Here is a 56,219-nt window from a genome sequence, read left to right as displayed (position 1 = left end):
GCCTATGCCGGCCACCAGTTCGGCGGCTACTCACCCCTGCTCGGCGACGGGCGGGCCCTCCTGCTGGGTGAGGTCACGGACATCCACGGGCAGCTTCGGGACATCCACCTCAAGGGCTCCGGCCGGACACCGTTCGCCCGCGCAGGTGACGGTCTCGCCGTCGTCGGTCCCATGCTGCGCGAGTACATCGTCAGCGAAGCCATGCATGCCATGGGCATCCCCACCACGAGGTCCCTCGCCGTGGTGGCCACGGGCCGGCCCGTCCGCCGCGAAACAATGCTGCCCGGGGCCGTACTTACCCGGGTGGCCAGCAGCCACCTGCGCGTCGGCAGCTTCCAGTTCGCCCGCGTCAACGGCGACACGGACCTTCTGCGCCGCCTGGCCGATCACGCCATCAGCCGCCATCACCCGGACGTGGCGCTCGCCGACAAGCCCTACCTCGCGTTCTTCGAGGCGGTCATAGCCGCGCAGGCGTCCCTGGTGGCGCAATGGATGCTGGTGGGCTTCGTCCATGGCGTGATGAACACCGACAACATGGCCATCTCCGGCGAGACCATCGACTACGGTCCTTGCGCGTTTATGGACGCCTTCAACCCCGGCGCGGTCTACAGCTCCATCGACGCGGACGGACGCTACGCTTACGCCAACCAGCCGGTCATTGCCGAGTGGAACCTCACCCGGCTCGCCGAAGCACTCCTGCCCCTGCTCCATGAAGACCAGGACCAGGCCGTGGCGCTCGCCGTGGAATCCCTCGGCGCCTTCCGCACCCTGTACAGCGCTGCCTGGTCAGCCGGCATGAAGTCCAAGCTTGGGCTGCGCCCGGACACGCACGACGACGTCGCGTCGCCCCTAGTGGATGGTCTGCTGGCGCTGCTCCAGGAAGGCCAGGTGGATTACACCTCCTTCTTCCGGAGCCTCGGCTCGGCGGCCCGCGGCGCCCCGGAAACTGCGCGGTCCATGTTTGCGGACCCGGGCGCCTTCGACGCCTGGGCCGCACGGTGGCTGGCCCTGGCGCCGGACGCGGACCTGATGGACAGGGTCAACCCCATCTACATCCCCAGGAACCATCTGGTTGAAGAGGCCCTGGATGCTGCTATCGCAGGCGACCTGGACCCATTCAACCGGTTGGTGGACGTCCTGGCCGATCCGTACACGCAGCGCCCCGGGCTGGAACGCTACGCCGGCCCCGCCCCTGAAGACTTCGGGCGCTACCGGACCTTCTGCGGGACCTGAGCGAACACCAGGGATGGACGACGGCGGCGCGCGGCTGGGTGCCGCCCGCCGCCGTCGAGCATGGTCGGATCACGCTACGCGGACGAAGGACGCTCCGGCGAGCCAGCTGATGGAATGGATTTCGGTTTTGTAACCGTCCACCCCGCCACTGACAACCTGGCCGTTGCCGGCGTAAACGCCCACATGGCCGGCCGTGATGACCAGATCCCCTGCGGCCGGGGTGCCCACCACGGAGCCGTACTGGTAGAACTGGCCGGGCGCGAGGTCACCCACGCTCTTACCTACCGAGCGAAGCGCCTTCTCCACCATGGCCGTGCAGTCCTGCTGCACGCCGAGCTGTGCGTTGGCGGAGGCCAGGATGGGCGCGCCGAGCGAGCCGGCCGGAGCCTGGGCCGCCGGTGCGGCGGTGGAGGCCAGGCGGATTCCGGTGTTCGCCGGAGCCGCTGGTGCTGCCGCGGCGGGTGCCGCCGGTGCCGGTGCGGTGTAGCCAGCACCGGGGATCTGGATCTGATCGCCGGGGTAGATGATGGTGGTCAGCGAGAGTCCATTGACAGCCAGTACGTCGTTGAGTGCGACGCCGTACTGGGTGGAGATTGCGCCCAGTGTGTCGCCTGAAACGACAGTGTGGACGTTGGCTGCGGCGGGAGCCGGGGCAACTGCGGCCGGGGCGGGTGCGCTGGCCTGGCCCTGAACGTTGACACTCCCGGAATTGTCCGGGCCGTGGACTCCGGCCTGTGCCGGGGCGCCGACGCTGAACAGCAGGCCGGATGCAGCAACGGCCACAAGGGCCGGACGGCCAAACGTCAGGGCGTGTGCTTTGGCCGTTGACGACAGGCCGACAGGGACGGTAGAGCTGGCAGAAACCACACGATGGCGTGCGGAAGCGGAATTCTTGGACACGGTTGATCGCCTCTCCCATGCCTGCGGGGTGAGCTGTCGGGTTCGGGTCGGAGATACCCGGCCGGTAGCGGCGCCGCACGGAACGGAGCGATACCGACTTAACCCCAAGGCTTCGCAAGAAGCCGTGGAAACGTGGTTCCCCCGTCCCTGCCAGCTGGAAAGCGACTGGATCCCGGTCAGCGGCAGGGCTCGGCATACTGGCGGGAATGGTCCGGCTTGAGCCGGGCCACCGTTCGACCATAACTTCCACTTATCGGCAATGTCACATTCCGGTAACGGAATGTAGGTGTCAAATCCACCCGTGTTTCAGCTTGGATTCCCTCCTCATCGGTAACGATGTTGCAGGTCAGGCCCCGTAATCCGTATATGCCCGGTAAGCTCACCAACTATGTCCCGGATTGTTCAAAAAATGCGGCTGCCCGCCCTCGCCGGCCTGCTAGCGGTCGCACTGGCGGGGTCGGCTGCGCTGCTTCCCTCACATGCCGCCGATGACGCGCCGCCGGGCGGCTATCCCTCGTGGCAGGACGTGGAGAACGCCAAGCAAAGCGAGGCCGGCAAAGCGGCAGAGGTCACCAGGATCAACGGGCTGCTGGGCGGACTCCAGACCGAAGCGGAGGTGCTGGGCAATGCGGCCGTAACGTCCGCCGCGGAATACGCCGTGGCCGAAGCGGCGCTTCAGTCCGCCACTTCCACTGTGGACGCACTGACCGCGCAGACCGCACGCGCCGCGGCCGAATTGGGACAGTACAAGAAGGAAATTGGGGCTCTTGCCGCCCAGTCGTACAAGACCGGTGGCACCAACATGGGCTTCTTCGTTGCCCTCGACGCCGTGCAGAACAACAGCATCCAAGGCCTGAATATCGTCCAGATCGTCAGCGATAAGACTGCCGCCCTGGTGAACAAATCCGCAGCCGCCGAACGCATTTCCCGCGCCCTGGCCGATCAGGAGCAGACAGCAAGGGCCGAGCGCGAGCGCCTGTCCGGCGAAGCCAGAACCAAGCTCGATGCCGCCCAGTCCGCCCGGCAGGCCATGTCCCGGCAGATCGCGGAGCAGGAGGAGCACGGCCAGGAACTGACCGCGCAGCTGGCCTCCCTCAAGGGCACCACCGCTGCGGTGGAGGGGGAGTTCCGGCAGGGCCAGGTGGCCTTGGCCGCATACGAAACGGCGCAGGCCGCCAAGCGGGCCGCGGCGCAGGAACAGGCACGCCAACAGGCGGAGGCGGCAGCCAAGGCGGCGGCCCTCGCCGCTGCACAGAAACCGGCTCCGGCCCCACCTGCTGTACCGGGAGTGCCCGCCCCGCCTCCAGTCCCGAGCCCGACGCCGGTCCCGCCGCCCGTCGTCGTGCCTTCCGTTCCGGGCGGCGCTGTGAACGACCCCGCGGGCGCCAAGAACTATGCGGCCGGGCAGCTGGGCGCCTACGGCTGGGGCCAGGACCAGTTTCCGTGCCTGGCGTCGCTGTGGACCAAGGAGTCGAATTGGCTGACCACTGCCACCAATCCTTACTCGGGCGCATACGGCATCGCCCAGTCGCTGCCGGCCAGCAAGTATGCCAGCGCGGGCAGCGACTGGCTCACGAGCTACCGGACCCAGGTCAACTGGGGCCTGTCCTATATCGCTGACCGCTACGGGTCACCATGCGGCGCGTGGAACCATTCCGTGGCCAACAACTGGTACTGACCTGCCGGTGACGGCAGCCGGGTCATGTTCCCGGGGCTTGGCGAATTCCGCGGCGCTGAAGAATTCAATGCCGACGAAGCCAAACCACTAGGCTTTTCCCATGCCCGATTTTGAACGGTTCCGGGTCCTGCTGGAAGAAGAGCGCACCCGGAAACTCGCACTCCTCCCCGCCCTCCGTGCGGACATTTCGTCGGCCAACGCCGCCCGCCAGGATTCCAACGTGGATGACGAGCACGACCCCGAGGGTTCCACCATTGCGTTCGAGCTGTCGCAGGCCTCGGCGCTCCTGAAGCAGAGCAGTGCGGGACTTGACCAGGTGGACGCGGCCCTGGCACGGATTGCGGCGGGCACCTACGGTACGTGCGCCGTGTGCGGGGACCCCATCGCGGAGGGACGGCTCGAAGCCCGCCCGTCAACGCCGTTCTGCATCCTCCACGCCGCGGCCGGCCGGCAGGTACGGTAGCGGCGCCATGAACCCAGATGTCGTGAACTCCAGTGCCGTGACTTCAAGTGCCGTGAGAGGGAGGGTGCTGTGAACGGGCGCGTGCAGGACGCTGCCGGCTTCATCGATGCCACCCTGCAGAATGAAGGCGCCTGCTACCGGGCGGAGGACGTGGAGGCCCGGGTTGGCGGTGTCCTAGGCTCCTACGGATCGTCCGTAGGAGCCGTACGCGGCACCGTCCGCGACGCCGGCAGGAAGTTCAAGGATCTTGGCCACGATGAAGTGACCGCTTTGGCATCTCTCCTCTGGGGCGGGCCCGGTGCCGGCAGGCGGCCGGTCTATGAGAGGCGGCTCGCCGCCGTGGTGCTGCTGCAGTCCAAGGTTGCCCTCCTTCGCCACTCTGACCTCACCCGGCTGGAGGGCTTCATCAGAACCGCGCAGACCGGTGAGCTGGTGGACCCCCTGATTGCCGACGTTGTGGTTCCGTTGCTGCAGGGACTGGGCGAAAGCGGCCGCCAGCGCGCCGACGTCGTCATCACCCGCTGGCACCAGGACCCCGACGATGCGCTGCGCCACGCTGCCCGGCTCATCGCGTCTCAGGGACCTGACCTGCAGCGCATTTCCGGGAACCGCGACGCGGAACGCGACTGACCCCTGTTCCCCGGTCCCCGTCAGTCGTACTCTGGGGCTTGGAGGTGATTGCCATGGAGGCAGCGCAGGGCGACAGGATTATCGTCCGGGGGAGGACCGTCGGATCTTCGGATCGGCACGGCGTGATCGTGGAAGTCCGTGGTCAGGAAGGTCATCCGCCCTACCTGGTCAGGTTCGACGACGGACACGAAACCGTTATGTACCCGGGCGGTGATTTCGCCGTCGAACGCGGACACGCGGGACAGGCCGGCTGACCCGCCGCGGGCGGCCGCGCGTCCGGGCCACCGGGCACCTGTCAGACTGGTGGAATGGATCACTCCTTGGCTGCCACGTCCCCTGACGCGAACCTCACAATTCCGCCGGTCCGGACCGGTCCGCGGGACCCCGGTGACGCCTGGGTGGAGGGCGGCCGCGGCAAGTTCTGGGGCAGGTTCGGTGCCGCCGGCGTGCTGGCTTATGACCCCGGCAAGGGCGTTCTCCTGCAGCACCGCGCGCTGTGGAGCCATAACGGTGGTACCTGGGGACTGCCCGGCGGAGCATTGCACCAGGGCGAGGACGCAGTCACCGGGGCCCTCCGCGAGGCGCACGAGGAAGCCGCGGTACCGGCCGCGGATGTGAGAGTCCTCTTCACGTCTGTGCTGGACGTCGGCTACTGGTCCTACACCACCGTTGTGGTGCTGGTGACCGCGCCTTTTGAGCCCGTGATCAGCGATCCGGAAAGCCTCGAACTCCAGTGGGTTCGGTTGGACGAGGTGGACGCAAAGGAGCTCCATCCCGGTTTCGCAACATCGTGGCCGGACCTGCGGACGCGCATGCTGGAAGGGTGAGATTAGGGTTGCCTAAGTGCGGTGCGCCATAATGGTGTTCCGACCCCCTGCTGCGCGTGAGGAAGAACATGACCGCCCCGCTCTCCGTGTTGCTCAAACAGTCCACCAGTGCGGCCCACGAAGAAGCTGAGTCGTCCCCGTTTATGGGCGACCTGCTCGAGGGCAGGCTGGACGCGGCCGCCGTCGCTGCCCTCACTGCCCAGCTTTACACGGTGTACGGCGCCATGGAATCGGTGGCGCGGTCCGAGTACGGTTCTGATCCGCTGCTGGCAGGGTGCCTGGACCCCGCCCTGGAACGCATGCCTGCCCTCGAGGCGGACATGGCGTTCCATTACGGTGCCGGTTGGCAGGACCGGCTGGCGGACGGCCGGATTGTCACCGTCCCGGCCACCACGGCCTACGCCACCCTGATCCGCGAACACCACAGTGCCGGGTTTATGCTCGCCAACCACTACGTCCGGCTGCTCGGGGACCTGTCGGGCGGGCAGATCATCCACCGCCTGGTCCAGCGGCACTACGGAATCCCGGACGACGGCCTGAACTTTTACCTCTTTCCCGGTATCGGGAAAATGAAGCAGTACAAGGACGGCTACCGGCTCCGGCTGGACGCCCTGGCGCTGGACAAGGACGGGACCGAGGAGGTGCTCGCGCACGCCGCCCATGCCTTCCGGCTCAACGGCGACATCTTCGCGGACCTGCAGCTCGCCGTCGGGGCCCGACCGCAGCCCGCGGCCTGACCCATGGACCAGTTCCTGGATCTGCCCTTCGGCGTGGCGGCGGCCAGCCTGTTCGCCATTGTTATGCTGCGCGTGAATGCGACGTACTGGATCGGCCGGGGAGCGGCAGCCGGGATGGAACACACGCGGTTCGCGTCGTCCTGGAACGGCCAGCGGGCCGGCCAGGCGAAGGCGCTCGTCCGCCGGTGGGGACCGTTCGCCGTGACCCTTTCGTTCCTGACCATCGGCCTGCAGACGGCCGTCAACCTCGCCGCCGGTGCTGCGAAGATGCCGCTGCGGCGCTACCTTCCCGCCGCCGTCGCCGGTTCCATCCTCTGGGCCCTGATCTACGCCACGATCGGGCTCGCCGCGGTTGAGGCGTGGCTGGCGCTGGTTGCCGGGTCCCCGTGGGGAATTGCCGTGCTGGCCACCGCGGCCGCGGGACTTATCGCGTGGCTGCTGGTACGACGGCGGCGCCAGCCGCGGGGGAGCGCTGCCGAGCAGGCGGAGGCGGGCACAGCAGATAAGGTGGGCTGAGCCGCACACGAACAAGCGAAAGGGTCAATGTTGACTGCTGCACTCCCGGAACTGGCCGACGGCGACTACTACTACCAGTCGCTCGGCGGCGGGCACTTCCGCTCCACCATCCACGCCCAGGGGGCCTGGAACGAGCACGAACAGCATATGGCGCCGGCTTCCGGCCTGATGGCGGACAGCCTGGAGCGCCACGAGCCACGCGACGACATGCGGATGGCCCGGCTGAGCTACGAGATCCTGGGCCTGATCCCGGGTGGCGGGTTCCAGATCGAAACCACCACCCTCCGCCCGGGCCGTACCATCGAGCTCCTGCAGGCAGAACTGGTTGCCAACGGCCGGGTGGCCATCCGCGCCACCGCATGGCGGATGATCACCAGCGACACGGCCGCGGTTGCTGCGGTCGAGGACACCGCCATCCCGGCACCGGATGAATGCAAACCGCTCGACGGCCCTGCCATCTGGCCAGGCGGCTACATCCGGTCCCTGGAGATGCGTGTGGCCGAGGGCCACCGGCCCGGCGCCGGCATCGTCTGGCTCCGCACCCAGCACCCCCTGACGGATAAAGCCGACAGCGGCGACCTGGCCCGCCTGATGGGCCTCGTTGACACGGCCAACGGCATCGCAGCCAGGGTCCCCCCGGGCAAGGACAGCTATGCCTTCCCCAACCTGGACCTGCAGATCCACATGTACCGCAGGCCCGAGGGCGAATGGCTGGGCTTGGACAACGCCGTCTCCTTCGGAACCGACGGGATTGGCCTCACGTCCACCGTCCTGCACGATCTTCAGGGCCCGTTCGGCCGTGCCGAACAGATCCTGACGCTTCGCCGGACCTGACGGCCTTGCCCTAACTACCGGACCGCTGTGACTACCTGACCTGTGTGACTAGTCGGCGCCGGTGACGCTTTTGTAGCTGTGCACCGCGTTGTCCAGGGTGGGGAAGAAATGGTCGGCAGTGAACCGTGCGCTGGCACCGAACCGGATCAGGCGGTCCTTGATCGGTCCCTTCATTTCCGCGAAGACCATGCTGATGCCGTCCTTCGCCAGTTCATCGTCGAGCCGGATGAGCTCATCCAGCGCCGTGGTATCCAGGCCGGTGATCGGCTCCGCCGCCACGATGACCCATTTCACCGGCCAGGGTGCGGCGTCCACCAGGCCGTGGATGTGCTCGGCGAAAACGTCCCCGTTGGCAAAGAACAGCGGTGCATCGAAGCGGGCAATCACCAGCCCCTCCACCCGCCGGCCTTCGGGATGCCGGTCCAGGTCATGGAAGCCCGGAACGTCCGCCAGGCTCGCCAGCTCGGTGCGGTACGGATCCCAGGCGCGCTGGACAAAGGCCAGCAGGGACAGCCCAATGGCCACGGCAATTCCCGGCAGGACCCCTACAAAGGCGACGCCGAGGAACGTCACCACCAGGAGGAGGGCCTCGATCCGGCTTATCCTGACGAGGCGCACCAGCGTTCTCACATCAACCAGCGACGACGCCGCCACGATCACCACGGCGGCGAGCGTGGCGGTGGGAAGGAAAGCCGTCAGCCCCGGTGCGACGACCATAAAAACGACCACGAGCAAGGCTGCCACCACACCGCTGAGCTGCGTCTTCGCCCCGGCGTCGAGCACAATCGGGGTGCGGGAGGAACTGCCGCACACCGGAAAGCCGCCCAGCACCCCCGTTGCCACGTTGGCAATGCCCAGTGCCCCCATTTCCTCGTTGCCGTTGACCCTCACTCCGCGGCGCGCGGCGAGGCTCTTGGACAAGGTGGAGGTGTCCGCAAAAGCGATCAGCGCGATGCCTGCTGCAGGGCCCACCAATGCCAGGACGTCGTCCATGCCAATTCCGCCCAGCGCAGGGGCCGGGAGTCCCTGCGGCAGGGCGCCCACCATGGGCAGCTGTCCGGCCAGGCCCAGTACGGCCACTGCGGCGATGGAGCCGGCCACCGCGAACAGGACGCTGGGCACCTTCCACGGAAGAAGGCGGCCGGCGACAATGACGGCCACGCTGCCCGCACCCACAGCCAGGGCGACGGGATTGATACCGCCGCTGAAGACCGCCCCGGCCAGGGACGTGAGGCGTTCAAAGAGGCCATCGGCGGAGACGTCGATCCCCAGCAGCCGCGGAAGCTGGCTGACGGTGACGGCCAGTGCGATGCCGTTCAGGTATCCAACGCGGATAGGCCCGGACAGCAATCCCGTCACAAACCCCAGCTTGAAGATCCGGCCTGCTATCAGCAAGACGCCGATCAGGATGGCCAACACTCCGGCCATGGCCACCGCCTGCTCCGGATCCCGCCCGGCCAGCGGAAGGATGGCGGCCGCGATCATGGGTGCCAGCGCTGAATCGGGCCCCACAATGACAACCCGGGATGGCCCGAACACGGCATAGAAGATCATGGGCACCACGGAGGCGTAAAGCCCGTTCACCGCAGGAAGCCCGCTGGCCTCGGCGTACGCCATTCCTGCCGGCACCAGGGCTGCGCTCAAGGCTGCCCCGGCCACCAGGTCCGACTTCAGCCACGACCGTTTGTAGCCACGCGCAACACCAACGCCGGGTAGCGCCTTGTTGATCCAGTCGTGCCGCACTCGGGCCTCCAAATTGGTGAAATCAGGACGCGGGGGGCTCCTGGAACGGCGTCGAATCCTGGCCATATTCGGCGGTCACCAGGATCGGCAGGTGGTCGGAGGCGCCGCGGGGCAGGGTTTCCACATTCTCGATGTTTAGTCCCAGGGACGTGGCAAAGTCGAAGTGGCCCTTAAATACTTTGTAGCGTGTGTAGGTCCGGCGGTCACTGAGGGAGAGTTCGTAGCCGGTGTTCTTCATGTGTTCGTTGAGGTTTTTCGTGAAGAAGGGGTAGTTGAAGTCACCCACCATCAGAGTCATAAGGCCGGTGCCCATGCCCAGGAGTTCGGCGTGGGCCGCGTGGATCTGGTTGCGCCGCAGCGAGTTGGTGGCGGTCAGCGGAGCTGCGTGGAACGAGGCGATAACCAGTTCGTGGTCGGTCTCGTTGTCCCGCACGCGCGTGCCGATGAGGCGCTCATGGGCGGGCGCCAGGACCATGTCGTGCAGGGACTTCTTGAGTGCGAAGGTCTTGGTGCCGTGGGCCGTGAACCGGTCGGGCCGGTAGTAGATGGCCAGCCCCAGGCGGTTGCCCTTGGTGGAGTCGGCGAGCTGCAGCGGACCCAGCGAGTCAGGCAGGTCCGAGGTGTCACACTCCTGGAGGCACAGAGCATCGACGCCGAAATTCTGGGCAAGATCAACCAGTTCCCCACTGGCCTGGTGCTTGCGGAGGTTGTAGCTAATGACGCGTATCAGTGGATTACCTCTTCTGAGGAGTAGCGGGTGGACCCAGTTCCTGAGTTTAGCCACCCGATGGGGGACGGTGCAGCAATACACCGCTGGATGTCAGGTGGCGCGGAACACCAGCCAGCCGGCGAGGGTGGACAGTCCCGTCAGGGCGGCACCCCACAGGATGTCAACAACAATGAGCTGCAGCGGCCACGTCTTGAGCGTGGCGGCATTCGTCAGGTCATACGTCGCGTAGGCAAAGGCGCCCAGGGCGGCCCCATAGCCGACGGCGGTCAGCCAGCTGCCGCCGTCGAGCGCCGGCCGCAGCGCAAAGAAGACAATCCCCGCTATGTACATGACATAGAAAGCCACGGCGTAACCTAAGTGTGGCTTGTCTGCGAGCAGGTCACCGATGTGGCTGCGGTAGAACGGGTTCATGAGCTTGAGCCAGACGGCGTCGATGACCGCGAACGCAGCCGCGACGACAAGGAATTGCACTATGACCATAAGGGAGCTTAGCAATATGCAGGACGCCGAAGCGGGACTCCGGACGCTCACTGTGGTGCGGCAGGATCATTCCCTCGGCGCCGCACGTGACCTGGAATTCGGCCTCGAACTGCTGACCCAGGCGAAGACCGGCAGGATCGGCCCCACGCTGCGGCTGTACCGGCCCGCGCCCACTGTTGCCTTCGGCCAGCGGGATACCCGCCTGCCCGGCTTCGACGCGGCCGCCCGGGCCTGCCGCGAGCACGGATTTGAACCCCTGGTGCGGAAGGCCGGCGGACGCGCCGCCGCCTACCACGAGGGCACGCTGGTGGTGGACCACGTGATGCCCCATGCGGACGCCATCGCCGGTTCCAAGGGCCGGTTCAGCTTCTTTGGTGAGCTGCTGGCGCAGTCCCTGCGGGACGTCGGTGTGCAGGCAGCGGTTGGCGAAATTCCGGGGGAGTACTGCCCCGGGGAGTTCAGCGTTCACGGCACCCACCCGGCCCACCCGGCGCACCGGATCAAACTCGTGGGCACAGCGCAGCGCGTGGTGAGTGGCGGGTGGCTGTTCAGTTCCGTGATCGTGGTGGAAAATTCCGCCCCCATCCGCAGCGTCCTGACGGACAGCTATGCAGCCCTGGGCCTGGATTGGGACCCGGCCACCGCCGGCGCGGCCAACGATCTGGTGCCTGGCCTCACGGTCCAGGATGTTGAGGACGCCGTTATTGCCGCGTACGCGGGCCACGCCTCCCTCCAGCATGCCGACTTCAGCAGCTATGCAGGTTTGGATACTCGGGAGGCGTAGCCCGCGCTTGCCGGGCCGGCCGGGGCTCTTAGTGGCCCCGGGCGATCCACTCGTCCAGGTGCGGGGCTTCGGCCCCGATGGTGGTGCTGTCGCCGTGGCCGGTCCGGACCACCGTTTCGGCCGGCAGGGGCAGCAGCCACGTCCGGATCGATTCGATGATGGTGGGGAAGTCGCTGTAGGACCTGCCCGTGGCGCCGGGGCCACCCTGGAACAGGGTGTCCCCGCTGAAGAGCGAGCCCTCGCCGTCGGGCCCGTCAGTGAGATGGAAGGATACCGAGCCCGGCGAGTGCCCGGGTGTGTGCAGGGCCGTCAGGCTGGCCCCCGCCACCTCAATGACGTCGCCGTGCTTGATGGCGACGTCGGGTTCCACGTCAGGGTAGACGCTGTGCCACAGCATCCAGTCGTCCTGGTGAAGGTGGATCGGTGCCTGGACGAGGTCCCAGAAGTCAGCTACTGAACGGATGTGGTCGTCGTGGCCGTGGGTCAGCAGGATCGCCTTGAGCTTCCGGCCACCGACGGCGGCGGCTACGGCCTTGGCATCGTGCGCGGGATCGATGACCACGCATTCCTCATCGTTGCCCACGATCCAGACGTTGTTGTCCACATCCCAAGTGCCGCCGTCGAGCGAGAATGTCCCGGACGTGACGAGCCGCTCGATCCGGAGGCTCACAGTTCCACCACCGAACGCAGCACCGAACCGGAGTGCATCTTCTCAAACGCTTCCTCCACCTGGTCGATGGTGATCCGCTCAGTCACGAACGCATCCAGGTCCAGCTTGCCCTGCTTGTAGAGGCTGATCAGCATGGGGAAGTCCCGGGAGGGCAGGCAGTCCCCGTACCAGGAGGACTTCAGCGAGCCGCCGCGGCCGAAGACGTCCAGCAGGGGAAGCTCAAGCTTCATGTCCGGCGTCGGGACGCCCACCAGCACCACGGTGCCGGCGAGGTCGCGGGCGTAGAACGCCTGCTTGTACGTTTCGGGGCGCCCGACGGCGTCAATCACCACGTCAGCGCCGAAGCCGCCGGTGAGTTCCCGGATTTTCTCCACGGGGTCGGTTGCGGAGGAGTCCACGGTGTGGGTGGCGCCGAGGCCCTTGGCACGGTCCAGCTTTTTCGCGTCGATGTCGACGGCGATGATGGTGGTTGCGCCGGCGAGCGCGGCGCCGGCGATGGCGGCCACGCCCACACCGCCGCAGCCGATGACGGCGACCGTATCACCGCGCTTGACGCCCCCGGTGTTGATGGCGGCGCCCAGTCCGGCCATGACGCCGCAGCCGAGCAGGCCGATGGCGGCAGCATCGGCGTCGGGATCCACCTTGGTGCACTGCCCGGCGGCCACGAGGGTCTTTTCGATGAACGCGCCGATGCCCAGGGCGGCGGACAGTTCGGTGCCGTCCTCAAGCGTCATCTTCTGGGTGGCGTTGTGGGTGTTGAAGCAGTACTGTGCCTGGCCGCGGTTGCACGCGCGGCAGTTGCCGCAGACGGCCCGCCAGTTGAGCACCACGCGGTCGCCCGGGGCGACGTCCGTGACGTCGGGGCCCACGGCGCTGACCACTCCGGTGGCCTCGTGGCCCAGGAGGAACGGGAAGTCATCGCTGATGCCGCCCAGTTTGTAGTGCAGGTCGGTGTGGCAGACGCCGCTGGTGATGATGTCCACCAGGGCCTCGCCCGGGCCCGGTTCCGGGACCAGGATGGTCTCCAGAGTGACCGGGGCCCCTTTGGAGCGGGCTACGACACCTTTGACTTTATGGACCACGAAAGGCTCCCTCAATGCAGATAGACAGAACGGAACCAACACGGATGTTGGTCCCGTTCTGTCTACCACACCAGCTGCCGTGGTCAGGCTGCGAGGCGGCTCTTTACCTCGGCAGCGGAGGGGTTGGTGGCGGCGGTGCCGTCCGGGAAGAGCACGGTGGGGACGGTGCGGTTGCCGCCGTTGAGCTTCTCCACGAGGTCGGCTGTGCCCTCCACCTCTTCGATGTTGATTTCCGTGTAGCCGATGCCCTGCGCGTCCAGCTGCTTCTTCAGCCGGTTGCAGTAGCCGCACCAGGTGGTGGAAAACATGGTGATGGTGCCGTTCTCGGGGGTAAAATCCACGGAGCTCTCCTGAAATCGTTGAGGGGGTTCGTTCCCGTCAACGGTAACCCGCGGCGGGCTATTCCCTGAGCCGGCCCGGCAGATGCGGTGCCGGATGACAGTACATAGCGCTAATGGCATGCTGGAGCCATGTGTGGACGCTATGTGATGGCACGGGCCGTGGGTGACTTGCTGGCCGACTTTGATGCCCAGCTGGAGGAGGAAGTGCATCTTCCCCCGTCATGGAACGTGGCGCCCACCGACGACGTGCCGATCGTCCTGGAACGGCTGATCGACGACGGCCCCGTGCGGCAGCTGCATGTTGCCCGCTGGGGCCTGGTGCCGTCCTGGGCGAAGGATCCTGGTATCGGCCCCAAGATGATCAACGCGCGGAGCGAGACTGTGCTGGAGAAGCCGGCCTTCCGCAAGGCCGTGAAGTCACGTCGCTGCGCTGTCCCGGCGGACGGGTACTACGAATGGAAGCAGGGCACCGGCAAAGCCAAGCAGCCCTACTACGTCCATCCAGGCAAAGGCAGCGGGCTGGTGTTCGCGGGCCTGTATGAGTGGTGGAAGGATCCGTCCAAGGCCGAGGGCGATCCCGGACGGTGGATGCTCTCCACATCCATCCTGACGGCAGATACGCCGCCGCCCGGTGCCGAGTCCACAATTTTCGGCAAGCTCACCGCCCTGCACGACCGCGTGCCGCTGCCCATGGACCGGGCCACGATGGCGTCGTGGCTTGATCCGCAGATCGATGACGCCGCCTTCCTCGTGGACCTGGTCCGGGCCCACGTGAAGGAAGTCGCGGCCGACTGGCATGTGGATTCGGTCGGCACCGAGGTGGGCAACGTACGCAACAACTCCCCGGAACTGATCCGGCCGGTGGAAGCCTTGTTCTAAACCGGCACTCGGGGCGGCATGCCCCTAAACGGTGACCTTGCCGGCGTCGTCCACTGTCCACGTGGGGTTGTAGGCAACTTCCCAGCGGAAGCCGTCCGGATCGGCGAAATAGCCGCTGTACCCGCCCCAGGGCTGGGTGACCGGCGCGGCGACGATAGTGGCCCCGGCCGATGCCGCTTCCGCCATGACCCGGTCCACCGCCTCGGTGCTGGGCAGGTTGTGGCTGAGCGTGATGCAGGGGACCGGGCCGGGGACACCTACCCCCGCCTCGGCGTGCATCTGCGCTGCGTCCCACAGGGAAAGGATGAGGCCGTGGTTGACCTGGATGAACACCACATCACCGGGAAACTCGCGGTGGACAGGCCAGCCGAGGCCCTCCGCGTAGAACCGGCGGGAGGCGTCAACACTGCGAACGCCTAGTGAGATGAAGTCGACTCTGGGCTGCATGCTTCGATACTGTCAGAAGATGGCAACAATTCAAGGAAACGATAGGGACGCTTTGGCCGACAAAGAACAGCTCGCTGCCGTTCGGATTGCGGTAGACGAAGTTGACGAGCAGATTGTCACCCTCATTGCGCGGCGTGAACGCCTGATCCGGATCGCCGGAACCCTGAAGGGGGACGACGCTGAAGTCCGCGCCCCCGGCCGGGTGGAACGGGTGATCGAGCATGTCCGGGCCGCCGCGAAAAAGAAGGACATTGATCCGGACATTGTGGAATCAACTTACCGGGCCATGATCTCGGGGTTCATCAAACTCGAAATGAAGGTCCACAGAGAAAGCAGCTGACGCTGCCGCAGGTGCTGTCCGGACACGGTTCCGGCAGCACCTGCTCGGTGTTCCCTAGAGCGTTTCGTCGACTTAGAGCGTTTCGTCGACTTAGAGCGTTTCGTCGACTTAGAGCGCTTCGTCGACGGCGACGCCCGACTGGAACTCCCTGCCGTCAGCCTCGCTGAAGGCCGACATGATGTGTCCCTTGCCCAGGCCATGGACGGCCGCGACGGGGAAGTTGCCGGTGATGGTGCTGCCCGAGTGCGTCACGCCGCCAAGATCATAGTTTTCCTCGGCGCTCTGGTCATGGCTGAACGAGTAGAAGGCAATGGCCTCCCCGTTCATGAACTCAATGCCCAAGCGTCTTTGCGATGAGTAATCAGGGCTCGCCGCCACCAGGCCCACTACGTACGCACCTGCCCCCGGTATGTTGCCGTCGATATCAAAGGTTGCCACGAGCTTTTCGTCCTGGGCCTTGATGCTTACGTGCTTGAGGAGTGCGTCATTGGTGCTCATGCCACAATCCTGCCTCCCTGCTGCCCGTCCGTCCACCCCTGTCTAGGTTTTGTCGGAGCGTCGTCGTAGACTCAAGGTATTCGAACATGTATTCGAATACCTTGCTTTTGCATCAGCATTTTGCATCAGCTCCGTTCAGTTCCGGGAGGCGCCCATGGGTATGTTCAGCGAGTCCGTGGACGTCGTCTGCACCCCCGCCGGCCAGCCGCTGAACCTCCAGTGGGCCGGACGGCACTACACGGTGTGCGCCGAGCCCGTCCGGTGGTATGAACGCCGGCAGTGGTGGGCCGAGGAACGCCGTGCGCCGCTCGGCAGCGGGCCGGGGCTGGTGGACCACGAAATCTGGCGCGTCCAAGTGCAGGCGGACCCGCGGAGTGCCGGCCCCCGGGATGCAGGGGAGCCGCTCACCCTGGACCTGAGCAGGCATACCGGCAGCGGCCGCTGGAGGCTCCTGCGGATCCACGACGCCCTCCGGCCACAAACAGCATGAGCTTCTCCCACCTTCACGTTTCCACGGCCTTCAGCGCACACTATGGCGTTGCCTGGCCCGACGAACTGGCCCAGGTTGCCGCCGCGGACGGCGCAACCGCGCTCGCCTGCACGGACCGGGACGGCCTCTACGGCACCATCAAACACCTCAAAGCCTGCATGGAAGCCGGCATCGACCCCATCGTGGGGGTGGACCTTGCGGTTTTCGACGACGACGGCGACCACCGCACCCAGCTCGCCGGCAGGGTAGTGGTGCTCGCCCGCGGCCACAACAACGGGGCGGGCTACCGCGCACTGTGCCGGCTGGTGTCCGATGCCCATGCCCGCACCTCCGGCAAAGCCGGGGGAGCGGTGCACGTGGCGGTCACCCGCGCCGAACTCGCCTCCCGCACGCTCGACCCCAAAACCCTGAAACCGGTCCTGACGGTCCTGATCGGCCCGGATTCCGACGTCGGACGGGCCATGAGCGGCCGGCGCTACCTCCGTCCGCGCACCCTTTTCAAAAGCTGGCTGGACGCCATGCCCCCAAGAACCCTGGTAGCGGAAGTCGTTTCCCAGCTCACTGCCCCCGGAGCGCCCCTGAGCACCGCCCACGCAGTACGAATGCTCAAACTCGCGGAAGAACACCACGTACCGGCCGTGCTCACCAACGCGGTCCGCTACTGCGCAGAGGACGGCGCCGCCACAGCTGACGTACTCGACTCCGCCCGGACGCTGAAGTCCCTCCCCGAACTCGCGGCCGAACCGCTGCTCCAGCCCAACGGGCAGGCCTGGCTCAAATCATCAGCGCAGATGCTTCAGCTCGGCAAGGAAATCATCCGCGCCGCAGGGTATGGCGCAGCGGACCTCAAACAGCTGATGGCACAGACCGAGGCGCTCGCCGACTTCTGCCGGATTGACCCGGTGACTGACATGGGCTGGAAGCAGCCGGTGGTCCCCGAGGCATCGGTCATTGGCATCAGCCAGGACCCGCACGATGAACTGGTGCAGCGCTGTGAGGCCGGGATCAGCAGGCGGTTCCCCGGAATATCAGGCTCAGCCCACAAGGACATGCGCTCGCGGCTGGAGCACGAGCTGGGAATCATCAGGAACCTCGGGTTTTCCTCCTATTTCCTCACAGTCGCGGAGGTCTCCCGGATGATCATGGACATGGGGGTCAGGGCAGCCGCCCGCGGTTCCGGGGCCTCCAGCCTGGTCAACTACCTGATTGATGTCAGCCAGGTGGACCCCCTGCAACACGACCTGATCTTCGAACGCTTCCTGTCCCGGGACCGGGCCACGTTGCCGGATATCGACATCGACGTCGAAAGCGCCGAACGGCACAACGTGTACCGGCGGATCTTTGACCGCTTCGGTTCCGAGCGCGTCACGCTGATGAGCATGCAGAACGGGTACCGCGCCCGCGGTGCCGTCCGCGACGCCGGGATGGCCCTGGGGATGGACGATGACGACGTCGGTGAGATCGCCAAGCAGCTGTGGCGTTTTTCGGCCCGGAAATTCCGTGAGGCACTGGTTGAGAAACCTGAGTTACGGGAGTTCGCTGGCCGGGTGGAACAACGGGACTTCACCGAAAACCAGCAGCTTGACCTGCTGGTGGACCTCACAGAACGGCTGGACCGGCTGCCCCGCCATATCTCCATGCATCCTTGCGGGGTGATCCTGGGCGATGCCACGCTGCTTGACCGGACCCCGGTGCAGCCCAGCGGACTGGGGCTGCCCATGAGCCAGTTCGATAAACACGACATGGATCCCATGGGCATGCTCAAGCTTGATGTCCTGGGAGTCAGGATGCAGAGCGCGATGGCGTTTGCCGTCCGGGAAGTCATCCGGATCCATCCTTCCAAAGCGGAAGTGGTGGCGGCAGGGGCCCACCCTGCAGGTCCTGACGGGACCGGGCCGGACTACATCGCCGAGAACGGCCACATCGACCTCAACGCCGTGCCGCTGGATGATGAACCAACCTACGAACTGATCCGCAGCACCCACACCCTGGGCTGCTTCCAGATCGAGTCACCCGGCCAGCGTGAACTGATCGGCAAGCTGGCGCCGCGTGAGTTCAATGACCTCATCATCGACATTTCGCTGTTCCGGCCCGGCCCCATGAAATCGGACATGGTGCGGCCTTTCCTGGAGCACCGGCACGGCTTCGCACCGGAGGTCTACCCGCACCCCGACCTGAAACCCGTGCTGCAGGAAACCCATGGCGTCACTGTCTTCCATGAACAGATCCTGAAAACCTTCCACGTAATGACCGGCTGCGGCCTGGCGCGCGCGGATGAGTTCCGCCGGGCGCTCGGCAACGAGGTCCACGAGCTGAAAGTGGAAGAGTTCTTCCGCAAGGAGGCCCGGATCAAGGGGTACACCCCGGAAGTAGTGGACAAGGTCTGGGGGACCCTGAAAGCCTTTGGCAGCTTCGGCTTCTGCAAGGCGCACGGTGCGGCATTTGCCGTTCCCACCTACCAGTCCGCCTGGCTCAAGACGCACCACCCCGAGGCTTTCCTGGCCGGGCTGTGGGAACACGATCCCGGCATGTACCCCAAACGGCTGCTGGTTGCCGAGGCCCGCAGGCTGGGCATCCCCATCCTGCCGCTGGACATCAACCGCAGCCAGGCCGAGTACCGGGTGGAACGGGTGACGGACGGGCCGGACGCCGGCAAGCTGGGGATCAGGCTGAGCCTTAACGGCATCTATGGCCTGTCCGGGACCGAGCTCAAGCGGATTGTCGCCGGCCAGCCCTACGACTCCCTGGCTGACCTCCGTGCCCGGTCCAGGCTGAGCAAGCCAAGCATCAAAAGGCTCGCCCAGCTGGGTGCCTTTGACTCCCTGCACCGTGAATCGGGAGGCGCCGCCAACCGCGCAGACCTCGTCCAGCACCTGCAACAGCTCCAGGCCGCCGGCGGTACCCGGAAGGGCATCGACATCATGGACGGGCAGCTGTCCCTACCGCTGGGGGACGTGGAGCTGCGGAACGTCAAGCCCGGGCTTCCCGCGCCCACCCTGGTGGAAAACGTCCGGGCAGAACTGGACCTGATGGCCATAGATGTCAGCGGGCACCTGATGGACAGCCACCGGCCCATGCTGGACCGGCTGGGGGTCACCACTGCAGACAAACTGTTGAGCCTGCGCAACAACACCGAGGTGCTGGTGGCCGGGGTGCGCATCGCCACCCAGACACCGCCCATGCGCGGCGGCCGGCGGGTGGTGTTCATCAGCATCGACGACGGCACCGGCTGCGTCGACTCCGTGTTCTTCCATGAAGCCCAGGAACAGGCGGGGCTGCTGCTGTTCGGCACCAGGCTGCTGCTGATCCGGGGCACCACCCGGCGGACAGGTCCCCGGGGAATCAGCCTGAGCGCCAGCATGGCCTGGGACCTGAGCCGGGTGGAATCCCTGCCGTTCGCGGCGGACCGGGTGGAACGCACCGATGTGCCGCATCCTTTGGACGGGATCAGCCGAAGCCTGGCGATTACCGGAATGGGCGGCTGAACGGCCGCGGGTCCCGTTGGTCGGCCTCCCGGGAAACCGATAGCATTGACGATGGCTGGCTGTGGTCCCCGTACGCCGCAAGCTATGAAGCCTAAAACTTTGAATAGGAGACACCCGTGTCAGATGCCCAGCAGATCACCCTCATCGTCGATGGCGAAGAGACCAAGGTGACTACCGGGACAACCGGTGCGGAACTCTTCTTTGAGCGCCGCGATGTTGTTGTTGCCCGCGTCAACGGCGAGCTGAAGGACCTGGACCAGGAGCTGCCCGAGGGCGCCGAGATCGAGGGCGTCACCATCGATTCCCCGGACGGCCTGGACGTCCTCCGCCACTCCACCGCCCACGTCATGGCCCAGGCCGTGCAGCAGCTGCGCCCGGACGCCAAGCTGGGCATCGGCCCGTACATCACCGACGGCTTCTACTTCGACTTCGACGTCGCTGAACCGTTCACCCCCGAGGACCTCAAGACCCTCGAGAAGATGATGCTCAAGATCGTCAACCAGAACCAGAAATTCGTCCGCCGCGTGGTCAGCGAGGACGAGGCCCGCGAGGCCATGAAGAACGAGCCCTACAAGCTCGAACTCCTGGGCAAGAAGAACAACGCCGCCGAGGCCGGCGAGGGCGTCAACGTCGAGGTCGGCGCCGGCGACATCACCATCTACAACAATGTCGAGCGCAAAGAGGGCACCACGGTCTGGTGCGACCTCTGCCGCGGCCCGCACCTGCCCAACACCAAGCTCATCTCCAACGCCTTCGCCCTGACCCGGTCCTCCTCCGCGTACTGGCTGGGCAACCAGAAGAACCAGCAGCTGCAGCGCATCTACGGCACCGCCTGGCCCACCAAGGACGCGCTCAAGGCCTACCAGGAGCGCATCGCCGAGGCTGAGCGGCGCGACCACCGCAAGCTCGGCGTCGAACTTGACCTGTTCTCCTTCCCGGACGAGCTGGGCTCCGGCCTGCCGGTGTTCCACCCCAAGGGCGGCATCATCCGCAAGGAGATGGAGGACTACTCCCGCCAGCGCCACGTCGACGCCGGCTACGAGTTCGTCTACACGCCCCACATCACCAAGGGCCACCTCTACGAAGTCTCGGGCCACCTGGACTGGTACAAGGAGGGCATGTTCCCGGCCATGCATGTGGACGCGGAACTCAACGAGGACGGCACCGTGCGCAAGCCCGGCCAGGACTACTACCTGAAGCCGATGAACTGCCCCATGCACAACCTGATCTTCCGCTCGCGTGGACGGTCCTACCGGGAACTGCCCCTGCGTCTCTTCGAATTCGGTTCGGTGTACCGGTATGAAAAGTCCGGCGTTGTACACGGTCTGACCCGGGTCCGTGGCATGACACAGGACGACGCCCACATCTACTGCACCCGCGAGCAGATGAAGGACGAACTCACCAAGACCCTCAAGTTCGTGCTCGACCTGCTGAAGGACTACGGCCTGAACGACTTCTACCTGGAGCTGTCCACCAAGGACCCGGAGAAGTACGTCGGCGAAGACGCAGCCTGGGAAGAAGCCACCCGGACCCTCGCCGAAGTGGCTGAGGAATCCGGCCTGGAACTGGTCGCGGATCCGGGCGGCGCGGCCTTCTACGGCCCGAAGATCTCCGTCCAGACCAAAGATGCACTCGGGCGAACCTGGCAGATGTCCACAATCCAGCTGGACTTCAACCTCCCGGAACGCTTCGAGCTGGAATTCCAGGCAGCCGACGGCACGCGTCAGCGTCCTGTGATGATCCACCGTGCACTCTTCGGTTCCATCGAGCGGTTCATGGGTGTGCTCACCGAGCACTACGCCGGCGCGTTCCCCGCGTGGCTTTCCCCCGTGCAGGTGGTGGGCATCCCGGTGGCCGAAACGTTCAACGAATACATGTTCGACGTCGTTGACCAGCTCAAGGCGGCGGGCATCCGCGCCGAGGTGGATACGTCCTCGGACAGGTTCCCCAAGAAGATCCGCACCGCCAGCAAGGACAAGATCCCCTTTGTCCTGATCGCCGGCGGCGACGACGCCGAGGCGGGCGCGGTGTCCTTCCGCTTCCGTGACGGGAGCCAGGACAACGGCGTGCCGGTGGCCGAGGCCGTCAAGCGGATCACGGAAGCCGTCCGTAACCGGACCAGCTAGCGGAAACGGATAAGAACACGGTGCAGGAGAACACAGGCGCAGGCTATCCAGGGGATGCCGGCGTGACAGATGACTTTGAGCTCGCGGGCGTGCCGGATGCATTCCAGCGCCTGTGGACTCCGCACCGGATGGCCTACATCAAGGGCGGCCAGCACCAGTTCAAGAACGAGAACGACTGTCCCTTCTGCGTAGGTCCGGGCCGGACTGACGAGGAAGCCCTGATCGTCTACCGGGGGAAGACCTGTTACGTGGTCCTCAACCTGTTTCCCTACAATCCGGGGCACCTCCTGGTCTGCCCGTACCGGCATGTCCCGGACTACACGGACCTCACGGTGGAGGAGACCGCGGAATTTGCGGAGATCACCCAGACGGCCATGCGGGTCCTGCGCAAGGTGGCGAACCCGGGCGGGTTCAACCTCGGCATGAACCAGGGCGTAGTGGGCGGGGCAGGAATCGCCGCGCACCTGCACCAGCACATCGTGCCGCGCTGGGGCGGGGACGGCAACTTCTTCCCCATCATTGCCCAGACCAAGGCCATCACGCAGACCCTGGATGAAGTCCGCCAGCAGGTTGCAGAGGCCTGGCCCGGGGAGACGGATGCTGAATAGGCATGCGCGCGGGTTTTTCACCGCGCTTTTCACTCCGCTTGCGCGCTGGCTCCTGAAAATCGGTGTTTCCCCTGATGCTGTGACGGTCATCGGAACCGCCGGCGTGGTGGTGGGTGCCTTGGTCTTCTACCCCCTCGGCCAGCTCTGGTGGGGGACCCTGTTCATTACCGCGTTCATTTTCTCGGACGTGCTTGACGGCATTATGGCACGGCTGCGGGACACCGGCGGCCGCTGGGGAAACTTCCTGGACTCCACCCTGGACAGGATCGCCGACGGCGCACTGTTCGCGGGTGTGGCCATCTGGTTCTTCACCGGGGGCGACGATTACGCCATCGCCGTCGCCGCCATGCTGTGCCTCGTTTTGGGCATGGTGGTCTCGTATGCGCGGTCCAAGGCCGAATCCCTTGGCTTCACGGCGAATGTGGGCATCGCCGAGCGCGCCGAGAGACTGGTTTCGGTGCTGGTGGTCACCGGATTTACCGGCCTGGGATTGCCCCCGGTGGTTCTTCTGGTGACGCTTGGACTCCTGGCCCTGGCCAGCCTCATCACGATCATCCAGCGCGTAGCCACCGTCCATCGCCAGGCCCTTGCGGAGTCCGCGGCTTCGGATTAAGCCTGATTAAGCCCGCCGCCTGCCGGGGGACTAGTATTGTGACTGCCCGGTCAATGGATCCGGCAACCCGGTGCGTGTACTTTCGGTTTCTTGCCGCCCTCGCGCCCGGCGAAGATCATCTATCTACCCATAGGGGTTTTTGTGTCTACACCTGATGTAAGCAGCGAAGCCGGTTCGTCCGCGAACAGCGTCACGGGCAGCAACCGCGTCAAGCGCGGCATGGCTGAGATGCTCAAGGGCGGCGTCATCATGGACGTCGTCAACGTTGAACAGGCCCGCATCGCCGAAGACGCCGGTGCCGTTGCAGTGATGGCGCTGGAACGCGTTCCGGCTGATATCCGTGCCCAGGGCGGCGTGTCCCGCATGTCGGACCCGGACATGATCGACAAGATCATCGCAGCCGTGTCCGTCCCGGTCATGGCCAAGGCCCGGATCGGCCACTTCGTGGAGGCCCAGGTCCTGCAGTCGTTGGGCGTGGACTACATTGACGAGTCCGAGGTCCTGACCCCGGCCGACTACGTCCACCACATTGATAAGTGGAACTTCAAGGTTCCCTTCGTCTGTGGCGCCACGAACCTTGGTGAGGCGCTGCGCCGCATCAACGAAGGCGCGGCCATGATCCGTTCCAAGGGTGAGGCCGGCACCGGCGACGTCTCCAACGCCACCGGCCACATGCGCCAGATCCGCGCCGAGATCGCCAAGCTTGCCGCCCTGCCCGAGGACGAGCTCTACGTTGCGGCCAAGGAACTGCAGGCCCCGTACGAACTGGTCAAGGAAGTCGCCGCCGCCGGCAAGCTCCCCGTGGTGCTGTTCACCGCGGGCGGCATCGCCACCCCGGCCGACGCTGCGATGATGATGCAGCTCGGCGCCGACGGCGTGTTCGTCGGTTCCGGCATCTTCAAGTCCGGCAACCCGGCCCAGCGCGCCGCTGCCGTGGTCAAGGCCACCACGTTCTTTGATGACCCCGACGTCATCGCCAAGGCCTCCCGCGGCCTCGGCGAAGCCATGGTGGGCATCAACGTCGACGAGATCCCGCAGCCGCACCGCCTCTCCGAGCGCGGCTGGTAACTCGCTTTATTGGGGCGCCTTAGGGGCGCCTGGCGTCTCTGAAGTACGACGCCGGTCCCTCACCTTTCTTGGTGAGGGACCGGCGTCGTACTTTAACGGGGGTCAGTCGAGGCCGCGGCGTTTCAGAAGGGGCTCCAGCCGGGCGCCGCGGCCGCGGAGCGCGCGGAAGGATTCCAGCGGGTCCCTGCTGTTGCCGCGGGAGAGCAGCTCCTGGCGGAAGCGTTCGCCGTTGTCGCGTGTTAGGCCGCCGTTTTCGGTGAACCAGTCCACGGTTTCGGCATCCAGCACCTCACTCCAGATGTACGAGTAATAGCCGGCCGCATAGCCAGCCCCCGCGAAGATGTGCTGGAAATAGCCGGTGCGGTAACGCGGCGGGATCAGGGCATGAGCCGCGCCCGCGGCCGCGAGGGACTTCGCCTCAAACGCCAGGACGTCGTCGGGGATTTCGGTTTCGTCCAGCACATGCCAGGCCAGGTCCAGCAGCGCAGCACCGAGGTATTCCGTGGTCCCGAAGCCTTCGCCCCAGAGCCGTGAGTCGTTCAGCTTGTCCACCACCTGCTGCGGAAGCGGTTCGCCGGTGGCGTGGTGCCGGGCATAATTGGCAAGCACCTCCGGCCACAGGATCCACATCTCGTTGACCTGCGACGGGTATTCCACAAAGTCGCGGGGGACAGCAGTCCCGGCGAACCGCGGGTACGTCACGTTCGACAACAAGCCGTGGAGTGCGTGTCCGAACTCGTGGAAAGTGGTGCGTAGCTCGTCCAGCGTCAGGAGTGTGGGCTCGCCTGCCGGCGGCTTGGAGATGTTGAGGTTGTTGATCACCACGGGCCGGGTGCCCAGCAGGCCCGACTGGTCCGCCAGCGAGTTCATCCAGGCGCCGCCCCGCTTGGATTCGCGGGTGTAGTAGTCGCCCAGGAACAATCCCAGTCCGCTGCCGTCCTGGTCCCGGACTTCCCAGACGCGGACGTCCGGGTGGTAGCCGGCGAGGTCCTTGCGTTCGTGGAACGTGATGCCGTAGAGGGATGTGGCGGCGAAGAAGACGCCGTCCCGGAGTACGCGTTCCAGCTCGAAATAGGGGCGGAGTGCCTGCTCGTCCACGGCGTACTTTTCCCGCTGCACCTTGGCTGAGTAAAACGCCCAGTCCCAGGCCTCCAGCGGATGCCCTGCCGCCTCAGTCAGGGCCGCAGCCTCGGCGTCGGCATTGCGCACAGCCGCCGGGGCCAGCCTGGTCAGCATGGACTGGACCGCGTCAAAGTCGCGGGCTGTCTGGCGGTCCACCACGAGTTCGGCATAGTTGGCGAAACCCAGAAGGGCTGCCTTTTCAGCGCGCAGGCGTGCCGTCGACCTGGCCAGTTCCAGGACGTCCAGGGTGCCGCCGCTGCCCCGGCCGATGGAAGCTTCAAACAGCCGACGGCGGACGTCCCGGTTTTCGAGGGCAGCCAGGGCGGGCTGGTTGCTGGGCTGGATCAGCGTCAGCAGGAATTTTCCGTCGTGGCCAACGGCGCGGGCCGCCTCAGCGGCGCTGGCGACATCGTCTGCCGGCAAGCCGGCCAGCTCGGCTGCTGTGTCCAGCAGCAAGGCAGCTGATTTCATGGCCTCCTTGACCCGCTGGCCAAACTCCGTGCCCAGTTTGGACAGCTCCGCGTTGATTTCCTTCAGCCGTTCCTGGCCCGGCTTTTCGAGCTGGATCCCGGACTGGCGGAACTCCTTCACGTACTCCTCCACGAGCCGGACTGACTCAGGGTCAAGCCCGGAGGTATCAATCGCCGCGAACCGGTCGAACAGTGCCCGATTGAGGTAGATCTCGTCCTGATGCGCCGAAATGCGGGGTGAGAGTTCGGTTTCCAGGTCACGGATTTCGTCTGTTGCGTCGGCTGAGGCAAGGGTGAAGAAGGAGTCGGCCGCCCGCTGGAGCAGTTGGCCGGACTTCTCCATGGCCAGGGCCGTGTTCTCGAAGTCCGCCGGCGCCGGGTTGTCCACGATCGCCTGGATTTCCACCAGATGTTCCGTCAGGCCGGCGTCGATGGCATCGGCGTAATCGGATGGTTTGATCCGGGCAAAAGGCGGCAGCCCATAGGGCAGGGCGCTGGCGCTGAGGAGGGGATTCGTCATCACGCTAACCTTTCATACTGGCGCATGCTTCTCAACGCGCGGCTTTGCCGAATTTGCGCGGCGGCCAGACCTACAATGACGCCTATGGGGAAAAGGTTGGGCGCTGCTTCGGTGCGCGCTGTTGCTGTTCGTTCCGCTGCCGCGGTGTCCGCCGGCGTCCTGGCCGCTGCCCTGCTGGCAGGATGCGGCCTGGTCGCCGAACAGACTGTTCCGTCCTCCGGTGCTGCCAGTACCGGCGGCGGGACAAGGCAGCCAAGCCCGACGGCGTCCCCCACCCCGACGCCCACTCCCACCCCCGGCGCGGGGCCGGCCTGCCCCACGCTGCGGTGCACGTCCGTCGTCGTGACCGGCGACATGCTGGTCCACACCCAACTCTGGCAACAGGCCCGCGACGATGCCGCCGCAGCAGGCAAACCAGGGCTGGACTTCACCCCGCTCCTCGAAGGCCAACGAAAGTACATCCACGCCAGCGACCTCGCTATCTGCCACCAGGAAACGCCCGTGGCCGGGCCCGATGGCCCGTTCTCCGCGTACCCGTCATTCAACGTCCCGCCGCAGATCATCACAGCCGCTAAGGCGGTGGGGTACCGGGCCTGCACCACCGCGAGCAACCACACGATCGACCGAAGCACGGACGGAGTACTGCGTACCGTGGACGCCCTGGATGCGGCGGGGCTGAAGCACACCGGTTCCTACCGCACCGAGACCGAGTCGCAGGGAATCCTGATACTGCAGACCAATGCCGCCAAGATCGCCATCATCGCGGGGACCTACGGGCTCAACGGCCAGTACCCTGAATACGGCTGGCAAGTGGACATGCTGGACGCGCCCACCATGATCGCCAAGGCCGTGAAGGCACGGGCGCTCGGCGCGGACATCGTGCTCGGTGCCATGCACGCCGGCGACGAGTATGCCAGTGAAGCCAACGCCCAGCAGCAGGAGGTGGCCCACGCCCTGGTGGACAGCGGCCAGTTCACCATGATCTACGGCCACCACACCCACTCGGTACTGCCCATCGAAAACTACAAGGGAACCTGGATCGTCTACGGCCTGGGCAACGGAGTCACCGAACTGTCGCCCTGGTACGTAGTGAACAACGAGGGCCTGCTCGTGCGGGCACAGTTCAGCCAGGACGCAGCCGGGAAGTGGACGGCGTCGGACCTGGCCTGGGCCCCCTCGGTGATTGTCCGCGATCCGTACCGCTGGTGCTCGGTGGCAACCGATGCACCGCAGGGCGTCTGTGCAACTCCCGAGGTCGACGCCGCTACCAGGCTGAGGACCACCACGGTGGTGGACTCGATGGGCGCGGCTGCTGCCGGCGCGCACGAACTGCTGATCACCAAGGACCCCTGAGACAGTTCGACGGGGAAATCGTCCGCGCAGCGCTACTCAGCGCGGCAACGATCAGCGCGGTCGGCGCGTTGCGTGCTCCCGGGCCAGCACTGCGTAGCGGTCGTCCGGGGCGCCGGCTGTGAAGGTGCCGTATTTACGCTCGGCGGCGGTCCTGATGAGGAAGTCGGCGATGGCAGGGTTCTTGGGCAGCAGCGAACCGTGCAGGTAGCTGGCCACCACATTCTTGTAGCGTGCGCCCTCGTGACCGTCGCTGCTGTTGTTGCCGGTACCTTTCGCGGTGGTCCCCAACGGCCGGACGCCCGCACCCAGCGTGGTCTGCCCGCTGTGGTTCTCGTATCCCAGCACCTCGCCGAACTCTTCGGTGGCCACCCTGACGTTGCCGATCAGGCGCTCGTCCGTGCCGTGTGTCTCCACGTCCAGGACACCGATGCCCGGTATGACCGAGCCTAAACGGGTCTTGAAGAAGCGCCCGAACAGCTGGTACAGCCCGCAGATCACCAGCATGGGTGCGCCGTCCTCGGCCAGCTTCGTGAGGACGCCGGCCTGCGACTGGAGGTCGTCCTTGATAACCAGCTGTCCGCTGTCCTGGCCGCCGCCCCCGACAATCAGGTCAACGTCGGCGGGAAATTCGTCGCCGACGTTGTACTCCAGCAGCTCCGGGGTGTAGCCGTGCCAGCTGATCCGCTGCTTGAGCACCAGGGCGTTGCCCCAGTCGCCGTAGATGTTCATGTCCCGCGGGTAGAGCTGCAGGACCCGGATGGTTCCCTTGGAATTCTGTTCGACGCCGTCCGGCACGATGCCGGTTGATTCAGCGGTCATGAGACCACCTCCACTGTGGTGATTTTGGACAGCTCGCGGCGGATGGCCAGCATGGCTGTGTAGGTGCAGAAGATCCGCTTCGGTTTGCCCTTGGCGTCCCGGATAAACGCGGCGAGTGCGGGCGCGATCTCCGGCTGGACCCCGCCGATCCGGACGTCGTCATACTGCAGCCGCAGCGCCATGTCGTAGGCGCGGGAACCTGTCAGCTGGTCCACACCGCCGTCGCGGAGCGAATCGAATTCCACGTCCCAGAGCCAGGACATGTCACGGCCGTCGGCGTAGTTATCGTTGATGGCGATCATGGTGGCGTAACCGCCCGCGGGGAAGGATTTCAGTCCCAGCCGGAAACCGCTGGGGTTCTTCACCAGGACGAGGTCCAGGGGCTGGCCGTCCACCGTGAGGCTTTCGCCGCGGCCGAACGCCGGCTCCACCTGGGACAGCGCGGTGAGTAGGGTGGCGTGGTCGGCCGTGGCGGCACCGCCGCCACAGATGCTGCGGGCCAGGGTCAGCGCCGCAGCCGCGTTAAAGATGTTGTAGACGCCGCGGAGCTTCATCGCGGTGGTGACCGTGGCGCCGTCGTACTCAAAATCGGCGGTGTCCGGCCCCACTTTGCGGAGTACGACGTCGGCCGCTGGCTTGTGGGGGAGCGCTGCGGGGGCGGGGCTGCCGGGCGCTGCCCGCATGTCGTCGTCGTTGGGGAAGGTGCTCAGGAGCGAATCGTCCAGGCCGAAGTACTGGACGTCCTGGCCGGTGAGGGTTTCCGCGATGCGGGCCACCCGCGGATCCTCCCGATTGAGGACTACTGTTCCGGTGGTTTTGTCGGCGATGTGCTGCAGCAGCTGGGCCGTTTTGTCGATCTCGCCGAACCGGTCCAATTGGTCACGCAGGACGTTGAGCAGGAGGCTGTACCGCGGCGGAACACGGTTCACAAAATGCGTGGCGTGGGCTTCGTCGAGCTCCAGCACGGCGACGTCGGCCCTGAGCCTGCCGCGCCAGTCCACTTCGCCCAGCAGGGCGGCCGCCACGCCGCGGGTGAAATTGCTGCCGGTGCGGTTGGTGAAGACCTTCAGGCCCTGGCTTTCCAGGAGTTCCACCACCATCTTGGTGGTGGTGGTTTTGCCGTTGGTTCCGCTCACCACGGCGACGCCGTGGGGGAGCGTGGAGAGCGTCCGCTGCATAAAGCCGGGATCGATTTTTTCGACCACCAGCCCGGGCAGCGCGGACCCTCCGCCCCTGAGCCGGGACACCCGGCGGACCAGCTTGCCGAGCGGAACACTGATGTAAAGCATGCTCTGTAATATATCCCAGCAACGGCATAGAACCCTTCCCGGAAGCGCTTCCGGCGCCGCCCCGGGACCAGCGCACATTATGCTGATTGGATGACAAACCCCCTTTCGGCTGCTTCTGCACGCGTGGGCTCGGGCCTCCGGATCGGCGTCCTGGCACTTCAGGGCGACTTCCGCGAACACCTCCGCGCCGTGGAAGCCGCGGGTGCCGCCGGCGTCGGAATCCGCCGCCCCTCCGAACTGGACGGCCTGGACGGCCTCATCATTCCCGGCGGAGAATCCACGGCCATCGACAAGCTGGCCCGCGCCTTTGAGCTGGCCGGACCGTTGAAGGACCGGATCCGCGACGGACTGCCGGTCTACGGTTCCTGTGCCGGCATGATCCTCCTCGCCGACGAGATCGCCGATCCCGCCACAGACCTGGCCGGCCACCCGCAGCAGACCTTCGGCGGCCTGGACATCACAGTGCGGCGCAACGCCTTCGGCCGGCAGCGCGAGTCGTTCGAAACGGACCTGGATTTCAAGGGCCTGGACTTCAGCGCCACGGAATCCGGTGTCGCTCCAGTACACGCCGTGTTCATCCGCGGCCCCTGGGTGGAACGCGTCGGCGACGGCGTGGAGATACTGGCCCAGGTGGAGCCCGCAGACCCTGAGCACGCGTCCCACGCGGCGACTCTGCCGGGGACAGCTAGAATTGTTGCAGTGCGTTCCGGCCACCTGCTGGCCACCTCCTTCCACCCGGAAGTGACTGGGGAGAAACGCGTACATGAACTTTTTATCCGCATGATCAGAGGAGACGCGTAAAGCATGTCAGGACACTCCAAATGGGCGACTACCAAGCACAAGAAGGCCATTCTCGATAGTCGCCGTGCAAAATCGTTCGCCAAACTGATCAAGAACATCGAAGTCGCCGCGCGTATGGGCGGACCGGACCTCGCCGGCAACCCGGGCCTGGAACTCGCCGTCACCAAGGCCAAGAAGACCTCCGTTCCGGCCGACAACATCGACCGTGCCATCAAGCGTGGTGCCGGCCTCACCGGCGAAGTGGTTGACTACACCGAGATTATGTACGAATGCCGCGGCCCGCAGGGTTCGGCGCTGCTGATCGAGTGCCTCACGGACAACAAAAACCGCGCCGCCTCCGAGGTCCGCCTGGCGATCTCCCGCAACGGCGGCACCATCGCCGACCCCGGTTCGGTCAGCTACCTGTTCAGCCGCAAGGGCGTTGTCTCGCTGCCGAAGAACGGCCTGAGCGAGGACGACGTCCTGATGGCCGTCCTCGACGCCGGAGCCGAGGAAGTCAAGGACAACGGGGAAAGCTTCGAGATCCACTCCGAGCCCACCGACCTCCAGGCCATCCGCGATGCCCTCAAGGAAGCCGGAATCGAGTACGAGACCGACGAGGCCGAGTTTGTGCCGTCCATGCAGGTGCCGCTGGACCTCGATGCCGCCAAGAAGTTCATGAAGCTCGTGGACGCCCTGGAAGAGCTCGACGACGTCCAGAACGTGTACAGCAACGCCGACCTCAGCGACGAAGTCCAGGCCGCCCTGGAAGCGGAGTGACCATCCGCTTTGTGGCCTAAGGCGGATGTCCCAGGGTGACGCTGCGCGTATTAGGTGTTGACCCGGGCCTGACCCGATGCGGTATCGGCGTGGTCGACGTCGAACGGAACCGGCGCGCCACGATGGTGGCAGTCGGGGTGGTGGGTACCTCTCCCGAGGAGACCTTGGACCAGCGCCTGCTGGTTATTGCCTTGGCCATCGACGAGTGGCTGGACCGCTACGAACCCCAGGTGCTCGCCGTCGAACGCGTTTTTTCCCAGCTCAACGTCAGTACGGTGATGGGCGTGGCGCAGGCCTCCGGTGTGGTGATTGCCGCCGCCGCCCGGCGCGGGATCCCGGTGGCTCTGCATACGCCGTCGGAAGTGAAAGCAGCGGTGACCGGCAGCGGTACCTCCAACAAGGAAGCCGTGACCAAACTCGTCACAAAAATCCTCAGGCTGGACGCGCCGCCGCGGCCAGCGGACGCTGCAGACGCCCTGGCCCTTGCCATCACGCATGCTTGGCGCGCTGGCAGCGGAGCCGCGGTGGCCACCACCGGCCCCGGCAGCCTGTCGCTGACGCCGGCCCAGCGCGCGTGGGCCGATGCCGAGGCGAAAGCGCGCCGCGCACGCTGAATGTCCGGGGCGCTTGCTAGGGTATTCGTAGATATGTTCGGATAGCCGGTCCTACCCCCAAGAGCCCGGCAGTACACCAGGAGCCCGGCTTTGATCAGTTTCCTTCGCGGAACCGTAGCGCACGTTGGCCTTTCCGCTGCCGTGATCGACCTCAACGGGGCGGGCATGAGCGTCAACGCCACGCCGCAGACCCTCAGCCGCCTCCGCACCGGCGAGGAAGGCAAGCTCTTCACGTCGCTGATCGTGCGCGAGGATTCCCTCACACTGTTCGGTTTTGCCACCGACGACGAACGCGAGGTCTTCGATGTCCTGCTCAGCGTCAGCGGCGTAGGTCCGCGGCTCGCGCTGGCGGTGCTCGCCGTGCACGAGCCTGAAGCGATCAGGGTTGCCGCGCACACGAGTGACAGCAAGACGTTCACCACGGTGCCCGGCATCGGCCCCAAGGTGGCCGGCCGGATTGTGCTGGAACTGGCCGGCAAGCTGGTGCCCCACGGAACGGCGGGTGCGGCCGGCGTGTCCACTCCGGCCGAAGCGGCCTGGAAGCCCCAGGTGGTGGCGGCCATGACCAGCCTCGGGTGGTCGGAAAAGGATGCCGGTGCCAGCATCGAGAAGGCCCTTGCGGACGATCCCGAGGTGGAATTCCGTGGCAATGTGGCCGAGATCCTGCGGACCACGCTGCGCTGGCTGGGCCAGGATGGCGCGCGGGCCGGTAACCGCGTAGGCAGCCGTGGCTGAGCCTTCCGTGGTGGCAGCAGGGGAGGAACCCGAGGAACGGGCGATCGAAGCCGCCCTCCGGCCGAAGAACCTCGATGACTTCGTCGGCCAGCACCGGGTCCGGAGGCAACTCTCGCTGGTCCTGCAGGCCTCCCGGATGCGGGGGCGCAGCGCGGACCACGTGCTGTTTTCCGGCCCTCCAGGCCTCGGCAAAACAACCCTGGCCATGATAGTGGCCGCTGAAATGAACGCGCCACTGCGGATCAGCAGCGGTCCGGCCATCCAGCACGCCGGCGACCTCGCCGCCATCCTTTCCTCCCTTTCCGAAGGGGAGGTCCTCTTCCTGGACGAGATCCACCGGATGTCCAGGCCGGCAGAGGAAATGCTCTACATGGCCATGGAAGATTTCCGTGTGGACATTGTGGTGGGCAAGGGCGCCGGGGCCACCGCCATTCCGTTGGAACTGCCGCCCTTCACCCTGGTGGGTGCCACCACGCGCGCCGGTCTGCTGCCAGGACCGCTCCGGGACAGGTTCGGGTTCACCGGGCATTTGGAGTTCTACAGCGTGGCCGAGCTCGAACTGGTGCTCAGGCGCTCCGCCGGCCTGCTGGACCTCAAGGTCAACTCTGCGGGCTTCAGCGAAATTGCCGGCCGGTCCCGCGGTACGCCACGTATCGCCAACCGCCTCCTTCGCCGGGTCCGGGACTGGGCACTCGTGCATGGGATTGAGCAGATTGATGCCCGCGCCGCTTCCGCTGCCCTGGACATGTATGAAGTGGACAAGCGAGGCCTGGACCGGCTGGACCGCGCTGTCCTCGAAGCACTCATTACGAAGTTCGGCGGGGGACCCGTGGGGCTTTCCACCCTTGCCATTGCGGTGGGGGAGGAGACCGAGACCGTGGAAACGGTGGCGGAACCGTTCCTGGTGCGCGAAGGCCTGCTGGGCCGGACGCCACGGGGCCGCATCGCCATGGCTCCGGCCTGGACCCACTTGGGCTTCGCCGTACCGGCCGGAGTTTTCGGGCAGGAGCCGTTGGATCTGTTCGAACCGGACCCGGACAGCGCCGAGTCCGCGGCCGAATGGGCACCGAACGGTCAATAGCACTGTCCTCCCAGCTTTTCCCTTTAGACTGGTATGACACCCGGCACGTTCGGGTCTGTGTTCCCGCGACGGCTCCGAGGAGCCGCTGCCTGCCAGGCAGGATTCTCTGCAACGGGGAACGACGCGGACGCTGCCAAACACCCGATACGCCAGTACAGAACGGAATCTTCCCTGTGGATCCAATGAACATCGTCTTGTTCGCAATGCTCGGAATCTTTATCTTCATGATGTTCCGCCGCAACAAGAAGACCAAGGAGCAGCAGGCAACGCTGCAGTCCCAGTTCGAGCCCGGTGTTGAGGTTATGACGAGCTTCGGACTCTTTGGTCGGATTGTCTCCATGGACGACGCCGAGAACAAAGTTGTCCTTGAGCTTTCCCCCGGGAACCTGGCAACTGTCCACCGCCAGGCTGTGACCAAGATTGTGGAACCGCCCGTCGAAGCCGAGACTCCGGCCGTCCCGGATGACGCGTCCTCACTCACCACTGAAGAAGCAGGCACCCCGGCAGCATCCGCCGAAACCCCGGACGAGACCCTGAAGCGCCTCAACGACGAGGGCAAGAAGGACAACTAGTCCACGCCGCACGGCAGCCCGCGTTACAACACCTCTACGGCTGGGGACAACCGCCGGTGGGACAGATAGCTCCCGCCGGTGGTTCCTCCGTAAATAAGAGAAAGATCGACAATGGCACGAACTGGCCCTAACAACTCAGGCCTGAGGGTACTGGTGTGGCTCGGCGTAGTCCTCGCCGTGCTGACCGCCGTCCTGGCCGGCGGCACCCTTGCCGGGCAGGCAAGCTGGGCACCCAAGCTGGCACTGGACCTCGAGGGTGGCACCCAGATGATCCTGGCGCCCAAGGTTGAGGGCGGTTCGGACATCAATGAAGAGCAGCTCAACCAGGCCGTAGCCATCATCCGCCAACGTGTGGATGGTTCAGGTGTTGCCGAAGCGGAAATCAGCACGCAGTCAGGCCGCAACGTAGTGGTCAGCCTTCCGGGTACACCCACGAAGGAAACCCGCGACCTGATCCAGGCCTCCGCGGACATGAACTTCCGTCCCGTATTGCTGAACGGCGACGGCGCGCCCGTTCCCACGGAATCCCTCACCCCCGAAGATCAGCTTCCGAAGCCCACGGCGGAGCCCGCCAACGGCAGCGATATCAACTGGATCACCGCGGACATCTACCGGCAGTTCGAAACCATGGACTGCAACAATCCTGCGCCGGAGAGCCCGGAGGCCTCCGATCCGACAAAACCCCTGGTTACGTGTGAACCGGCAACTGAGACCACGCCGGCCATCAAGTACATCCTGGGTCCGGTGGAGGTCAAGGGCGGCAACATTGTCACGTCCTCCTTCCAGCTGCAGCAGGGTGCGCAGGGCGCTGTGACCAACGACTGGGCCGTCAACATCCAGTTCGACGACGAAGGCACCGCCAAGTTCAAGTCGGTCACCGAACGCCTGAACCAGTTCTATGTGGCAGCCGGCGGCGAAACCGGCAACGACCCCAAGGCTCAGTTCGCCATCGTTCTCGACGACCAGGTCATTTCCGCGCCGCGCTCCTTGGCCGTCATCACCGACGGACGTCCGCAGATCACCGGCGGATTCACCGAACAGACCGCCAAGGTCCTTTCCGACCAGCTTCGCTTTGGTGCACTGCCCATCAGCTTCGAGATCCAGAGCGACCAGCAGATCTCCGCCACCTTGGGTGGCGAACAGCTCCGTATGGGCCTCCTTGCAGGCATCATCGGTTTGCTCCTGGTGGTGGTCTACTCACTCTTCCAGTACCGGGCCTTGGGCCTGGTGACCATTGCATCGCTGGTGGTGGCCGGCGCCCTGACCTATCTGGCCATCGCCCTCCTGGGCTGGACCGAAAACTACCGGCTTTCCCTGGCTGGCGTGGCTGGCCTCATCGTCGCCATCGGCCAGACCGCTGACTCGTTCATCGTCTACTTTGAACGCATCCGCGATGAACTCCGCGAAGGCCGTGGATTGGTCTCCGCGGTGGAGAACGGCTGGAAGCGGGCCAAGCGCACTGTCCTGGCCTCCAAGGCCGTGAACCTGCTGGCCGCGCTGGTGCTTTACTTTGTGGCCGTCGGCAACGTCCGCGGGTTCGCTTTCACGCTGGGTCTGACGGCCATTGCCGACCTCATCGTGGTCTTTATGTTCACGCACCCGACGCTGCAGCTCCTGGCGCGCACCAAGTTCTTCGGGGAGGGCCACCGGCTCTCCGGCCTGGATCCCAAGCGGCTGGGTGTTGTGCCGCTCTACCGCGGCGCCGGGCGCCTGCGCACGCCGGAGGCCAAGCCGTCCGTGGTCCGCGCCAAGAACACAGGCGCGGCGGCCGAGGCTGAACGACGCATGACCATCGCAGAACGCCGCCTCGCGGAAAAGCAGGAGCAGCTCACCGGCTCCTCCAAGAGCGCAGCCAAGGAGAACAAGTAATGTCCAGCAGCTTCGCCAATTTCGGCAACGAGCTCTACACCGGGAAGCGCTCCTACAACTTCGTCGGTGCCAAGAAACTGTGGTTCATCATTGCGGCGGTGGCGGTGGCGCTGTCCATCCTCATTCCGGTTGCCAAGGGTGGCTTCAACCTTGGCATCGAATTCCGCGGCGGTTCGGAGTTCACCGTGTCCAACGTGCAAAGCACCGACTCGGCCCTTGGTGAAAAAGTTGTCGAAGACGTTGTGGCCGGCAGCGTTCCGCGTGTCGCCAATGTCGCCGGTACCACCATGCGGATCCAGACGGACAAGCTCACGGATGACGAGACCCTCCGGATCAAGGAAGGCCTCATCTCGGCCTACGGCGTCACTGACAACGAGGTGACATCAACCTTCATCGGACCCACCTGGGGTGCGGATGTCACCAAGCAGGCCCTGATTGGCCTGATCGTCTTTGTGGCCCTGGCCGCGGTGCTGATGGCGCTGTACTTCCGGACCTGGAAGATGTCACTGTCTGCAATGGCTGGAATGCTGGTGACGATGATGATCACCGCCGGCGTGTATGCCCTCAGTGACTTCGAGGTGACGCCCTCAGCCATCATTGGGTTCCTGACGGTGCTCAGCTACTCCCTCTATGACACGGTGGTGGTCTTCGACAAGATCCGTGAGAACACCGCGGATCTCGATGCGTCCACGCGCCGTACTTTCGGTGAGGAAGTCAACCTCGCCGTCAACCAGACCCTGGTGCGTTCCATCAATACCATGATGGTGGCCATCCTCCCGGTCGGTGCCATCCTGTTCATCGGGGCCGGCCTCCTGGGGGCAGGCACGCTGCGCGACCTGTCGCTGGCACTGTTCGTCGGAATTCTGATAGGTACGGCGGCCACCATATTCATCGCTGCCCCGATGTATGCCTGGCTGCGCCAGAACGAACCTGACCTGGTGAAGCAGGCGAAGCGCGTCGAACACCGCAGGTCCGCCAACAACGCCCGGACCGAAGAATCGGCTGAGCCCGCAGAGGCCTGACCTTTTGCATCAAAGCGGGCCGGGCGGCGTCGGAATACCGACGTCGCCCGGTCCGTTTCGCATTTAGGCGCCGGTTACATAAGTGAACTGGCGGGGGAATAGACTGGGGTAATTAAACAGTCGTGAGGGGTGCTTCATTGGAAGAACGTTCGGCGTCGGTGCCAACGGCAGGCGGGGATAACAGTCCGGGACACGGAGTTCAGACCGGACTGACCGCTTCCGCACGCCCGGCGCCAGTTGTTCCCGTGGACAAATCGGGCGCCCGCCCTACATTTCCCGGACGCCGCGAACGTACCCGCTCCCGCCTGGCCCGGCTGACCGGCCGCGGCACGGCACCCTATTCGCCCATTCTTGAGCCGCTGCTGCGTACCGTCCGTGCGAACAACCCAAAAGAAGATTTTGATCTCATCCAGCGCGCCTTCGAGGTGGCTGAGCAGAGCCACCGTGGGCAGAAGCGCAAGAGCGGTGATCCCTACATCACCCACCCCGTGGCCGTAGCCACCATCCTCGCCGAGCTGGGCCTCAGCGGAACCACACTCGCCGCGGCGCTGCTGCACGACACGGTTGAGGACACCCCTTACACACTGGCGGACCTCAAAAGGGACTTCGGTCCAGAGGTTGCCATGCTGGTAGATGGCGTCACCAAGCTGGACAAAGTCAGCTTTGGTGAAGCCGCGCAGTCAGAGACCGTCCGCAAGATGGTTGTGGCCATGGCCAAGGACATCCGCGTCCTTATGATCAAGCTCGCGGACAGGCTCCACAACGCCCGGACCTGGCGGTTCGTCTCCGCGGAGTCATCGGCCCGAAAAGCCCGCGAAACCCTGGAAATATTCGCGCCCCTGGCCCACCGCCTGGGCATGAACACCATCAAATGGGAGTTGGAGGACCTGTCCTTCGCGGCCCTGTATCCAAAAGTCTATGAGGAAATCGTCCGGATGGTGGGCGACCGCACCCCGGAACGGGAGAAAAGCCTCGGCGTCATCCGGGACCAGATCACTGAGGATCTCCGTACTGCCCGGATCAAGGCCACCATTACCGGCAGGCCGAAGCACTATTACTCGATCTACCAGAAGATGATCGTCCGGGACAAGGATTTCGACGACATCAACGACCTCATGGGCGTCCGTGTACTCGTCGATTCGGTCCGGGATTGTTACGCCGCCCTGGGCACCATGCATTCGCGCTGGAACCCGCTGCCGGGGCGGTTCAAAGACTACATCGCCATGCCCAAGTTCAATATGTACCAGTCGCTGCACACCACGGTGATCGGACCCGGCGGCAAGCCCGTGGAGATCCAGATCAGGACCCACGAAATGCACCGCCGCGCTGAGTACGGTGTGGCCGCCCACTGGAAGTACAAGGATCAGCCCAGCCGTACGGCTGTCGGGCCGGGCAGCCCCCGCGACGGTGACATGGGCTGGCTGAGGTCCCTGGTTGACTGGCAGCAGGAAACGTCCGATCCCGGAGAGTTCCTGGACTCGCTGCGGTTTGAGATCAATGCCCGCGAAGTCTTTGTCTTTACCCCCAAGGGTGAAGTCATGGCACTGCCCGCTGGATCGACTCCGGTGGATTTTGCCTACGCCGTCCACACCGAGGTGGGACACCGCACCATCGGCGCACGGGTCAACGGCAAGCTGGTCCCGCTCAACAGCGAACTAAACCACGGCGACTGGGTGGAGATCTTCACCTCCAAGGCCGAAGGCGCCGGGCCCAGCCAGGACTGGCAACACTTCGTCAAGAGTGCCCGCGCCCGGAACAAAATCCGCCAGTGGTTCAGCAAGGAACGGCGCGAAGAAGCAATCGACCGTGGCAAGGAACTCCTGACACGGGCGATGCGAAAACAGAACCTGCCCCTGCAGCGCCTGATGACGCACGAGGCCCTCGCGGCGGTAGCCGCAGAGTTCAAGTACCTTGACATCTCGGGCCTCTACGCCGGCGTGGGAGACGGTCATACGTCAGCGCAGTCGGTCATGGAGAAACTCGTTGAAAGCCTGGGCGGCAACGAGAGCACTGACGACGACATCACTGAAGTCAGCATCCCCACGCAGGTGGCCAAAACCAAGTTCTCCGATTCCGGCGTGGTGGTGCGCGGCGTTGGCGATGTCTGGGTGAAGCTCGCGCGCTGTTGCACGCCCGTTCCGCCGGATCCGATTCTCGGCTTTGTCACCCGCGGCTCCGGAGTTTCGGTGCACCGCACGGACTGCACCAACATTTCGGATCTCCGGGACCAGCCCGACAGGATTGTCGAGGTGGATTGGGCACCCACCCAGTCAAGTGTTTTCCTGGTGGAGATCCAGGTTGAGGCGCTGGACCGGAAGTCCCTGCTCTCCGACGTCACGCGTGTCCTGTCCGAGAACCACGTCAACATTCTGGCTGCCAGCGTGAACACGTCCACCGACAGGGTGGCCATCTCCAGGTTCGCCTTCGAGATGGGCGACCCCAAATACCTCAGCCACGTCCTCAGCGCCGTGCGGCGCATCGACGGCGTGTTCGACGTCTACCGGACCACCGGTAACAAGCGGCGGAGCTAGCAAGGCCAGCTTTTCCAGTGCGGACCGTTTGTGGGGGACCCGTGGGCTGGCCTCAATGGCCAGGATCAGCAGGCGCAGCCGCACGTCCCGCTCCGGGCGGGCCAGCAACCCCGCCAGCGCCGGCAAGGCCCGGTGGGCGTCGACATGCAGGGCGATGTCGACGGCGGTGCGCAGTGGACTCGACACCATCAGCCCGCCCATGCTGACAACGTCGAACGGACCAAGCCGGACTTCATGGAGCGTGCAGCCCCTTGTGTTGCGGAGGCTCGAAATCCGCCGCTTCGCATCCACAAGCAAGGCCAGCCGGTCCGGTTCAGCCGCACAGCCGTAGATCCAGGCCGCCGTCATCCGCCCGGCCACCACGCGTTGCCTGACGGCCGCCGGAACCGCGTTGGCCACCGTTCTGGCCCGCACCTGGGGTGACGCGGGAGCATCCGGCAACGTGAAGCCGCGCTGGTGGAACTGCGCCAGGACACCGTCCGCTGCCAGCGACTGGAGTTCGGGCCACGCGAAAGGCTTGCCCGGGGAATACAGGTCCGGGTATTGGGGTGGTGGGGAGGTGGCCATCCCCCCATCCTGCCGCGTCTTCCCTTAACGCGCACAGGCCCGGTTCCGGCTATGTGGATAACCGGGACCGGGCCCATGCGTCCTGCGACAGGCGCCTGACGAAAGGCGTCCTACAAACTACTGACTAGGAAAGCTCGCTGGCCGAGCGCTGGATCTGGTCCAACCAGGCCTGCCTCGCCTCGAGGGCTTCGCGGGCCCCCTTGATCTTGCGCTGGTCGCCGGCTTTTTCGGCCTTGGCGAGATCGTCCTGCAGGCCGGAAATGGCTGCTTCCAGCTGCGACAGGGCGCTGTTGGTGCGGGCCTTCGTCTCGGGGTTGGAGCGCTGCCAGTTATCCTCTTCGGCGTTGCGGACAGCGTCCTCCACCTTGCGGAGGCCGGCTTCGATGCGGCCCATGTCGGCGCGGGGGACCTTGCCGGCTTCTTCCCAGCGGTCCCGGACAGACTGGAGCGCCTTCTTGGCCGCAGCCAGGTCCTTGACCGGCAGGATGGTGTTCGCTTCGACGAGGAGCGCTTCCTTCACCGTGAGGTTGGCAGCGTATTCCTGGTCGATCTCCTCGTTGGCTGCCTGCCGGTGCGTGAAGAACACATCCTGGGCGGCACGAAAACGGGCCCAGAGGGCGTCGTCGTCCTTGCGGCTGGCGCGCGGTGAGGCCTTCCATTCATCCATGAGCCGGCGGTATTCGCCGGCGGCAAAGCCCCAGTCGGTGGACGAGGACAGGGCCTCGGCTTCGGCGATGAGCTTCTCCTTGGCCGATTTTGCGGCCGAGTTTGTGCTATCCAGCTGGGAGAAATAGGCGCGGCGGTGACGGTCGAAAACTGTGCGGGCGGCACGGAACCGCTTCCACAAGGCGTCCTCGTTGCTGCGGCCAAGCCGGATGCCGCCCTTCTGGGCTGTCTTCCAGCTTTCAAAAAGATCGTTCATCCGGGCGCTGGAGGTCTTCCATTGGATCTGTGCGGGATCCTGCCCCGAGATCTCTTCGGCTTCGGCCACGATGGCCTCGCGGGCTGCGAGCTCGGCGGAGCGAACGGCGTCGTGTTCTGCCTTCTCTGCCTTTTCGAGTTCTGCGATCTGCACGGAAACAGCGTCGAGCCGTGCTTCTGTGGAACGGAGGTCTCCCACCATGTTCCGCTCCGCCAGCTGCTCGCGCAGGTGCGTGACGGTCTTCTGCATATCGGTGCTGGGCGCCTTGGAGCTGATGCGCTGCTCCAGGAGCAGGACCTGCGCAACAATGTCGTCATGCTTCCGCGCGAAGTAGGCAAGGGCTTCGTCATTGCTGACGCCGGGGTACTGGCCCACCGGGTGCTCGTCGCCGTCGATCGTCAGGAATACGTGGCCGTCACCCTCGACACGGCCCCACTTTGCAGCTTCCGCCAGCGAAGTCGCGGAGGCGACGGGTGCCGGTGCTGCCACAGGTGCGGCTGCTGCCGGCTTGGGCCGGGCAGCGAAGGCTGCCGGTGACGGGGCGGGTCGAGGTGCCGGAGCAGGCGCGGGTGCCGGAGCCAGGGCTTCGTCAGCCGCGCTCTCGTCACCGGCCGCACTCTCTTCAACCGGGGCGGCCGGGACCTCGGTACGTTCCACCGGGGCCGCCGCGGCCTCGGCATCTTCGGCCTGGACGGCCACGCCCTCTGGATCCACGTCCGCTTCAGCCGCGGTTTCGTCAACCGTGGCCTGTTCGGCGGTTGCCTGGACAGCGTCTGCCTGGTCAGCCACGGGGGCCGTTACCTCGGTCAGGTCTGCTGCTGTTTCGTCGGATTTCTGACTGTCTGTCACCGCTAAAAGTCTTTCGCTTGGAGGGAAATACTCACGTACTGCACCGCGGCCGTTAAGGCCTGGCTTCCTACTTCAGAGAAACCGAGTCTATCGTGACTGGTTGCACAGGTGCGCCGTCTGATGCGCTGGAGCCGGGCTTGATTCCCGCCGCGGCGATGGCGGTCACTGCTTCCATGCCAGAGGTCACCTTGCCCACCACCGTATAGCCCCCGGCAGAGTCGGCGGGAATCACCGTGTCTTTGTAGACCACAAAGAACTGCTTGCCGTTACCGTAGGCGTTGTCGCCGGACCGGGCTACGGCAATCGTGCCCGCAGGGTAGATGTTGTCTGCGGGGGTGTTTTCGAGGGGTCCCCAGGTGTAGTCAGGGTCGGCGGAGGCCGAGGCGCCGCCGCACTGCAGCAGGGCAAAGGTCTCGCCCGTGGTCAGGCGGTGGCAGGCGCTGCCGTTATAGAAACCTTCATCCGTCAGTGCCTTGAAGACCGCGGCGGCCTGGGGTGCCTTGGTGCCGTCGATTTCGACGCCGAGCACGGTCCCGTTCAGTGCCAGTTCACCGGTGAACACCTTGCCCGCGGCAGTGTCCGGCGCCGGGATATTCGGACCGTTCGTGGCAGGCGCGGAAGGCGTGGGGGAATCCGTTGGGCTGGTCAGGCCGGCCTCTAAGGCTGCGAATTCGTCTTCCGTGGGGTTGCCGGCAAAGGCAGTCAGTTGGAGCACGACGGCGAGCAGGACGGCGGCGGCTCCGGCACCGGCGGCGATGAGGTTGTCGCGTTTGCGCCGTTTCTCCTGGTCCCGCCGCAGCTCGCGCTTTGCCTCCATCTGCTGGATGCGCCGTTTGGCTTCGCGGGCGCTGCGTGAACTGGCCGCCACTGGTCCTCCTGTATGTCGGGCCGCGTCCGGTCGTTACTGAATCCGGAGTCGGTTGTCTGCGGCAGCCTTCTGCGCTGCCGGCCGCCGTATTAGAGATGCCGGCGGAAGACGCATAAACTGACTGCCGCACATAGTTTATGCATGAGTTGCCGGACTGCCGCCGTTCCCCGCCCGTTTCGGGTGGAATGCCGGGCAAAGTCCCAGGCACCCTTCATCAAGAGGAGAATTTCCACCATGGCACGCACCGCCTCCCTGTCCGGATTCCCCGAGTGGCTTCCCGAGGAGCGGCTGGTGGAGCTGCACGTGCTGGACACCCTTCGTAAGGTTTTTGAGCTGCACGGCTTCGCGTCCATCGAGACCCGTGCCGTGGAAACCGTGGGCCAGCTCCTGCGCAAGGGTGAGATTGATAAGGAGGTGTACGGCCTCAGCCGCCTTCAGGACGACGACGCCGACACCTCCGAGGCGGGCAAGGCCGGCAAAGCTGACCCCCACGCCCTCGCGCTCCACTTCGACCTCACGGTGCCTTTTGCGCGGTACGTCGTCGAGAACGCCGGGTACCTCGCGTTCCCGTTCCGGCGCTACCAGATCCAGAAAGTCTGGCGCGGGGAACGCCCGCAGGAAGGCCGGGCCCGTGAATTCACGCAGGCAGACATCGATGTTGTGGGAGACGGCGAGCTGCCGTTCCGCTATGACGTGGAGATTGCCCTGGTCATCGCCGAAGCCTTGAGCGCACTGCCGATTCCGGACTTCCGCCTTCGGATCAACAACCGCAAGCTTGCCGAAGGCTTCTACCGCGGCATTGGCCTGGACGACACGGCCGGCGTGCTCCGCAGCATCGACAAGCTGGAAAAGATCGGCGCAGCCAAGGTCGCGGAGCTGCTCAAGTCCGAACTCGGTGCCTCCGATGACCAGGCGCAGGCAGCGCTGAACCTGGCAGGAATCCGTACCGAGGACACCTCGTTTGTTGCCCAGGTCCGCGCACTCGGCGTGACGAACGACCTCCTCGAGGAGGGCCTCAATGAACTGGAACAGGTGATCGAAGCCGCCGTGCAGCGCGCGCCGGGCAAGGTTGTTGCCGATCTCAGCATCGCCCGCGGCCTGGATTACTACACCGGCACGGTGGTGGAGACGGTCCTGGTGGGCCACGAACAGCTCGGTTCCATCTGCTCCGGCGGCCGCTACGACGCCTTGGCGAGCAAGGGCAACCGCAAGTTTCCCGGCGTCGGCCTCTCCATCGGCGTGACCCGGCTGGTGTCGCGCATCCTGAGCCAGGACCTGGCCAAGGCCTCCCGTTCGGTGCCCACCGCCGTGCTGGTGGCGCTCACCACTGACGAGAGTTGGGGTGCCGCGCAGGACGTTGCCTCCCAGCTCCGCAGTCGGGGCATCGCCACCGAAGTGGCCGCCAAGGCCGAGAAGTTCGGCAAGCAGATCAAATTCGCGGACCGCCGCGGCATCCCCTTCGTCTGGTTCACCGACGACGACGGCAAGCACCAGGTCAAGGACATCCGGTCCGGCGAGCAGGCCGACGCCGATCCCGCAACGTGGATGCCGCCGTCGGAAGACCTTAAAGTCCAGGTCACTACAGCGCTCGAGGCAGCAGCAGCCCAGCCCGCCTGACCGGCTCAGGCTGGCGAGGTTAGCGGCGCAACCGAAGCACCACGAACCGGCCGGCCGCTCCGGTGGCCAGGACTGCGGCCATCCCCAGCACTGAAGCGGGCGGCAGTGTGAAAGCCAGCAGCAGGCAACTGATGAACCCGGCCACATTGAGCCACCTCGGGCCGTGGGCCGGGTGCTCCTCCAGGGTGTACGCCGCGGCGTTCGTCACCGCGTAGTAGATGAGCACCCCGAAGCTGGAGAACCCCACCACCGTCATCACGTCGGTGGTCAGGATCAGGAAGATCACGACGGCGGCCACCGCCAGTTCTGCGACGAACGGCACCGTGTGCTTGCCGCCCACCCGGGCCAGGGGAGCTGGCAGATCGCGTTCGCGCGCCATAGCCAGGGTGGTGCGGCCGACACCGGTGATGAGTGCCAGCAACGCACCCAGGCACGCCGCAGCCGCGCCGGCCTGGACAACCGGCGCACCGGCGGCGAACTGCGAATTTACGACAGCGTCCAGCAGCGGGGCCGTGGTGGCGGCCAGCTTGCCTTCGGTCAAGTGGTTTTGGAGCAGCAGCGCCAACGCCAGGTAGATGACGAAGGCGCCGGCGAGGGCCGCCAGGATCGCACGCGGAATGGTCCTGGCCGGGTCCTTGACTTCCTCTCCCAGGGTGGCGATGCGGGCGTAGCCTGCGAAGGCGAAGAACATCAGGCCGGCGGCCGGCAGCACGCCCCCGAAGCCGGCGGCAGCCCCGCCGTCGGACCTTCCGCCAGCCGAAAAACCGCCAGGATGCGGCCCCACAATCGCGGCAACGGCAACAAACACCAGGGTGGCCAGGACAACACACAGCAGGATCCGGGTCAGGAGTGCTGTGCGGGTAATGCCAAACAGGTTCACAGCGGTCAGCGCCACCACCGCAGCGATGGCAACCGGCACCGCGTAGCCCGGTGACACGTAGTGGCCGAACGTCAGCGCCATGGCGGCGCAGGAGGCCGTCTTGCCGCTGACAAATCCCCAGCCGGCCAGGAAACCGGGCCATTTCCCCAGGCGCTTCCGGCCGTACACGTACGTTCCGCCGCTGGCCGGATACCGTGCAGCCAGTTCCGCGGAGGCCACCGCGTTGCAGTAGGCCACGGCACCCGCGATCAGGACCGACAGGACCAGGAAATTTCCGGCCAGACCCGCGGCGGGGGCGAAGACCACAAAAACGCCGGCCCCGAGCATGGAGCCCAGGCCGATGGACGTGGCGTCAAGCACGCCGAGCCTCCGTTGAAGCTGCTGGTGTTCGGGCATGGGGGAGGCGGGCCTTTCCAGCGGGTAAACTCAGACGGGATTGTTCCCGGAACGATCCTATGCAGTTTTATCTTTTGTTTTCCTGCTGTCGTCTTCAGAAAGGCGTGCTGTGCTGCGCACACATGACCTCGGATCCCTTCGCTCCGAGCACATTGGACAAACCGTAACCCTGGCTGGCTGGGTGGGCCGCCGTCGTGATCACGGTGGTGTTGCATTCGTGGATCTGCGCGATGCGTCCGGCGTGGCCCAGGTTGTGGTCCGTGAGGAAGAGGTCTTCCACGGCCTGCGCAACGAGTACGTCCTGCAGATCACCGGCACCGTCTCCAAGCGCCCCGAGGGCAACGAGAACCCCGCTCTCGCCACCGGCGCCATCGAGGTCATGGCGGACAAGGTTGTTATCCTCAACACTTCCGATCCGCTGCCGTTCCAGATCGACGAGCACGTGGAGGTCGGCGAGGAAGCCCGCCTGAAGCACCGCTACCTCGACCTGCGCCGCCCCGGCCCCGCCCGTAACCTCCGGCTGCGCTCCGAAGCCAACCGGATTGCCCGTGAACTGCTCCACCAGGACGGTTTTGTCGAGATCGAGACCCCCACGCTGACGCGTTCGACGCCGGAAGGCGCCCGAGACTTCGTGGTCCCCGCCCGCCTGGCGCCGGGTTCCTGGTACGCACTGCCGCAGTCCCCGCAGCTTTTCAAGCAGCTCCTGCAGGTGGGCGGCTTCGAGAAGTACTACCAGATCGCGCGCTGCTACCGCGACGAGGACTTCCGCGCCGACCGCCAGCCCGAATTCACCCAGCTGGACATCGAAGCCAGCTTCGTGGACCAGGACGACATCATTGCCCTGGGCGAAAGCATCGTCAAGGCGCTGTGGAAGCTGATCGACGTCGAGATCCCCACACCCATCCAGCGCATCACGTACGCCGACGCCATGGCGCGCTACGGCTCGGACAAGCCCGATCTCCGCTTCGGCGTGGAGCTGACTGAGCTCACCGAATTCTTCAAGGACACCGGCTTCGGCGTCTTCAAGGCCCCGTATGTCGGCGCCGTGGTGATGCCCGGCGGCGCTTCCCAGCCGCGACGCACCCTGGATGGCTGGCAGGAATTCGCCAAGCAGCGCGGCCACAAAGGCCTGGCCTACGTCCTCTTCAAGGAAGACGGCGAACTGGCCGGCCCTGTTGCCAAGAACCTGAACGAAACCGAGCGTGCAGGCCTCGCCGACGCCGTGGGCGCCAAGCCGGGCGACTGCATCTTCTTCGCCGCCGGTGAGAGGTCAGCGGCCCGCGCCCTCCTGGGTGCTGCCCGAGTGGAGATCGGCCACCGCACCGGCCTGATCGACCCCAGCGCCTGGGCGTTCTGCTGGGTAGTTGACGCACCCATGTTCGAACCGGCCGCCGCAGCGGTGGCGTCCGGCGATGTGGCTGTTGGCGCCGGAAAGTGGACGGCCGTCCACCACGCCTTCACTTCGCCCAAGCCTGAGTTCATGGACACGTTCGACAATGACCCGGAATCGGCCCTGTCCTACGCCTACGACATCGTGTGCAACGGCAATGAAATCGGCGGCGGCTCCATCCGTATCCACGAGCGTGACGTCCAGGAACGCGTATTTGAACTGATGGGGCTGGACAAGGCAGACGCCCAGACCAAGTTCGGCTTCCTGCTGGAAGGCTTCAAGTTCGGCGCTCCTCCGCACGGCGGCATCGCGTTCGGCTGGGACCGTGTGGTTGCACTCCTGGCCGGCGTTGAGTCCATCCGCGACGTCATTGCCTTTCCGAAGACGGGCAACGGTTACGACCCCCTGACGCAGGCTCCCGCGCCGATCACGGCGCAGCAGCGCAAGGAAGCCGGCGTGGACTTCAAGCCCCAAACGAAACCGGAAGAGCCCAAAAAGGCCGAGTAATCCAAGCACTGCACTCGAGAGGCTCCCCGGGAAACCGGGGGGCCTTTCGCGTTGGAAGGTGGTACGCCATGACAGTTTCACGTCCTGCACCAGCCCTGGCCCTGCCTGGGCTTGAGGCGCTGATGGATGCCGCCTGGCCGGCCCCGGACCGCGAGGAATCCGACGGCTGGGTGCTTCGCGCAGCCTCCGGCGTGACCCAGCGCGCCAATTCGGTGTGGCCGCGCGAGCCGGAGGGCGATATGCGCCGGCAGCACGAGGCTTTGCGTGCAGCGCGGCTCTGGTACCGCGGCCGGCGCCTGCCGCTGATTTTCCAGGTCTTCGATGATCCCCGCTCCACCGGACTGAATGCCATCCTCGATGGGGAAGGCTTCACCCGCCAATCCGAAACGCTGGTGATGTGCCGGAGCAGCGGCGCGCAGGTGGCGGACCAACCTGCGCTAACCCATCCTGCGGCGGCCCAACCCGGCGTCGAGATCTCCACGGTCCCCAGCGATGAGTGGCTTGAGCTGTGGTGGAGCGTGGATGGCCGCGGCGGCCCGGCCGAGCGCGAGACCGCACGCAGCATCCTTGCAGGCTGCCCGTCGCTCTATGCGCTGGTGAGGTCCCACGACGGCGTTCCCGCCGCCGTGGGTCGGCTGGCTCTCCCTCCCACCGGGGAGGCAGGAGGCAGTTGGGGTGGGCTGTACAGTATGGCCACCCGCCCAGAAGCCCGGCGGCGCGGCCATGCCCTGCGGATCATGCAGGCACTCCTGCATGAAGGCGCCGCCCGCAACCTGGCTGGCTACTGGCTGCTGGTCGCCGCTGCGAACCGCGGCTCCCAGCAGCTCTACGCCAAGGCGGGATTCCAGGAAACCGGCCGCTACCTCTACCGGCAGGAACGGCCCAAGCGGCACCTGACCGGCTGTTGACGGTGTGTGCGGCCGCTGCAATGCACGGGCGCATCCACGGCAGGGGTTCATCAAGGCTCAGGTACATCATGGCTCCGGTACATCAACGCTTATCCCAAGGGGTTTGCGCCCGTCAGGCGGCCCGGTGACACCGGAGATCAGCAACTTTTCGCCCGCGATCCCGATTGCGTAAACACTCGTCCTCCTGTTTGAGTGCGGTGTGGTCCATCGCTGAATGTCACCATAGATGCCCATTGGCCGATCCTTCACCGACAGCGAACCGAGTGGAGTTGAGCTGCCATCATCAGCGTCCCTCAGACATGCATGAACGATTCGTCGAACCAGACATCTTCATGCTCAGCGGACCTTGCCCTTGGTCACGGTGATCGTGATGGGGTTCGTGACCGCGTCGGGGCTGACGCCGTTGGTGGCGGTCATCGTAAACGTTGCCTTGCCGGCCTTGGTCGGGGTGCCGGAAAGGACCCCTGTGCTGGCGTTCAGGCTCAGCCCTGCGGGCAGTGCACCGGAGGACACGTAGAAGGTCGGGGCCGGGTCACCCGTGGCGGTGAACGTGTAGCTGTAGGCGGCACGCGTGGTCGTTTTGGTCGGTGGTGTGTTCGCGGTGAACACCGGGGGTACCGGGTTCACGGTGATGACCGACACCGTGTTGGAACCGTAGTTGGTGACGTAGGCTGTCGACCCGTCCGGGGTGAACGCAACGCCGGTCGGATTCGACCCGGCCGGGATCGTGGAGGTCACCGTGCCCGACGCCACATCGATGACCGACACCGTGTCGGAACCGTCGTTGGTGACGTAGGCTGTCGACCCGTCCGGGGTGAACGCAACACCGAGCGGATGCGACCCGGCCGGGATCGTGGAGGTCACCGTGCCAGACGCCACATCGATGACCGACACCGTTCTGAAACCGTTGTCGGTGACGTAGGCTGTCGACCCGTCCGGGGTGAACGCAACACCGACCGGTTCCGACCCAACCGTGATCGTGGAGGTCACCGTGCCCGACGCCACAGTGATGACCGACACCGTGTCGGAAGCGGTGTTGGTGACGTAGGCTGTCGACCCGTCCGGGGTGAACGCAACACCGTTCGGACCCGGCCCGAGCGGGATCGTGGAGGTCACGGTGCCCGACGCCACATCGATAACCGACACCGAGTCGGACTGCGTGACGTAGGCCCTCGACCCGTCCGGGGTGAACGCAACACCGACCGGATTCGGCCCGAGCGGGATCGTGGAGGTCACCGTGCCCGACGCCACAGTGATGACCGACACCGTGTCGGAAGCGGTGTTGGTGACGTAGGCTGTCGACCCGTCCGGGGTGAACGCAACACCGACCGGATTCGACCCGAGCGGGATCGTGGAGGTTACCGTGCCCGACGCCACATCGATGACCGAAACCGTGTCCGAGCCGGTGTTGGTGACGTAGGCTGTCGACCCGTCCGGGGTGAACGCAACACCTGCCGGAAGCGACCCGACCGGGATCGTGGAGGTCACCGTGCCTGCAGCGGTTGCGGGGATATTGCTGACCAGCATGAGCGCCGCCAGGATCATGCTGATGGCCGCACGCCGCCGGAACAGGAGGGAAGCGGATGTACCCCGGCCGAACCGGCGTTTGCCGGTGCCCAGTTGTTTTTTGCTCGGGGCGGAACGCCGCCCCCGGTGTCGCCGGGACAATCCTGTTATGAACCGCATCAGGTCCTCCTGCATGTGGAGAGCGAAGTTTGTTGTGTCGCGTTCGTGCCGATATAACGGCTAAATCCGGAGTTTATGCACCAGGCAAACCTTCGGTCACCGGTAGTCGATACCTGTCTTTTGGGCTGGCACTACCTTTTTCCTTGAGTCCGAGAGAGCCGGCGGTTTGCCCATCTAATGGCGCTTCAGTCGCTCACGATGCACCGGGCCATCATGTATCGAGTTGCAGACCCGAAATTGATACCCGTCTCATCAACCGAGATTAGCTAGTTCGACTCACCCGCAAGCCGGTCCGCCACCGGACGCACCGGCGGCGGACGGCGCTCTTGCTCCGAGCCACGAAGCGTCCCGTATGATCCCCAACGGATCTACGTCGACCACGGGCTCACGGGCCGAAACAGGAACCGGCTAGGTCTGCGTGAAGCGCTGGCCGCCTGCCGCGCCGGCGATACCCTGGTTGTCACCAAACTGGACGGCTGGCCCGGTCCGTCCAGGACGCTCATGAGATTGCCGATGACCTCCCCGCCGGCACACCATCTATGAGCTCGCCGAACTGTTCTCCGTCGGACGATCCACCGTCTACCGCGCCGTGGAGCGTGCCCTCAAGCGCGCCGGACCCCGGCGGCCCCCTGGCAGGCCATCAAGCTTGCGGCCAGGAACCCTTGGCCCCGTAACCAAAAAACAACGATGAATCCGGCTCAAGAACTTGACGTGCGCATACACTTCCAAGATGCGCGTGTTCGATACTTCATTCGACTACAAGACCGACCAGCCTGCGAGGACCAGACCCGACGCGGACAGGGACAGTCCGAGGCTCCGGTTGGACCATGAGCTGCTGTGGACGAAGAGACTGCGCTCCGGGGTCCACCTGGTTGAAGCCGAAGGCTCTGGTCAACGCTATCGCCGGGGCTGAACGAGGACCAGAAGTCCCGGTACCTGAACCCTCCTTACACCATCGGCAGTTCGATGATTTGGCCCGTCAGGACGAAGGACCAACCCACCATGAACAAGGCACGAGGGTTCGGTCCCGAAGGTAAACAGGTCGGTGACCGCATGGACCTCACCCTTGAGTGCATCCGGCGTCACTACGCAGGAGAACCAGGGAGCCCCCTTTCGAAAACTTCGAGCGTTCCGGGGCACCGGCCACGACCGAGGAGTACGTGACGCACCGGGATGCCACGCTGGAGTTCATCGCGGGACGGAAGCGCCGGATGGCCGAGTGGGTCACGGAGTACCACCCCGAGTTTGAGGTTCGTTGCCCTTGGTGGCGACCTCGGCCTCGCAGCTGAGTTCGTCGAGCAGGCCGCGGGTCTTGGCCGAGTCGTAGCCGGCGTTCAGGTGCACGGTGATCACCGACGGCAGGCGGAAGCCGAACCGGCCGAGCCGTTCCAGTGTGGGCCGCAGCAGCGGCCCCTTGCTGGGGAGTCGAGGCAGGAAGGGTCGGCCCGCGCTTGTCACCGACGGCCGGTTGTGGATAACTATGGCGGTGCGTCCGCCACCTGAATCCGGACGGCGCAGACATCCGCGGCGGCCTTCCGCAGCACCGAGCCATTGGGATCAGGCACATCCAGGAAGTCCAGCCGGGGGACTGAGGCATACAGCTTCATGGCAGGTTGGTCCATGACCAGTCCCGCAACGGTCCGGTCCCCGCCGGGCGCCAGGTACTCGATCGGCTGGCCACCGAAGACCGCGGCTGCGTGAGCCGCCACTTTCTCCACCAGCTCATCAGCCTGGTTGGCCCGGCGCCGTGCGAACCGCTGCTGGGACTGGCCGCCGGCCGCGGTGCGGGACTGCACGTAGCGGGTTCCCGCCTTGGACGCGAGCAGGATGCCTTCCCGGGCCACGCCCACCGCATAGCCGCCGCGCCGCACAAGCACCAGGCCAGCCGTCCGTGGCTGGGCGGCGACGGAGGCCAGGCGCTCCAGGGGATCAGCGCCGCGTCCAGGCCGTCCGTCAGGTGGCCACGGAGCCTGAAGCAGCGCAGTGGTGCCGTCGGCCGCCAGCAGCCGCACGCCGTCGTCGTCATCGCTGATCCGGAAGCCGCCGTGCGAGGCACCGAAGCGTTCCGCCCAGCCGGCCAGGCGTCCGCCGGACACAAACGCGGTCCTGACGGACCCCGGCCGGCCGGCGCCGGGGGTACTGCGTGCGCTCATGGCGGGATCCCTTGCATGGAGGGCGGAAGTGGGGCAGTGAACTAATGAGTAGCCTATCTATGTGGATGATCTCTTCGCCCAAGGGCATGGCAATGACGACGACGACACAGACGAACCGTCGTCGTCCGGCCGTACCGCCGCGCCCCGCAGTCCTTTGGCCGTCCGGATGCGGCCACGCACCCTGGATGACGTGGTGGGCCAGCAGCACCTGCTGGGGCAGGGATCGCCGTTGCGGCAGCTGGCGGCCGGCACCGACGCCCTGGGTCCCGCAGGCCCCAGCTCGCTGATCCTCTGGGGACCGCCCGGGACCGGAAAAACCACGCTGGCGCACGTGATCGCCAAGGGCAAGGGGCGGAAGTTCGTGGAGCTGTCCGCCATCACCGCAGGCGTCAAGGACGTCCGGCGGGTTATGGACGAAGCCCTGACAGCGCGGGACCTGTACAAGACCACCACTGTGCTTTTCCTCGACGAGATCCACCGCTTCAACAAGGCCCAGCAGGATGCCCTGCTGCCCGGCGTCGAAAACCGCTGGGTGGTGCTCGTGGCGGCAACCACGGAAAACCCGTCCTTTTCGGTGGTCTCGCCACTGCTGTCCCGCTCCCTCCTGCTCACCCTGAAACCGCTGACGGAGGCGGACATTGAAGGGCTCCTGCAGCGCGCCGTGGCGGACGAACGCGGCCTGAACGGAAAAGTGGAGCTCACCGCCGAGGCCGTGGCGCACCTCGTCCGGCTCGCGGGCGGCGACGCCCGGCGCGCCATGACGGCCCTCGAAGCCGCAGCGGGCGTGGCCTTCGGCGACGCGGACGACGCCGCTGCCGACTCTCTGGTCACCGTGGAACTCAAGCACACCGAACGCGCCCTGGATGTGGCCGCCGTGCGCTACGACCGCGCCGGGGACCAGCACTACGACGTCGCCAGCGCCTTCATCAAATCAGTCCGCGGCTCCGACGTCGACGCCGCACTGCACTACCTGGCCAGAATGCTGGAGGCAGGGGAGGACCCGAGGTTCATTGCCCGGCGCATCGTGATTTCCGCGGCGGAAGACGTGGGAATGGCGGACCCCACAGCGCTGCAGACGGCGGTCGCCGCCGCCCAGGCAGTCCAGCTGATCGGCATGCCTGAGGGGCGGATCGTCCTGGCCGAGGCCGTGGTGCATCTGGCCACCGCGCCGAAATCCAATGCCGCGTACATGGGAATCAACAAGGCCGTCGCGGATGTCCGTGCCGGCCTGGGCAACGGGATCCCGGCGCACCTGCGTGATGCGCACTACCCCGGCTCCAAGCAGCTGGGCCACGGGCTCGGCTACAAGTACGCCCACGATGCCCCCCATTCCGTGGCCAGCCAGCAGTACCCGCCGGATGACCTGGTGGGTCGGGACTACTACGAGCCCACAGCCAACGGCGCGGAACGGGACATCGCCGTGCGCCTCGAACGGCTGCGCAAGATCATCCGCGGCAACTGACCGGCGTCGTCGGTGGAGTGGACCCCGGGCAGTGACGCCACGGGAGTGACCGGGGGAGCGGCGGCGGGAGCCGGCGGAGTGTGGGAATGCAGCCGAATCCTGCTAAGATTGTTCGTTGTCTGGCAAGGCGCGGACGCAATCTCCCCATCCTTCAGTATTTCTGCTGTTTCGTTGGGGTAGCCCTGTGCCCAGTAGCAAAAGGCAGCGGTTGGCCGATGCTCTCCATTATGGAGGCCAGTAACACTGACACACCGCAGATATTGGAAGGACACAAGTGGCTAACAACACTCGTGCTCGCCGTACAGCACGCCTCTCGCGTGCACTCGGCATTGCTCTGACCCCCAAGGCCGCCAAGTACATGGAGCGCCGCCCGTACGGCCCCGGTGAGCATGGCCGTGCCCGCAAGAAGCAGGACTCCGACTACGCCGTACGTCTGCGCGAAAAGCAGCGTCTGCGCGCCCAGTACGGCATCCGCGAAGCCCAGATGACCCGCGCCTTCGAAGAAGCCCGCCGCACCAAGGGCCTGACCGGTGAAAACCTGATCGAACTGCTCGAAATGCGTCTCGACGCCCTCGTGCTGCGTGCCGGCTTCGCCCGCACCATCGCCCAGGCCCGCCAGCTCGTTGTGCACCGCCACATCATGGTTGACGGCATCCGCGTTGACCGCCCGTCCTTCCGCGTCAGCGAAGGCCAGCTTGTCCACGTCCACACCCGCAGCGAAACCATGGTTCCGCTCCAGGTTGCAGCAGCCGGCGCACACCGCGACGTCCTGCCCCAGGTTCCGGCCTACCTGGACGTCAAGCTTGACGCCCTGCAGGCCCGCCTGGTCCGTCGCCCGAAGCGCTCCGAGGTTCCCGTAACCTGCGAAGAGCAGCTCGTCGTCGAATTCTACGCACGCTAAATCCCAGCAGCGTATCCAAAGAAGCCCGTGGCAAGCGCCACGGGCTTCTTTGTATGTAAGGTACTTGGGGGACATCTGCGGAACGCATCAAGGCAGCGTGCGCGGAGGTAAAAGATCCACGTCAGTTTCAAGGAGATGAACGTCTATGTCTGGTGGCGATATTGCCGGCCTGATCGCAGCCGGGGTGTTCGCGCTCCTGGTGCTGCTGCTCGCCGTGCCCATCCTGAAGCTCGGCAGTGTGCTGGAGGAAATTCGGACTTCCATCCGCTCCCTCAGCGATGGCGCCACGCCCCTGATGGACGAAGTCACCGCGACTGTCTCAACCACCAACCAGCAGTTGAAGAAAGTGGATGGCATCGCCTCCAACGTTTCGGATGCGTCGGCAAACCTTTCCGCACTGTCCTCACTCGTTGCAGCGACAATCGGTTCACCGCTCATCAAGGTGGCGGCTTTCAGCTACGGCGTGCGTTCCGCCCTCGCCAACCGCAAGAAGCCCGCACCCGGCCGCCGCAGCCGCTAAGCCACCGGAGAACTGAAATGAAACGATTTGTCTGGATGGGAATCGGCGTGGCCATCGGAGTCATTGCGTTCCGCAAGATCAGCGAAGCCCAGTCCAACCTGGGGCCCGAGGGCCTGAACCGCGCGGTGGGCCGGCTGGCTGACGGTGTGTACGACTTCGCCGATGCCGTGCGTGCCGGAATGAGTGAGCGTGAGACGGACCTTCGGGCCGCCCTCGGGATCGACTCCCAGGATGTAGCCCGCCGCTGAACGCGCGGGAAAAACGCGCGAGAATTAAACCAGCAGCCGCCGCTTGCCGGCACTGCCGTCTGAATCAATAAGTCATGCGTGGCATAACGCGTGAACCGAGAAGGGTATGTAATCAGCTCATGAAGTCGCAGGAGATCACAAAGCGCTGGGTGGACTTTTTTGTCAGCAAAGGACACACAGCGGTTCCCTCCGCCTCGCTGGTCTCCAGCGACCCCTCCCTCCTGTTCACCGTGGCCGGCATGGTCCCGTTCATCCCTTACCTGACTGCCCGCGAGGAGGCCCCTTTCGACCGGGCCACCAGCGTTCAGAAGTGCATCCGCACCGGTGACATCGAGGAAGTGGGCAAGACCGCCCGCCACGGCACCTTCTTCCAGATGTGCGGCAACTTCTCCTTCGGTGATTACTTCAAGGAAGACGCCATCAAGTACGCCTGGGAGCTGCTCACCAAGAGCGTGGACGACGGCGGCTACGGCCTTCCGCCGGAACTGCTGTGGGTGACGGTCTACGAAGAGGACGACGAAGCCAAGGAGCTGTGGCTGACGAACACGGGCGTCCCGTCCGAGCGCATCCAGCGGATGGGCAAGGC

At 65.5% G+C, this 56,219-nt stretch carries 55 protein-coding genes, 3 pseudogenes and 1 riboswitch (2 of these 59 cut by a window edge); of the genes and pseudogenes, 39 read left to right on the top strand and 19 right to left on the bottom strand.

Translation table 11 applies throughout. From position 1 onward, the window contains the following. Window positions 1-1,233, top strand: the 3' portion of a protein-coding gene (locus ACX80V_RS16445) for a protein adenylyltransferase SelO (RefSeq protein ID WP_485844035.1). Its footprint begins 231 nt before the window's first position; 1,233 of the gene's 1,464 nt are visible here — the last part of the coding sequence; its start codon lies off the left edge, out of view; its stop codon occupies window positions 1,231-1,233. Window positions 1,234-1,302: 69 nt separating this feature from the next. Here ACX80V_RS16445 and ACX80V_RS16440 read toward each other — a convergent pair whose 3' ends face one another. Then, window positions 1,303-2,133, bottom strand: a complete 831-nt coding sequence (locus tag ACX80V_RS16440; RefSeq protein ID WP_485844034.1) for a LysM peptidoglycan-binding domain-containing protein — start codon at window positions 2,131-2,133, stop codon at window positions 1,303-1,305. Between the two features lie 3 nt (window positions 2,134-2,136). Then, a riboswitch (cyclic di-AMP (ydaO/yuaA leader) is annotated at window positions 2,137-2,307 on the bottom strand. A 214-nt stretch (window positions 2,308-2,521) separates the two neighbouring features. Here ACX80V_RS16440 and ACX80V_RS16435 point away from each other — a divergent pair. From ACX80V_RS16435 to ACX80V_RS16400, 8 genes are all read left to right on the top strand, one after another. Beyond that, window positions 2,522-3,811, top strand: coding sequence for an aggregation-promoting factor C-terminal-like domain-containing protein (locus ACX80V_RS16435; RefSeq protein ID WP_485844033.1), 1,290 nt, complete (start codon window positions 2,522-2,524; stop codon window positions 3,809-3,811). 100 nt (window positions 3,812-3,911) lie between these two features. Next, window positions 3,912-4,274 carry a TraR/DksA family transcriptional regulator gene (locus ACX80V_RS16430; protein WP_485844032.1) on the top strand — a complete coding sequence of 121 codons (363 nt, stop codon included), beginning with the start codon at window positions 3,912-3,914 and terminating at the stop codon, window positions 4,272-4,274. A 69-nt stretch (window positions 4,275-4,343) separates the two neighbouring features. Further along, complete coding sequence (locus ACX80V_RS16425; RefSeq protein ID WP_485844031.1) at window positions 4,344-4,904, top strand: DNA alkylation repair protein; 561 nt, start codon at window positions 4,344-4,346, stop codon at window positions 4,902-4,904. 53 nt (window positions 4,905-4,957) lie between these two features. After that, window positions 4,958-5,158: a DUF1918 domain-containing protein gene (locus tag ACX80V_RS16420; RefSeq protein ID WP_056340407.1), complete on the top strand. Its 201-nt coding sequence runs from the start codon at window positions 4,958-4,960 to the stop codon at window positions 5,156-5,158. Between the two features lie 54 nt (window positions 5,159-5,212). After that, complete coding sequence (locus ACX80V_RS16415) at window positions 5,213-5,731, top strand: NUDIX domain-containing protein (RefSeq protein ID WP_485844030.1); 519 nt, start codon at window positions 5,213-5,215, stop codon at window positions 5,729-5,731. A gap of 68 nt (window positions 5,732-5,799) precedes the next feature. Next, on the top strand, window positions 5,800-6,468 hold the full coding sequence (locus ACX80V_RS16410; RefSeq protein ID WP_485844029.1) for a biliverdin-producing heme oxygenase: 669 nt from the start codon (window positions 5,800-5,802) through the stop codon (window positions 6,466-6,468). 3 nt (window positions 6,469-6,471) lie between these two features. Continuing rightward, a complete protein-coding gene (locus ACX80V_RS16405; protein WP_485844028.1) occupies window positions 6,472-6,984 on the top strand; it encodes a DedA family protein in 513 nt (170 codons plus the stop codon). A gap of 30 nt (window positions 6,985-7,014) precedes the next feature. After that, the gene (locus ACX80V_RS16400) at window positions 7,015-7,818 is read left to right on the top strand and encodes a thioesterase family protein (RefSeq protein ID WP_485844027.1); all 804 of its coding nucleotides are present in this window, start codon (window positions 7,015-7,017) and stop codon (window positions 7,816-7,818) included. Between the two features lie 48 nt (window positions 7,819-7,866). On the opposite strand, the gene ACX80V_RS16395 is transcribed toward ACX80V_RS16400, so the two are convergent. From ACX80V_RS16395 to ACX80V_RS16385, 3 genes are all read right to left on the bottom strand, one after another. After that, window positions 7,867-9,561 carry a SulP family inorganic anion transporter gene (locus tag ACX80V_RS16395; RefSeq protein ID WP_485844026.1) on the bottom strand — a complete coding sequence of 565 codons (1,695 nt, stop codon included), beginning with the start codon at window positions 9,559-9,561 and terminating at the stop codon, window positions 7,867-7,869. Window positions 9,562-9,583: 22 nt separating this feature from the next. Continuing rightward, window positions 9,584-10,288 (bottom strand): endonuclease/exonuclease/phosphatase family protein, encoded by a 705-nt coding sequence (locus ACX80V_RS16390; protein ID WP_248764142.1) that lies wholly within the window; start codon window positions 10,286-10,288, stop codon window positions 9,584-9,586. A 93-nt stretch (window positions 10,289-10,381) separates the two neighbouring features. Continuing rightward, on the bottom strand, window positions 10,382-10,771 hold the full coding sequence (locus ACX80V_RS16385) for a DUF2177 family protein (protein WP_485844025.1): 390 nt from the start codon (window positions 10,769-10,771) through the stop codon (window positions 10,382-10,384). A 16-nt stretch (window positions 10,772-10,787) separates the two neighbouring features. Here ACX80V_RS16385 and ACX80V_RS16380 point away from each other — a divergent pair, with 16 nt between their 5' ends. Next, complete coding sequence (locus ACX80V_RS16380; RefSeq protein ID WP_058932323.1) at window positions 10,788-11,555, top strand: lipoate--protein ligase family protein; 768 nt, start codon at window positions 10,788-10,790, stop codon at window positions 11,553-11,555. Between the two features lie 28 nt (window positions 11,556-11,583). Here the strand turns inward: ACX80V_RS16380 and ACX80V_RS16375 are convergent, their stop codons facing one another. The 3 genes from ACX80V_RS16375 to ACX80V_RS16365 all read right to left on the bottom strand — a co-directional run bounded on the left by ACX80V_RS16375 (window position 11,584) and on the right by ACX80V_RS16365 (window position 13,648). Beyond that, on the bottom strand, window positions 11,584-12,225 hold the full coding sequence (locus ACX80V_RS16375) for an MBL fold metallo-hydrolase (RefSeq protein WP_485844024.1): 642 nt from the start codon (window positions 12,223-12,225) through the stop codon (window positions 11,584-11,586). Beyond that, complete coding sequence (locus ACX80V_RS16370; RefSeq protein ID WP_485844023.1) at window positions 12,222-13,307, bottom strand: S-(hydroxymethyl)mycothiol dehydrogenase; 1,086 nt, start codon at window positions 13,305-13,307, stop codon at window positions 12,222-12,224. The genes ACX80V_RS16375 and ACX80V_RS16370 overlap by 4 nt, the downstream gene beginning before the upstream one ends. 83 nt (window positions 13,308-13,390) lie before the next feature. Beyond that, on the bottom strand, window positions 13,391-13,648 hold the full coding sequence (locus tag ACX80V_RS16365) for a mycoredoxin (RefSeq protein WP_056340387.1): 258 nt from the start codon (window positions 13,646-13,648) through the stop codon (window positions 13,391-13,393). Between the two features lie 147 nt (window positions 13,649-13,795). Here ACX80V_RS16365 and ACX80V_RS16360 point away from each other — a divergent pair, with 147 nt between their 5' ends. Beyond that, window positions 13,796-14,527, top strand: coding sequence for an SOS response-associated peptidase (locus ACX80V_RS16360; RefSeq protein ID WP_058932326.1), 732 nt, complete (start codon window positions 13,796-13,798; stop codon window positions 14,525-14,527). Between the two features lie 24 nt (window positions 14,528-14,551). On the opposite strand, the gene ACX80V_RS16355 is transcribed toward ACX80V_RS16360, so the two are convergent. Beyond that, window positions 14,552-14,974, bottom strand: a complete 423-nt coding sequence (locus tag ACX80V_RS16355) for a VOC family protein (RefSeq protein ID WP_058932327.1) — start codon at window positions 14,972-14,974, stop codon at window positions 14,552-14,554. A 19-nt stretch (window positions 14,975-14,993) separates the two neighbouring features. Between ACX80V_RS16355 and ACX80V_RS16350 the strand changes: the two genes are divergently transcribed. Continuing rightward, window positions 14,994-15,314, top strand: coding sequence for a chorismate mutase (locus ACX80V_RS16350; protein ID WP_058933088.1), 321 nt, complete (start codon window positions 14,994-14,996; stop codon window positions 15,312-15,314). 108 nt (window positions 15,315-15,422) lie between these two features. Here ACX80V_RS16350 and ACX80V_RS16345 read toward each other — a convergent pair whose 3' ends face one another. Then, complete coding sequence (locus ACX80V_RS16345) at window positions 15,423-15,812, bottom strand: hypothetical protein (protein ID WP_056340376.1); 390 nt, start codon at window positions 15,810-15,812, stop codon at window positions 15,423-15,425. 154 nt (window positions 15,813-15,966) lie between these two features. Between ACX80V_RS16345 and ACX80V_RS16340 the strand changes: the two genes are divergently transcribed. The 6 genes from ACX80V_RS16340 to pdxS all read left to right on the top strand — a co-directional run bounded on the left by ACX80V_RS16340 (window position 15,967) and on the right by pdxS (window position 24,202). Next, entirely contained in the window at window positions 15,967-16,302 is a 336-nt protein-coding gene (locus tag ACX80V_RS16340) for a DUF6504 family protein (RefSeq protein WP_485844022.1), read from the top strand. Next, window positions 16,299-19,787: a DNA polymerase III subunit alpha gene (locus ACX80V_RS16335; protein ID WP_485844021.1), complete on the top strand. Its 3,489-nt coding sequence runs from the start codon at window positions 16,299-16,301 to the stop codon at window positions 19,785-19,787. Before ACX80V_RS16340 ends, ACX80V_RS16335 begins: the two co-directional genes overlap by 4 nt. Before the next feature lie 116 nt (window positions 19,788-19,903). Continuing rightward, window positions 19,904-21,913 (top strand): threonine--tRNA ligase, encoded by a 2,010-nt coding sequence (thrS, locus tag ACX80V_RS16330; protein WP_058932330.1) that lies wholly within the window; start codon window positions 19,904-19,906, stop codon window positions 21,911-21,913. A gap of 20 nt (window positions 21,914-21,933) precedes the next feature. Next, window positions 21,934-22,521, top strand: coding sequence for an HIT family protein (locus ACX80V_RS16325; protein ID WP_056340364.1), 588 nt, complete (start codon window positions 21,934-21,936; stop codon window positions 22,519-22,521). Further along, on the top strand, window positions 22,511-23,134 hold the full coding sequence (gene pgsA / locus ACX80V_RS16320) for a phosphatidylinositol phosphate synthase (protein ID WP_485844020.1): 624 nt from the start codon (window positions 22,511-22,513) through the stop codon (window positions 23,132-23,134). The genes ACX80V_RS16325 and pgsA overlap by 11 nt, the downstream gene beginning before the upstream one ends. Window positions 23,135-23,275: 141 nt before the next feature. Continuing rightward, window positions 23,276-24,202, top strand: a complete 927-nt coding sequence (pdxS, locus tag ACX80V_RS16315) for a pyridoxal 5'-phosphate synthase lyase subunit PdxS (RefSeq protein WP_141140753.1) — start codon at window positions 23,276-23,278, stop codon at window positions 24,200-24,202. Window positions 24,203-24,304: 102 nt separating this feature from the next. Here pdxS and ACX80V_RS16310 read toward each other — a convergent pair whose 3' ends face one another. After that, window positions 24,305-26,314, bottom strand: a complete 2,010-nt coding sequence (locus ACX80V_RS16310) for a M3 family metallopeptidase (RefSeq protein WP_485844019.1) — start codon at window positions 26,312-26,314, stop codon at window positions 24,305-24,307. A gap of 84 nt (window positions 26,315-26,398) precedes the next feature. Between ACX80V_RS16310 and ACX80V_RS16305 the strand changes: the two genes are divergently transcribed. After that, window positions 26,399-27,667, top strand: a complete 1,269-nt coding sequence (locus tag ACX80V_RS16305; RefSeq protein WP_485844018.1) for a CapA family protein — start codon at window positions 26,399-26,401, stop codon at window positions 27,665-27,667. A gap of 51 nt (window positions 27,668-27,718) precedes the next feature. Here the strand turns inward: ACX80V_RS16305 and ACX80V_RS16300 are convergent, their stop codons facing one another. After that, window positions 27,719-28,486, bottom strand: a complete 768-nt coding sequence (locus ACX80V_RS16300; RefSeq protein WP_485844017.1) for a type 1 glutamine amidotransferase — start codon at window positions 28,484-28,486, stop codon at window positions 27,719-27,721. Beyond that, window positions 28,483-29,775, bottom strand: coding sequence for a Mur ligase family protein (locus ACX80V_RS16295; RefSeq protein WP_058932336.1), 1,293 nt, complete (start codon window positions 29,773-29,775; stop codon window positions 28,483-28,485). Before ACX80V_RS16295 ends, ACX80V_RS16300 begins: the two co-directional genes overlap by 4 nt. 90 nt (window positions 29,776-29,865) lie before the next feature. Between ACX80V_RS16295 and pdxT the strand changes: the two genes are divergently transcribed. The 9 genes from pdxT to ACX80V_RS16250 all read left to right on the top strand — a co-directional run bounded on the left by pdxT (window position 29,866) and on the right by ACX80V_RS16250 (window position 39,759). Further along, window positions 29,866-30,576, top strand: coding sequence for a pyridoxal 5'-phosphate synthase glutaminase subunit PdxT (gene pdxT / locus ACX80V_RS16290; RefSeq protein ID WP_056340341.1), 711 nt, complete (start codon window positions 29,866-29,868; stop codon window positions 30,574-30,576). 3 nt (window positions 30,577-30,579) lie between these two features. After that, on the top strand, window positions 30,580-31,335 hold the full coding sequence (locus ACX80V_RS16285; protein WP_058932337.1) for a YebC/PmpR family DNA-binding transcriptional regulator: 756 nt from the start codon (window positions 30,580-30,582) through the stop codon (window positions 31,333-31,335). A gap of 35 nt (window positions 31,336-31,370) precedes the next feature. Continuing rightward, window positions 31,371-31,949, top strand: coding sequence for a crossover junction endodeoxyribonuclease RuvC (gene ruvC, locus ACX80V_RS16280; protein ID WP_056340336.1), 579 nt, complete (start codon window positions 31,371-31,373; stop codon window positions 31,947-31,949). Between the two features lie 90 nt (window positions 31,950-32,039). Next, window positions 32,040-32,684 carry a Holliday junction branch migration protein RuvA gene (gene ruvA, locus ACX80V_RS16275; RefSeq protein WP_141140748.1) on the top strand — a complete coding sequence of 215 codons (645 nt, stop codon included), beginning with the start codon at window positions 32,040-32,042 and terminating at the stop codon, window positions 32,682-32,684. Beyond that, window positions 32,677-33,765 carry a Holliday junction branch migration DNA helicase RuvB gene (ruvB, locus tag ACX80V_RS16270; protein WP_485844016.1) on the top strand — a complete coding sequence of 363 codons (1,089 nt, stop codon included), beginning with the start codon at window positions 32,677-32,679 and terminating at the stop codon, window positions 33,763-33,765. Before ruvA ends, ruvB begins: the two co-directional genes overlap by 8 nt. A 182-nt stretch (window positions 33,766-33,947) precedes the next feature. Next, the gene (gene yajC, locus ACX80V_RS16265) at window positions 33,948-34,337 is read left to right on the top strand and encodes a preprotein translocase subunit YajC (protein WP_058932340.1); all 390 of its coding nucleotides are present in this window, start codon (window positions 33,948-33,950) and stop codon (window positions 34,335-34,337) included. Between the two features lie 111 nt (window positions 34,338-34,448). Further along, window positions 34,449-36,206: a protein translocase subunit SecD gene (gene secD / locus ACX80V_RS16260; RefSeq protein ID WP_058932341.1), complete on the top strand. Its 1,758-nt coding sequence runs from the start codon at window positions 34,449-34,451 to the stop codon at window positions 36,204-36,206. Next, window positions 36,206-37,228 (top strand): protein translocase subunit SecF, encoded by a 1,023-nt coding sequence (secF, locus tag ACX80V_RS16255; protein WP_058932342.1) that lies wholly within the window; start codon window positions 36,206-36,208, stop codon window positions 37,226-37,228. Before secD ends, secF begins: the two co-directional genes overlap by 1 nt. A 137-nt stretch (window positions 37,229-37,365) precedes the next feature. Further along, window positions 37,366-39,759, top strand: a complete 2,394-nt coding sequence (locus ACX80V_RS16250; RefSeq protein ID WP_485844015.1) for a RelA/SpoT family protein — start codon at window positions 37,366-37,368, stop codon at window positions 39,757-39,759. A 111-nt stretch (window positions 39,760-39,870) separates the two neighbouring features. Here ACX80V_RS16250 and ACX80V_RS21830 read toward each other — a convergent pair. The 3 genes and pseudogenes from ACX80V_RS21830 to ACX80V_RS16240 form a co-directional block, all read right to left on the bottom strand. Then, window positions 39,871-40,107 (bottom strand): annotated as a pseudogene (locus tag ACX80V_RS21830) (type IV toxin-antitoxin system AbiEi family antitoxin); the annotation flags it as partial. A gap of 343 nt (window positions 40,108-40,450) precedes the next feature. Continuing rightward, complete coding sequence (locus ACX80V_RS16245; RefSeq protein WP_485844014.1) at window positions 40,451-42,097, bottom strand: DUF349 domain-containing protein; 1,647 nt, start codon at window positions 42,095-42,097, stop codon at window positions 40,451-40,453. Between the two features lie 67 nt (window positions 42,098-42,164). Next, entirely contained in the window at window positions 42,165-42,965 is an 801-nt protein-coding gene (locus ACX80V_RS16240; protein ID WP_485844013.1) for a peptidylprolyl isomerase, read from the bottom strand. 234 nt (window positions 42,966-43,199) lie between these two features. Here ACX80V_RS16240 and hisS point away from each other — a divergent pair, with 234 nt between their 5' ends. Then, window positions 43,200-44,582, top strand: a complete 1,383-nt coding sequence (hisS, locus tag ACX80V_RS16235; RefSeq protein ID WP_485844012.1) for a histidine--tRNA ligase — start codon at window positions 43,200-43,202, stop codon at window positions 44,580-44,582. A 19-nt stretch (window positions 44,583-44,601) separates the two neighbouring features. Here hisS and ACX80V_RS16230 read toward each other — a convergent pair whose 3' ends face one another. Next, window positions 44,602-45,858, bottom strand: coding sequence for an APC family permease (locus ACX80V_RS16230; protein ID WP_485844011.1), 1,257 nt, complete (start codon window positions 45,856-45,858; stop codon window positions 44,602-44,604). Window positions 45,859-45,967: 109 nt separating this feature from the next. On the opposite strand from ACX80V_RS16230, the gene aspS reads away from it, so the two are divergent. Beyond that, window positions 45,968-47,755, top strand: a complete 1,788-nt coding sequence (gene aspS, locus ACX80V_RS16225) for an aspartate--tRNA ligase (RefSeq protein WP_485844010.1) — start codon at window positions 45,968-45,970, stop codon at window positions 47,753-47,755. Between the two features lie 68 nt (window positions 47,756-47,823). After that, entirely contained in the window at window positions 47,824-48,663 is an 840-nt protein-coding gene (locus tag ACX80V_RS16220; protein WP_485844009.1) for a GNAT family N-acetyltransferase, read from the top strand. A 336-nt stretch (window positions 48,664-48,999) separates the two neighbouring features. Here the strand turns inward: ACX80V_RS16220 and ACX80V_RS16215 are convergent, their stop codons facing one another. Then, window positions 49,000-50,349, bottom strand: a complete 1,350-nt coding sequence (locus ACX80V_RS16215) for a beta-propeller fold lactonase family protein (RefSeq protein WP_485844008.1) — start codon at window positions 50,347-50,349, stop codon at window positions 49,000-49,002. Window positions 50,350-50,703: 354 nt separating this feature from the next. Between ACX80V_RS16215 and ACX80V_RS16210 the strand changes: the two are divergent. The 3 genes and pseudogenes from ACX80V_RS16210 to ACX80V_RS16200 all read left to right on the top strand — a co-directional run. Next, window positions 50,704-50,876, top strand: a pseudogene (locus ACX80V_RS16210) (recombinase family protein); the annotation flags it as partial. 203 nt (window positions 50,877-51,079) lie between these two features. Beyond that, window positions 51,080-51,262, top strand: coding sequence for a DUF6994 family protein (locus ACX80V_RS16205; RefSeq protein ID WP_485844007.1), 183 nt, complete (start codon window positions 51,080-51,082; stop codon window positions 51,260-51,262). Beyond that, the gene (locus tag ACX80V_RS16200; RefSeq protein WP_485844072.1) at window positions 51,259-51,513 is read left to right on the top strand and encodes a DUF6994 family protein; all 255 of its coding nucleotides are present in this window, start codon (window positions 51,259-51,261) and stop codon (window positions 51,511-51,513) included. Before ACX80V_RS16205 ends, ACX80V_RS16200 begins: the two co-directional genes overlap by 4 nt. Before the next feature lie 72 nt (window positions 51,514-51,585). On the opposite strand, the pseudogene ACX80V_RS16195 reads toward ACX80V_RS16200, so the two are convergent. Beyond that, window positions 51,586-51,759, bottom strand: a pseudogene (locus tag ACX80V_RS16195) (IS5/IS1182 family transposase); the annotation flags it as partial. A 68-nt stretch (window positions 51,760-51,827) separates the two neighbouring features. Continuing rightward, a complete protein-coding gene (locus ACX80V_RS16190; RefSeq protein ID WP_485844006.1) occupies window positions 51,828-52,502 on the bottom strand; it encodes an acVLRF1 family peptidyl-tRNA hydrolase in 675 nt (224 codons plus the stop codon). Window positions 52,503-52,563: 61 nt separating this feature from the next. Between ACX80V_RS16190 and ACX80V_RS16185 the strand changes: the two genes are divergently transcribed. From ACX80V_RS16185 to alaS, 5 genes are all read left to right on the top strand, one after another. Continuing rightward, on the top strand, window positions 52,564-53,964 hold the full coding sequence (locus ACX80V_RS16185) for a replication-associated recombination protein A (RefSeq protein WP_485844005.1): 1,401 nt from the start codon (window positions 52,564-52,566) through the stop codon (window positions 53,962-53,964). Window positions 53,965-54,238: 274 nt separating this feature from the next. Further along, window positions 54,239-54,865 (top strand): 30S ribosomal protein S4, encoded by a 627-nt coding sequence (gene rpsD, locus ACX80V_RS16180; protein ID WP_058932352.1) that lies wholly within the window; start codon window positions 54,239-54,241, stop codon window positions 54,863-54,865. Between the two features lie 145 nt (window positions 54,866-55,010). Further along, window positions 55,011-55,385 (top strand): DUF948 domain-containing protein, encoded by a 375-nt coding sequence (locus tag ACX80V_RS16175; RefSeq protein WP_485844004.1) that lies wholly within the window; start codon window positions 55,011-55,013, stop codon window positions 55,383-55,385. Window positions 55,386-55,402: 17 nt separating this feature from the next. Then, a complete protein-coding gene (locus tag ACX80V_RS16170) occupies window positions 55,403-55,633 on the top strand; it encodes a DUF6167 family protein (RefSeq protein ID WP_240484246.1) in 231 nt (76 codons plus the stop codon). Window positions 55,634-55,752: 119 nt separating this feature from the next. Next, window positions 55,753-56,219 carry the start of an alanine--tRNA ligase gene (gene alaS / locus ACX80V_RS16165; RefSeq protein WP_485844003.1) on the top strand. It continues 2,212 nt past the right edge of the window, so only the first 467 of its 2,679 coding nucleotides appear in the window; its start codon is at window positions 55,753-55,755; the stop codon falls past the right edge of the window.

Source organism: Pseudarthrobacter arbutini (assembly GCF_054510915.1).
Note: the sequence above shows the minus strand (reverse complement) of the source record. Positions and strands in the feature narration are given on the sequence as shown.

Bases quoted from the DNA above. Each gene is read 5' to 3' on its own strand.
- ACX80V_RS16415 (WP_485844030.1), top strand. From the start codon at position 5,213: ATGGATCACTCCTTGGCTGCCACGTCCCCTGACGCGAACCTCACAATT.
- ACX80V_RS16220 (WP_485844009.1), top strand. From the start codon at position 47,824: ATGACAGTTTCACGTCCTGCACCAGCCCTGGCCCTGCCTGGGCTTGAG.
- ACX80V_RS16295 (WP_058932336.1), bottom strand. From the start codon at position 29,775: ATGCTTTACATCAGTGTTCCGCTCGGCAAGCTGGTCCGCCGGGTGTCC.
- ACX80V_RS16350 (WP_058933088.1), top strand. From the start codon at position 14,994: ATGGCAACAATTCAAGGAAACGATAGGGACGCTTTGGCCGACAAAGAA.
- ACX80V_RS16410 (WP_485844029.1), top strand. From the start codon at position 5,800: ATGACCGCCCCGCTCTCCGTGTTGCTCAAACAGTCCACCAGTGCGGCC.
- ACX80V_RS16435 (WP_485844033.1), top strand. From the start codon at position 2,522: ATGTCCCGGATTGTTCAAAAAATGCGGCTGCCCGCCCTCGCCGGCCTG.
- secF (WP_058932342.1), top strand. From the start codon at position 36,206: ATGTCCAGCAGCTTCGCCAATTTCGGCAACGAGCTCTACACCGGGAAG.
- ACX80V_RS16215 (WP_485844008.1), bottom strand. From the start codon at position 50,349: ATGCGGTTCATAACAGGATTGTCCCGGCGACACCGGGGGCGGCGTTCC.
- yajC (WP_058932340.1), top strand. From the start codon at position 33,948: ATGAACATCGTCTTGTTCGCAATGCTCGGAATCTTTATCTTCATGATG.
- ACX80V_RS16305 (WP_485844018.1), top strand. From the start codon at position 26,399: ATGGGGAAAAGGTTGGGCGCTGCTTCGGTGCGCGCTGTTGCTGTTCGT.
- ACX80V_RS16285 (WP_058932337.1), top strand. From the start codon at position 30,580: ATGTCAGGACACTCCAAATGGGCGACTACCAAGCACAAGAAGGCCATT.
- pgsA (WP_485844020.1), top strand. From the start codon at position 22,511: ATGCTGAATAGGCATGCGCGCGGGTTTTTCACCGCGCTTTTCACTCCG.
- ACX80V_RS16300 (WP_485844017.1), bottom strand. From the start codon at position 28,486: ATGACCGCTGAATCAACCGGCATCGTGCCGGACGGCGTCGAACAGAAT.
- ACX80V_RS16345 (WP_056340376.1), bottom strand. From the start codon at position 15,812: ATGAGCACCAATGACGCACTCCTCAAGCACGTAAGCATCAAGGCCCAG.
- ACX80V_RS16310 (WP_485844019.1), bottom strand. From the start codon at position 26,314: ATGACGAATCCCCTCCTCAGCGCCAGCGCCCTGCCCTATGGGCTGCCG.
- ACX80V_RS16175 (WP_485844004.1), top strand. From the start codon at position 55,011: ATGTCTGGTGGCGATATTGCCGGCCTGATCGCAGCCGGGGTGTTCGCG.
- ACX80V_RS16405 (WP_485844028.1), top strand. From the start codon at position 6,472: ATGGACCAGTTCCTGGATCTGCCCTTCGGCGTGGCGGCGGCCAGCCTG.
- ACX80V_RS16190 (WP_485844006.1), bottom strand. From the start codon at position 52,502: ATGAGCGCACGCAGTACCCCCGGCGCCGGCCGGCCGGGGTCCGTCAGG.
- ACX80V_RS16340 (WP_485844022.1), top strand. From the start codon at position 15,967: ATGGGTATGTTCAGCGAGTCCGTGGACGTCGTCTGCACCCCCGCCGGC.
- ACX80V_RS16170 (WP_240484246.1), top strand. From the start codon at position 55,403: ATGAAACGATTTGTCTGGATGGGAATCGGCGTGGCCATCGGAGTCATT.
- ACX80V_RS16380 (WP_058932323.1), top strand. From the start codon at position 10,788: ATGCAGGACGCCGAAGCGGGACTCCGGACGCTCACTGTGGTGCGGCAG.
- ACX80V_RS16355 (WP_058932327.1), bottom strand. From the start codon at position 14,974: ATGCAGCCCAGAGTCGACTTCATCTCACTAGGCGTTCGCAGTGTTGAC.
- ACX80V_RS16335 (WP_485844021.1), top strand. From the start codon at position 16,299: ATGAGCTTCTCCCACCTTCACGTTTCCACGGCCTTCAGCGCACACTAT.
- pdxT (WP_056340341.1), top strand. From the start codon at position 29,866: ATGACAAACCCCCTTTCGGCTGCTTCTGCACGCGTGGGCTCGGGCCTC.
- hisS (WP_485844012.1), top strand. From the start codon at position 43,200: ATGGCACGCACCGCCTCCCTGTCCGGATTCCCCGAGTGGCTTCCCGAG.
- secD (WP_058932341.1), top strand. From the start codon at position 34,449: ATGGCACGAACTGGCCCTAACAACTCAGGCCTGAGGGTACTGGTGTGG.
- ACX80V_RS16385 (WP_485844025.1), bottom strand. From the start codon at position 10,771: ATGGTCATAGTGCAATTCCTTGTCGTCGCGGCTGCGTTCGCGGTCATC.
- ACX80V_RS16360 (WP_058932326.1), top strand. From the start codon at position 13,796: ATGGCACGGGCCGTGGGTGACTTGCTGGCCGACTTTGATGCCCAGCTG.
- ACX80V_RS16420 (WP_056340407.1), top strand. From the start codon at position 4,958: ATGGAGGCAGCGCAGGGCGACAGGATTATCGTCCGGGGGAGGACCGTC.
- ACX80V_RS16205 (WP_485844007.1), top strand. From the start codon at position 51,080: ATGCGCGTGTTCGATACTTCATTCGACTACAAGACCGACCAGCCTGCG.
- ACX80V_RS16430 (WP_485844032.1), top strand. From the start codon at position 3,912: ATGCCCGATTTTGAACGGTTCCGGGTCCTGCTGGAAGAAGAGCGCACC.
- ACX80V_RS16230 (WP_485844011.1), bottom strand. From the start codon at position 45,858: ATGCCCGAACACCAGCAGCTTCAACGGAGGCTCGGCGTGCTTGACGCC.